Source organism: Amycolatopsis sp. MJM2582 (assembly GCF_000754115.1).
GTDB classification, from domain to species: domain Bacteria; phylum Actinomycetota; class Actinomycetes; order Mycobacteriales; family Pseudonocardiaceae; genus Amycolatopsis; species Amycolatopsis japonica.
This window is the reverse complement of sequence record NZ_JPLW01000001.1, coordinates 1275507-1333177: the sequence shown is the minus strand read 5'-3', so window position 1 is coordinate 1333177 and position 57671 is coordinate 1275507. Positions and strand designations below refer to the sequence as shown.

At 69.8% G+C, this 57671-nt stretch carries 46 protein-coding genes (2 of these 46 cut by a window edge); 25 read left to right on the top strand and 21 right to left on the bottom strand.

Annotated features, from left to right (window positions below; genetic code table 11):
* Both ED92_RS06545 and dnaB read left to right on the top strand, forming a co-directional pair.
* Nucleotides 1-612, top strand: the 3' portion of a protein-coding gene (locus ED92_RS06545) for an ESX secretion-associated protein EspG (RefSeq protein WP_037334133.1). It extends 186 nt beyond the left edge of the window; 612 of the gene's 798 nt are visible here — the last part of the coding sequence; its start codon lies beyond the left edge, outside the window; the stop codon is at nt 610-612.
* A gap of 475 nt (nt 613-1087) precedes the next feature.
* Complete coding sequence (gene dnaB, locus ED92_RS06540; protein ID WP_037334131.1) at nt 1088-3700, top strand: replicative DNA helicase; 2613 nt, start codon at nt 1088-1090, stop codon at nt 3698-3700.
* Here the strand turns inward: dnaB and ED92_RS06535 are convergent.
* Genes ED92_RS06535 through ED92_RS06525 form a run of 3 tightly spaced genes read right to left on the bottom strand, consistent with a single transcriptional unit; the run spans nt 3697 to nt 6247 of the window.
* Nucleotides 3697-4476: an alpha/beta fold hydrolase gene (locus tag ED92_RS06535; protein ID WP_037334128.1), complete on the bottom strand. Its 780-nt coding sequence runs from the start codon at nt 4474-4476 to the stop codon at nt 3697-3699. The two genes, dnaB and ED92_RS06535, sit on opposite strands and share 4 nt — an antisense overlap.
* A gap of 2 nt (nt 4477-4478) precedes the next feature.
* A complete protein-coding gene (locus ED92_RS06530; RefSeq protein WP_037334125.1) occupies nt 4479-5075 on the bottom strand; it encodes a TetR/AcrR family transcriptional regulator in 597 nt (198 codons plus the stop codon).
* A gap of 56 nt (nt 5076-5131) precedes the next feature.
* Nucleotides 5132-6247, bottom strand: a complete 1116-nt coding sequence (locus ED92_RS06525; RefSeq protein ID WP_037334122.1) for an NAD(P)/FAD-dependent oxidoreductase — start codon at nt 6245-6247, stop codon at nt 5132-5134.
* Nucleotides 6248-6317: 70 nt separating this feature from the next.
* On the opposite strand from ED92_RS06525, the gene ED92_RS06520 reads away from it, so the two are divergent.
* Both ED92_RS06520 and ED92_RS06515 read left to right on the top strand, forming a co-directional pair.
* Nucleotides 6318-6998: a TetR/AcrR family transcriptional regulator gene (locus tag ED92_RS06520; protein WP_037334119.1), complete on the top strand. Its 681-nt coding sequence runs from the start codon at nt 6318-6320 to the stop codon at nt 6996-6998.
* Between the two features lie 58 nt (nt 6999-7056).
* Nucleotides 7057-8232: a serine hydrolase gene (locus ED92_RS06515; RefSeq protein ID WP_037334116.1), complete on the top strand. Its 1176-nt coding sequence runs from the start codon at nt 7057-7059 to the stop codon at nt 8230-8232.
* Nucleotides 8233-8236: 4 nt separating this feature from the next.
* Here the strand turns inward: ED92_RS06515 and ED92_RS06510 are convergent, their stop codons facing one another.
* The gene (locus ED92_RS06510; RefSeq protein WP_081975709.1) at nt 8237-9190 is read right to left on the bottom strand and encodes a YafY family protein; all 954 of its coding nucleotides are present in this window, start codon (nt 9188-9190) and stop codon (nt 8237-8239) included.
* A gap of 86 nt (nt 9191-9276) precedes the next feature.
* Here ED92_RS06510 and ED92_RS06505 point away from each other — a divergent pair, with 86 nt between their 5' ends.
* Nucleotides 9277-9648: a VOC family protein gene (locus ED92_RS06505; protein WP_037334107.1), complete on the top strand. Its 372-nt coding sequence runs from the start codon at nt 9277-9279 to the stop codon at nt 9646-9648.
* On the opposite strand, the gene ED92_RS06500 is transcribed toward ED92_RS06505, so the two are convergent.
* On the bottom strand, nt 9624-10085 hold the full coding sequence (locus tag ED92_RS06500) for a MarR family winged helix-turn-helix transcriptional regulator (protein ID WP_037334104.1): 462 nt from the start codon (nt 10083-10085) through the stop codon (nt 9624-9626). The genes ED92_RS06505 and ED92_RS06500 overlap by 25 nt on opposite strands.
* A 62-nt stretch (nt 10086-10147) precedes the next feature.
* Here ED92_RS06500 and ED92_RS06495 point away from each other — a divergent pair, with 62 nt between their 5' ends.
* Both ED92_RS06495 and ED92_RS06490 read left to right on the top strand, forming a co-directional pair.
* The gene (locus tag ED92_RS06495) at nt 10148-10504 is read left to right on the top strand and encodes a hypothetical protein (RefSeq protein ID WP_037334102.1); all 357 of its coding nucleotides are present in this window, start codon (nt 10148-10150) and stop codon (nt 10502-10504) included.
* A 60-nt stretch (nt 10505-10564) separates the two neighbouring features.
* Nucleotides 10565-11335, top strand: coding sequence for a dioxygenase (locus ED92_RS06490; RefSeq protein WP_037334100.1), 771 nt, complete (start codon nt 10565-10567; stop codon nt 11333-11335).
* Here the strand turns inward: ED92_RS06490 and ED92_RS06485 are convergent.
* The gene (locus ED92_RS06485; RefSeq protein WP_037334098.1) at nt 11332-12498 is read right to left on the bottom strand and encodes an MFS transporter; all 1167 of its coding nucleotides are present in this window, start codon (nt 12496-12498) and stop codon (nt 11332-11334) included. The two genes, ED92_RS06490 and ED92_RS06485, sit on opposite strands and share 4 nt — an antisense overlap.
* Nucleotides 12499-12589: 91 nt before the next feature.
* Between ED92_RS06485 and ED92_RS06480 the strand changes: the two genes are divergently transcribed.
* On the top strand, nt 12590-13780 hold the full coding sequence (locus tag ED92_RS06480) for an ROK family transcriptional regulator (RefSeq protein WP_037334095.1): 1191 nt from the start codon (nt 12590-12592) through the stop codon (nt 13778-13780).
* Between the two features lie 150 nt (nt 13781-13930).
* On the opposite strand, the gene ED92_RS06475 is transcribed toward ED92_RS06480, so the two are convergent.
* Together ED92_RS06475 and ED92_RS06470 are read right to left on the bottom strand one after the other, a co-directional pair.
* Nucleotides 13931-17146, bottom strand: a complete 3216-nt coding sequence (locus ED92_RS06475) for a PE-PGRS family protein (RefSeq protein ID WP_081975746.1) — start codon at nt 17144-17146, stop codon at nt 13931-13933.
* 195 nt (nt 17147-17341) lie between these two features.
* Nucleotides 17342-18337 carry a hypothetical protein gene (locus ED92_RS06470; RefSeq protein WP_037334093.1) on the bottom strand — a complete coding sequence of 332 codons (996 nt, stop codon included), beginning with the start codon at nt 18335-18337 and terminating at the stop codon, nt 17342-17344.
* 271 nt (nt 18338-18608) lie between these two features.
* On the opposite strand from ED92_RS06470, the gene ED92_RS06465 reads away from it, so the two are divergent.
* From ED92_RS06465 to ED92_RS06455, 3 genes are read left to right on the top strand one after another with little or no spacing between them, the layout of a single operon-like run.
* Nucleotides 18609-19805 (top strand): AI-2E family transporter, encoded by a 1197-nt coding sequence (locus ED92_RS06465; RefSeq protein ID WP_037334090.1) that lies wholly within the window; start codon nt 18609-18611, stop codon nt 19803-19805.
* The gene (gene macS, locus ED92_RS06460) at nt 19802-20968 is read left to right on the top strand and encodes a MacS family sensor histidine kinase (protein ID WP_037334086.1); all 1167 of its coding nucleotides are present in this window, start codon (nt 19802-19804) and stop codon (nt 20966-20968) included. Before ED92_RS06465 ends, macS begins: the two co-directional genes overlap by 4 nt.
* A complete protein-coding gene (locus ED92_RS06455) occupies nt 20965-21624 on the top strand; it encodes a response regulator transcription factor (protein WP_016338311.1) in 660 nt (219 codons plus the stop codon). Before macS ends, ED92_RS06455 begins: the two co-directional genes overlap by 4 nt.
* 1 nt (nt 21625) lies before the next feature.
* Here the strand turns inward: ED92_RS06455 and ED92_RS06450 are convergent, their stop codons facing one another.
* Nucleotides 21626-22552 carry a hypothetical protein gene (locus ED92_RS06450; protein WP_052120299.1) on the bottom strand — a complete coding sequence of 309 codons (927 nt, stop codon included), beginning with the start codon at nt 22550-22552 and terminating at the stop codon, nt 21626-21628.
* Nucleotides 22553-22747: 195 nt separating this feature from the next.
* On the opposite strand from ED92_RS06450, the gene ED92_RS06445 reads away from it, so the two are divergent.
* On the top strand, nt 22748-23410 hold the full coding sequence (locus ED92_RS06445; protein ID WP_037334083.1) for a DUF1707 domain-containing protein: 663 nt from the start codon (nt 22748-22750) through the stop codon (nt 23408-23410).
* Here the strand turns inward: ED92_RS06445 and ED92_RS06440 are convergent.
* From ED92_RS06440 to ED92_RS06410, 7 genes are all read right to left on the bottom strand, one after another.
* On the bottom strand, nt 23407-24825 hold the full coding sequence (locus ED92_RS06440) for an MFS transporter (RefSeq protein WP_037334080.1): 1419 nt from the start codon (nt 24823-24825) through the stop codon (nt 23407-23409). The two genes, ED92_RS06445 and ED92_RS06440, sit on opposite strands and share 4 nt — an antisense overlap.
* Nucleotides 24826-24929: 104 nt before the next feature.
* Complete coding sequence (ptsP, locus tag ED92_RS06435; RefSeq protein ID WP_037334078.1) at nt 24930-26564, bottom strand: phosphoenolpyruvate--protein phosphotransferase; 1635 nt, start codon at nt 26562-26564, stop codon at nt 24930-24932.
* Between the two features lie 68 nt (nt 26565-26632).
* Nucleotides 26633-27493 carry a ribokinase gene (locus tag ED92_RS06430; protein ID WP_037334076.1) on the bottom strand — a complete coding sequence of 287 codons (861 nt, stop codon included), beginning with the start codon at nt 27491-27493 and terminating at the stop codon, nt 26633-26635.
* A gap of 316 nt (nt 27494-27809) precedes the next feature.
* On the bottom strand, nt 27810-28958 hold the full coding sequence (locus tag ED92_RS06425; protein ID WP_235213207.1) for a hypothetical protein: 1149 nt from the start codon (nt 28956-28958) through the stop codon (nt 27810-27812).
* A 26-nt stretch (nt 28959-28984) separates the two neighbouring features.
* Nucleotides 28985-30226 carry a WXG100 family type VII secretion target gene (locus tag ED92_RS06420; RefSeq protein ID WP_037334073.1) on the bottom strand — a complete coding sequence of 414 codons (1242 nt, stop codon included), beginning with the start codon at nt 30224-30226 and terminating at the stop codon, nt 28985-28987.
* Between the two features lie 3 nt (nt 30227-30229).
* Nucleotides 30230-30547 carry a hypothetical protein gene (locus tag ED92_RS06415; protein ID WP_037334071.1) on the bottom strand — a complete coding sequence of 106 codons (318 nt, stop codon included), beginning with the start codon at nt 30545-30547 and terminating at the stop codon, nt 30230-30232.
* 24 nt (nt 30548-30571) lie between these two features.
* On the bottom strand, nt 30572-31123 hold the full coding sequence (locus ED92_RS06410; protein ID WP_037334068.1) for a YbaB/EbfC family nucleoid-associated protein: 552 nt from the start codon (nt 31121-31123) through the stop codon (nt 30572-30574).
* A gap of 190 nt (nt 31124-31313) precedes the next feature.
* Here ED92_RS06410 and ED92_RS06405 point away from each other — a divergent pair, with 190 nt between their 5' ends.
* Nucleotides 31314-31706 carry a hypothetical protein gene (locus ED92_RS06405; protein ID WP_037334065.1) on the top strand — a complete coding sequence of 131 codons (393 nt, stop codon included), beginning with the start codon at nt 31314-31316 and terminating at the stop codon, nt 31704-31706.
* 17 nt (nt 31707-31723) lie between these two features.
* Nucleotides 31724-32443: a TetR/AcrR family transcriptional regulator gene (locus ED92_RS06400; protein ID WP_037334062.1), complete on the top strand. Its 720-nt coding sequence runs from the start codon at nt 31724-31726 to the stop codon at nt 32441-32443.
* Here ED92_RS06400 and ED92_RS06395 read toward each other — a convergent pair whose 3' ends face one another.
* The 3 genes from ED92_RS06395 to ED92_RS06385 all read right to left on the bottom strand — a co-directional run bounded on the left by ED92_RS06395 (nt 32444) and on the right by ED92_RS06385 (nt 37438).
* Nucleotides 32444-33181 carry an SDR family oxidoreductase gene (locus tag ED92_RS06395; protein WP_037334058.1) on the bottom strand — a complete coding sequence of 246 codons (738 nt, stop codon included), beginning with the start codon at nt 33179-33181 and terminating at the stop codon, nt 32444-32446.
* 89 nt (nt 33182-33270) lie between these two features.
* Complete coding sequence (gene leuS, locus ED92_RS06390; RefSeq protein ID WP_037334055.1) at nt 33271-36117, bottom strand: leucine--tRNA ligase; 2847 nt, start codon at nt 36115-36117, stop codon at nt 33271-33273.
* Nucleotides 36118-36286: 169 nt separating this feature from the next.
* The gene (locus tag ED92_RS06385; protein WP_037334053.1) at nt 36287-37438 is read right to left on the bottom strand and encodes an esterase-like activity of phytase family protein; all 1152 of its coding nucleotides are present in this window, start codon (nt 37436-37438) and stop codon (nt 36287-36289) included.
* Between the two features lie 65 nt (nt 37439-37503).
* Between ED92_RS06385 and ED92_RS06380 the strand changes: the two genes are divergently transcribed.
* Nucleotides 37504-37926: an SdpI family protein gene (locus tag ED92_RS06380; RefSeq protein WP_037334050.1), complete on the top strand. Its 423-nt coding sequence runs from the start codon at nt 37504-37506 to the stop codon at nt 37924-37926.
* Here the strand turns inward: ED92_RS06380 and ED92_RS06375 are convergent.
* Nucleotides 37923-38504 carry a YqgE/AlgH family protein gene (locus ED92_RS06375; RefSeq protein WP_007032276.1) on the bottom strand — a complete coding sequence of 194 codons (582 nt, stop codon included), beginning with the start codon at nt 38502-38504 and terminating at the stop codon, nt 37923-37925. The two genes, ED92_RS06380 and ED92_RS06375, sit on opposite strands and share 4 nt — an antisense overlap.
* A gap of 209 nt (nt 38505-38713) precedes the next feature.
* On the opposite strand from ED92_RS06375, the gene ED92_RS06370 reads away from it, so the two are divergent.
* The 10 genes from ED92_RS06370 to ED92_RS06325 all read left to right on the top strand — a co-directional run bounded on the left by ED92_RS06370 (nt 38714) and on the right by ED92_RS06325 (nt 57521).
* Nucleotides 38714-39976, top strand: a complete 1263-nt coding sequence (locus ED92_RS06370) for an MFS transporter (protein WP_037334048.1) — start codon at nt 38714-38716, stop codon at nt 39974-39976.
* 83 nt (nt 39977-40059) lie between these two features.
* Nucleotides 40060-40680: a YbaB/EbfC family nucleoid-associated protein gene (locus ED92_RS06365; protein ID WP_037334045.1), complete on the top strand. Its 621-nt coding sequence runs from the start codon at nt 40060-40062 to the stop codon at nt 40678-40680.
* The gene (locus tag ED92_RS06360; protein ID WP_037334042.1) at nt 40680-41009 is read left to right on the top strand and encodes a WXG100 family type VII secretion target; all 330 of its coding nucleotides are present in this window, start codon (nt 40680-40682) and stop codon (nt 41007-41009) included. The genes ED92_RS06365 and ED92_RS06360 overlap by 1 nt, the downstream gene beginning before the upstream one ends.
* A 10-nt stretch (nt 41010-41019) precedes the next feature.
* Nucleotides 41020-48258, top strand: a complete 7239-nt coding sequence (locus tag ED92_RS41275) for a toxin glutamine deamidase domain-containing protein (RefSeq protein WP_052120298.1) — start codon at nt 41020-41022, stop codon at nt 48256-48258.
* Nucleotides 48255-48701 (top strand): hypothetical protein, encoded by a 447-nt coding sequence (locus tag ED92_RS06350; RefSeq protein WP_037334040.1) that lies wholly within the window; start codon nt 48255-48257, stop codon nt 48699-48701. Before ED92_RS41275 ends, ED92_RS06350 begins: the two co-directional genes overlap by 4 nt.
* 5 nt (nt 48702-48706) lie before the next feature.
* The gene (locus tag ED92_RS06345; RefSeq protein WP_081975744.1) at nt 48707-50176 is read left to right on the top strand and encodes a TNT domain-containing protein; all 1470 of its coding nucleotides are present in this window, start codon (nt 48707-48709) and stop codon (nt 50174-50176) included.
* Entirely contained in the window at nt 50177-52423 is a 2247-nt protein-coding gene (locus ED92_RS06340) for an ADP-ribosylglycohydrolase family protein (RefSeq protein ID WP_037334034.1), read from the top strand.
* Nucleotides 52424-52428: 5 nt separating this feature from the next.
* Entirely contained in the window at nt 52429-54462 is a 2034-nt protein-coding gene (locus tag ED92_RS06335) for a YrhB domain-containing protein (protein WP_235213206.1), read from the top strand.
* Nucleotides 54463-54466: 4 nt separating this feature from the next.
* Nucleotides 54467-55555 carry an ADP-ribosylglycohydrolase family protein gene (locus tag ED92_RS06330; RefSeq protein WP_037334028.1) on the top strand — a complete coding sequence of 363 codons (1089 nt, stop codon included), beginning with the start codon at nt 54467-54469 and terminating at the stop codon, nt 55553-55555.
* Nucleotides 55556-55595: 40 nt separating this feature from the next.
* Nucleotides 55596-57521, top strand: a complete 1926-nt coding sequence (locus ED92_RS06325; protein WP_037334024.1) for a TNT domain-containing protein — start codon at nt 55596-55598, stop codon at nt 57519-57521.
* 61 nt (nt 57522-57582) lie between these two features.
* Here ED92_RS06325 and ED92_RS06320 read toward each other — a convergent pair whose 3' ends face one another.
* Nucleotides 57583-57671, bottom strand: partial view of an LLM class flavin-dependent oxidoreductase gene (locus ED92_RS06320; RefSeq protein WP_037334022.1) — the final stretch only. It continues 898 nt past the right edge of the window; only the last 89 of its 987 coding nucleotides appear in the window; its start codon lies beyond the right edge, outside the window; it ends in the stop codon at nt 57583-57585.

Genomic DNA, 57671 nt, shown 5'->3' with positions numbered 1-57671 from the left:
CACCCCGGTTTCAAGGCGACGCTCGAAGCGATCGCCAGGCCGTCGCTGGAGTACTACGGCTGGGTCGACGGCGGGTTCGAGGGCAAGGCGCTGAGCTTCAGCGTGCTCGCGGGGAGCGCCGGCGGCGAGGGTTTCGTGCTCGCCCGGCACAGCGAGCACGACGGCGTCGCGCTGGCCTCCGTGCGGCCCGAAGAGCTGCTCACCGAGTTCCTCGACCAGATCCCCAAGCTCGCGCCGGGACGCAGCCGTCCGATCGCCGTGCCGAAGAGTCAGGTCGAGGCTCCGCGCTCCTCGTCGACGGCGCAGGACGAGGGCTTCGAGGTGCTTCGCAGCGGACGACAGAGCGCCGGGAGCCAGGAGGCCGACGAGCTTCGCCGCATCCTCGCGTTACGCCGTTTGGGGAGTGGAAGCCTCTACGTCGCGGCCCGCGGCCGAAGCGGCGCGCGGCAGCGGATCGAACGCCCGGTGAACTACATCGATACGACCGAGGGCCGCTGGCTGACCGAAGAGGTACCGGGGAGTGGCGAGCCGAGGATCGCCTTCACACCCGCCGACCAGCAGGTTCTCGCAGAACGACTACGGAGCGCACAGGGCAGGTTGTTCGCGTCCTGAATTGCGGCCCGTTCAGCCCGGCGGGTCGCCCCTCTACCCTCCGTAGCATTCATCCACAGGGCACTCCTGTGCGCCCGCGTGCGACACGCCGAACGACGACTTTTGCCCGACACGCCGTCGCGAGGTGAATAAAGTTCTCCACAGTCTCTCCACAGGGCCTGACCAGCACTTTTGTCAGACCATCCCAGCGTTGCCCACAAGTTGTACACAGGGTTTCGGCCACCTGTGAAGGGATGCCCGCAGTCATCCCCAGGTTGTCCACAGGGCGGTCCCCAGGCGAAATTGCGCTCGTCCTTTCGGGGGGCCTAGCGTGCCCGCCGGGCCGGTACACACCGTGGTGGTCGTCCGGCCGAAGAGGGGAAGACAGGGGAGAGTCCGGAACCGCGGGAGGGGCGGACGGGCGCGGGCGGACCGACCGGGGAAATTCTGGCATAATCGAACGCGTGTTCGATGTCTTGAGGAGGTGGCAGCAGCGGTGGCGCTGACCGACGACCGCAATCCGATGTACGCGGAGTCCGACCCGGGTCCCAGCGACCCCGGTCCGCGTGGCGGCGAATACGACCGTCAGCCTCCGCAGGACATCGCGGCCGAGCAATCCGTGCTCGGCGGCATGCTGCTGTCGAAGGACGCCGTCGCCGACGTCATCGAAGCCCTCGGCCCCGACGACTTCTACCGTCCCGCGCATCAAGCGATCTACGACGTCATCCTCGACCTCTACGGCCGAGGCGAACCCGCCGACCCGATCACCGTCTCCGCCGAGCTGGAACGCCGCGGCGAGCTGGGCCGGGTCGGCGGCGCCCCGTATCTGCACACCCTGATCGCGACGGTGCCGACGGCGGCGAACGCCGGGTACTACGCCGAGATCGTCTCCGAGAAGGCGGTGCTGCGGCGCCTGGTCGAGGCGGGCACCCGGATCGTGCAGTACGGCTACGGCGCGGCCGCGGCCGACGGCGCGAACATCGACGAGGTCGTCGACCGCGCGCAGGCCGCGATCTACGACGTCACCGAGCGGCGCACCAGCGAGGACTACGTCGCGCTGGAAGAGCTGCTCCAGCCGACCATGGACGAGATCGACGCGATCGCGTCACGCGGTGGGCAGTCGCAGGGCATCCCGACCGGATTCGCCGACTTCGACGATCTGACCAACGGCCTGCACCCCGGCCAGATGATCATCGTCGCGGCGCGGCCCGGTGTCGGGAAGGCGCTCGCCCTGGACACCCCGCTGGCCACTCCCGACGGCTGGACGACCATGGGCGAGGTCCAGCCCGGCGACAGGCTGATCGGCGCGAACGGCCGCCCCACGACCGTGGTCGCGGCGACCGAGGTCATGGAGGGCCGCCCTTGCTACGAGGTCGAGTTCTCGGACGGCACGGTGCTCCTCGCGGACGCCGAACACCAGTGGCTGACCGACACGAGGTCGTCCCGCCGCTCGGCGGCCGGCCCGGCGGTGCGCACGACGGAAGAGCTGGCGGCCACGCTGCGCTGCCGAACGGCGGACGGACGTGCCAACCACTCCATCGCGACCACGGCTCCACTGCAACTGCCTGAACGCGAACTCCCTCTTCACCCCTACGCGCTCGGCGCCTGGCTCGGCGACGGCCACTCGGCGAGCGCCCGCTTCACCACAGCGGACCCGGAGATCATCTGCTACCTGGAAGGGGAAGCGGGACTCCTGGTGGAACGCCACGCCGAGCTGTCGTACACCCTGCGGTTGGTTCCGCCGGACCCGGTGGAATACCGCCGTTGCGAGGTATGCGGCGAACCGTTCCTGCCCCAGACCTCCCAGGTGCGGACATGCGGCCGTTCCTGCGGCGGCAAGGTGCGTTTCCAGAGCCCCCCGGTGCCCGCGCCGACCTGCCCCGACTGCGGACGCCCGTCGTCGGGGATGCGACTTTGCCAGGCCTGCCGCAATGAACACGGCAGTGTGCAGGCGATTCTCCGCACGTTGGGCGTGCTGGGGAACAAGCACATCCCGGTGGAGTATCTGCGCGCGTCCGTCGAGCAACGCCGTGCGCTGCTGGCCGGGCTGCTCGACACCGACGGCACCGTCACCCATTCCGGCGCGGTTCAGTTCGCCGTGACGAGCAAGGTGCTCGCCGAGCAGACCCGGGAACTGATCGTCAGCCTCGGGTACCGCTGCGCGTTCACGACCAAGAGGGTCAAGGGGCGCAGCGAAGAGACCTCGACGGCGTACATCCTCGGCTTCACCACTCAGGACCGGGTGTTCTGGTTGCAGCGGAAGCATCTGGAGCAGAAGGAGCGGCTCACCAACGTTCGCGTCCGGCCCCACCTCCGCTACGTCGTGGACGTCCGCCCCGTGGCGTCCGTCCCGGTGCGGTGTGTGGAGGTCGACGCTCCGGACCACCTGTACCTGGCCGGGCGATCGATGGTCCCGACCCACAACTCGACGCTCGGCCTGGACTTCGCGCGTTCGGCGTCCATCAAACACGGTCTGACCAGCGTCATCTTCTCGCTGGAAATGAGCAGGACCGAGATCGTCATGCGCATGCTCTCGGCCGAGGCTCGGATCCGCCTGGCGGATATGCGCGGTGGCAAGATGTCCGACGACGACTGGACCCGGCTCGCGCGCCGGATGAGCGAGGTCTCCGAAGCGCCGCTGTTCGTCGACGACTCGCCGAACATGACGATGATGGAGATCCGCGCGAAGGCCCGGCGGCTCAAGCAGCGCAACGACCTCAAACTCGTCGTCCTCGACTATCTCCAGCTGATGACCTCGGGCAAGCGCGTCGAGTCGCGGCAGCAGGAGGTTTCGGAGTTCTCGCGGCAGATGAAGCTGCTGGCGAAGGAGATCGAGGTCCCGGTGATCGCGATCAGCCAGCTGAACCGTGGTCCCGAGCAGCGGACCGACAAACGCCCGATGCTGTCCGACCTCCGTGAGTCCGGCTCGCTGGAGCAGGACGCCGACCTCGTCATCCTGGTCAACCGCCCCGACGCCTGGGAGCGGGACGACCCGCGGGCGGGCGAGGCGGACCTGATCATCGCGAAGCACCGTGCCGGGCCGACGGCGACGATCACCGTGGCGCACCAGCTGCACTACAGCCGCTTCGTCGACCTTTCACACGACTAAAGCAAGAACTCGAAGACGTCCTTCGTGAAGCGCCGGTCGCTCATCACGGTGTGGTGCCGTCGGCCCGGGTAGACCTTGAGATCGCCGCGGCGGGTCTTGTCGGCCACCCGTTCGGCGAGTTCGAGCGGGTAGAGGGCGTCCCGCGAGCCGGCGATCACCAAGGTGGGCGCGGTGATCTCGCCGAGCCGGTCTTCGATGTCGAAGGCGTCTTCGGCCCGCAACATGGCCACCATGCCGTTCGGGTCCGCCGGACGGCCGGAGGTCAGCGCCAGCAGGCAGGCCAGCAGAGCCCGCCCCGGCCGGGTTTCCGCGACCGTGGGCGCCAGCGCCATGGCCGCGGCCCGGTGCCGTCCGGCGGCCAGGAGATCCGCGTACTCGCGCTGGACGCGGCGGCCGGTCGAGCCGAGGCGGGTGCCCGCGGCCCCGACCACCAGGTTTCGCACCAGGCCGGGGTGGTCGGCGGCGAACTGCAGCGCCAGGCAGCCGGCCGTGGACACGCCGAGCACGTCGACCGGGCCGTCGAACCGTTCCCGCAACTCTTCGGCGTGGTGGGCGGCGAGGTCCGCCATGGTGACGCCGGGTTCGAGCCCCGGCCGCCGGCCGACCGTCAGCACGGTGAACCGCGCGGCCAGCGGTTTGAGGGAACGCACCTCGGCCCAGCGGGCGACGCCGGTGGGGTTGGCCGAGTCGGGCAGCACCGTCCGGAAGACGACGAGCGGACTTCCCGTGCCGAACTCGAAATACGGGGCCCCACCGGCCAGTACACCTTCGCGCATGGTCACTCCTTGATCAGTCCCGCCGCGACGATGTCGATGAGCCGGTCAAGTACGGCGGGGTAGCGCTGCTCGCCGATGTCCTGCCGGTGCATGGGCAGCAGCAACACGGCCTGGAGCACCCCGGTCAGCTCGTCGTCGTCGGCGTCGACGAGCTGCCCCTTGGCTCGGGCCGCCGCCAGGAATCCGGGAAGCGGCAGCACCTGCTCGGCTCTGGCCATCTCCTCGGGCCCCATCCGCCGGGCCACCGCCCGCATCTCCTCGGGATGCGTGATCAGCCGGTGATAGAGCGGGTTCTCCGCCAAGATCCGTACCGTGGCGCGCAGGAAACCGGCAAGGGCGGCGCGGGCGTTTTCGGTCTCGTTCACCACCGACGCCAGCTGTTCGTGCAGCTCAGGGGCCTGCCGCAGCATGAGCTCCAGGTACAGCGCCTCCTTCGAGTCGAAGAAGGCGTAGAAGCTGCTTTTGGCGATCCCGGCGGGGGCAACGAGGTCGTCCAGCGAGGTTTTGCGCAGGCCCTGCTCGGCGAACAGGGCACGTCCGGCGGCCAGGAGCCGCTCGGTGATCCTCGCGCGGTCCTCGGCGCTGAACGGGCTCGGCATCTCGGCTCCTGGCTGGCTATGAACGAAATGATTTTTCGTTCATAGCCACCTTAGCCTCACCCGGGTTGGAAGAACGCGAGCATTTTCCGGGAAGCGTCCGGAGCCGCGAGGAGTTCGTGGACCCGCTCGGACATCCGGGCGGCGGCACCGGCGCGTTCGAACATCTCGTGTTCGTACTCCTTGACGGCGGCGGGGAAGTCGTCCGGCCGCGCGGCCAGCGCGAGCCCGAGCAGGGCGCCGTCGAGCAGGGCCATGTTGGCGCCTTCGCCCACCGGCGGCATCAGGTGCGCGGCGTCGCCGACCAGGGTGACGTCCGGCGCCGACGGCCAGGTCAGGCCGACTGGGAGGCTGCTGATCGACCGCGGCACGACCACGTCGTCGCAGGCCGCGATCAGCGCGGTGAACCGCGCGTCCCAGCCGTCGAGCCGTCCGATCAGCCACGTCCGCGCGGCGGCCGGATCGTCGAGTGGCATCCCATTGGTGGCGAACCAGTCCTCGGCGGTGCCGTAGAAGCTGAGGCCGACGCGAACGGTGCCGTCGCCGTTGCGTTGCGCCGCGAGGGATTTCCCGTCGCCGAGCACCCAGTACGTGCCGCGTCCGACCATCGCCGCGAGATCGGGATGGGTGCGGTCGATTTCGGGAATACGGAGTTCGACCAGGTTGTGACCGAGATGCGCCGGCCGGGCGTCGGTGAGCAAGGGGCGGACGCGGGAGTTGGCGCCGTCGGCGCCGACCAGGAGGTCGTACGTCGCGCTGTGCCCATTCGCGAAGCGCACGACGCCGTCTTCGGCGGATTCGAACGCGTGCCCCCAGCGCACCGTGTGCTCGGGAAGCGAGTCCAGCAGCAGGTCGCGCAGATCGGCCCGGTCGACCTCGGGTCGCGCGAAGGGCGCGTCGTCCGGTGTGTCCTCCTGCAGCAGCAGGGTGCCGTCCGGTTCCAGGAGCCGCATGTCCTGGCCCTCGCCGCGGGCGATCGTGGTGAACCGGTCGATCAGGCCGGCTTCGCGCAGCGCCCGCTGCCCGGTGTCGGCGTGGATGTCGAGCATGCCGCCCTGACCGCGGGCGTGGCGTGACGTCTCTCGTTCGTACACGACGGCCTCGATGCCGTGGACGTGCAGGACCCGGGCGAGCGCCAGGCCACCGGGGCCCGCTCCGACGATGGCGATGCTCATGATTCGCACCTCTCGATACAGTGTATTGGTCGATACACTGTATCGACCAATGCGTTGTATTGTCACCGCCATGGTGGTGTGGGAGCGGCCCGAGCCGCCGGATCGGCCCGCCCTGGCCCCGCTGAGCCGGGAGCTGATCGTGCGGGCGGCGATCCGGCTCGCCGACGCGGATGGCCTGGACGCGGTGTCCCTGCGCAAGATCGCGACCGCACTGGACGTCGGCCCGATGCGGCTGTACGGCTACATCGAGAACAAGGAAGAGCTGCTCGACCTGATGGTCGACGCCGCCCACGCCGAGATCCGGCCCACCGGCGACGGCTGGCGGGAGGTGCTGCGGTCGCTCGCCGACGCCATGCGCCGCGCCGTCCACCGGCACGAATGGCTCGCCGACCTCCTGGGCGGCAGGCCCCAGCTGGGGCCGCACGCGCTGGCCACCGCCGAGGCCGTGATGGCGGCGCTGGGTGACGTCGGGGTGGATTCCGCGATGCCGGTGGTCTCGGCGGTCAACGCGTACACGATCGGCGCGGTCCGCCGGGAGATCGCCGAACGCCGCGCCGAACGTGCCACCGGGATGGACGAGCAGCGGTGGCAGGCCACGCTCGGGCCCTATCTGACGCGGGCGTTCGCCAGTGGTGATCTCCCCGCGCTGGCCACGGTCGTCCGCGACGCCGTCCACCTGGACGCCGACGAGACCTTCCGGATGGGCCTCGATTTCCTCCTCGACGGCATCGAAGCCCGCCTCTCAGGCTGACGCCCCATGTCAGCGCCATGACCGTCCCGTGTCAGCGCGGCCCGCGAATGTGGTCGCCATGACCAAGACACTGAAGACCTTCCGCCGCATCGGTCTCACCGCGCTGGCCGCCGCACTGCTGGCGGGCGTGACCGCCCCCGCCGCCTCCGCCGGGCAGGATCGCCCGGAACTGCAGCGGGCGGCCCAGGAATTCGTCGACGCGGGCTTCGCCGGGATGCAGCTGCGCGTCCGCGACGAGCGGGGCGAATGGTCCGGCAGCGCCGGGGTGCGCGAACTGGGCGGCACCGCGAAGCCGCCGACGAACGGCCACTTCCGCCTCGGCAGCACGACGAAGAACTTCACCGCGACCCTGGTGCTGCAGTTCGTGGCAGAGGGCCGGATCGGCCTCGACACCCCGGTCGCCGGTCTCCTTCCCCAGCTCGGGCTGGACCCGCGGATCACCGTGCGGATGCTGCTGCAGCACACCAGCGGGCTGTTCAACCACACCGGCCAGTACAACCCGGACGGCACGGTCACGCCGGGGATCCCGTGGGCGGGCCAGGAATGGGTGGACAAGCGGTTCCACACCTACCAGCCGGAGGAACTGGTGCGGCTGGCCGTGTCCAAGCCCGCGGTCTTCGCGCCGGGGGCGGGCTGGAGCTACTCCAACACCAACTACGTGGTGGCCAGGCTGCTGGTCGAGAAGCTCAGCGGCCGTCCCTTCGCCGACGAGCTGGACCGGCGGATCCTGCGGCCGCTCAAGCTGCGTGACACCTTGTCGCCGGGGGCGTGGGCCGGGATGCCCAAGCCGTACGCCCACGCCTACTACCGCTACGAGAACGCCGGCCAGTGGAAGACGATCGACGTCACCCACCAGAACCCGACCTGGATCTCCAGTGCCGGCGACATGATCTCGACGACCAAGGATCTCCAGACGTACTTTTCCGCGCTGCAGAGTGGAAAGCTCCTGCCTGCCTGGCTGCTGGCCGAGATGCGCGTGACGCATCCGGGCAGCGAAAGCCTCTACGGCTTCTACGGTCTCGGGCAGTTCTCGCAGGACTTGGGCCCGGGCTGTGTCGGCGTCGTCCTCAACCACAACGGTGGCCTCAACGGCTACGGATCGCTGATGTACAGCACGCCGGACGGCAGCAAGACGCTGACCGCGTCGGTCACCGGCGGGGACGACGCGAACGCGGGGCAGGCGTTCCCGGCGGCGCTGAACAAGCTCGTCCGGACGGTGTTCTGCGGTAAGTGACCGGTCAGCGCGCCCGCTCGGCCAGCCGGGCCGCGAGCGCGCCGACCAGATCTCGGAGCTCGGCCGGCCGTTCGATGTCGAACGGCCGGTCGAGCGCGGCGAGCAGCGGCGGGATCCAGTCCAGCCGCTGTGCCCGGACGCGGACACGCACCCGATCCCCATCGGTTTCGAGAGTGGCCACGGACGGCGGGAAAACGGCGCGGATCTCCTCCGGCGTCGCCTCGATCCACACGGAGACGTCGTGCCGGTACGGCGTCTCGGCCAGCGCGGTCAGCACCCGCTCGGCCGGATCGAAACCGTCCGGCGTCTCGAAGGTCCCGGCCCGCGTCTCGGCCGACTGGATCCGGTCGACGCGGAAGGTGCGCACCTCTCCGCTGGCCGAGTCGAAGCCCGTCAGGTACCACCGCCCGGAGTGCGCCACGACGCCGTAGGGATGGACGACGCGTTCACTCGCCCCGCCGTGACCGGCGAGATACGCGAGCGCGACCGGACGCCGGTCCCGCGCCGCTTCCGCGACGGTGAGCAGGACTTCGGCCTCGGCCGACAGGGGTTTCCGGGCGGGAGCGGTGAAGTCGGCGTTCTCCAGCAGCGCGTCCAACCGGCGGCCCAGTGCTTCGGGAAGCACCCGCCGGACCTTCGCGACCGCGCTCTCGACGGCCGCGACCGACGTGGTGATCAGCCCCGCCCGCCGTCCCGCGACCAGGCCGAGCAGGACGGCCAGTGCCTCCTCGTCGGTGAGCATCAACGGCGGCATCCGGTAGCCGGGGGCCAGCCGGTAACCGCCGTACCGGCCGCGCACCGAGCGCACCGGGATGTCCAGGTCGACGAGGTGTTCGGCGTAGCGGCGGACCGTGCGTTCGTCCACGTCGAGCCGGTCGGCGAGCTCGGCGACGGTGCGCGTCCCACCGCTCTGGAGGATCTCCAGCAGCGCGAGCACTCGGGCGATGGGCCTGGTCACAAGCCGGAGAATACCGGGCGGATTCTGCCCGGTATTGCTCCTAGCGTGGCCGGTGTCCCGCTTTCCGGCACCCGAAAGGATCCATCGTGCAGTTCGTTTCCGTCCGTGTGATCACCCACGACGTCGCCCGTCTCGCCGGTTTCTACGAGAAGGCGACCGGCCTCGACTCGCGATGGCGCTCCGAGCAGTTCGCCGAACTCGTCGGCCCGTCGTGCACCTTGGCGATCGGCAGCGCCGAGACGATGCAGCTGTTCGGCGCGGGCGCCGCCGTGCCCGAATCGAACCGGACCGCGATCCTCGAATTCCGCGTCGAGGACGTCGACCGCGAGTACGAGCGGCTGGCGGAGCTGGCCGAGATCGTGCAGGAGCCGACCACGATGCCGTGGGGGAACCGGTCGCTGCTGTTCCGCGATCCCGACGGCAACCTGGTCAACTACTTCACGCCGAGCGCCCCGTAGTTCCGGACGAACGCCGTCAGCAGCCGCGCGAATTCGCGACGGTCGCCGTCCGGCCAGTCCGCCATCGCCTCGGCGAACACCGAGCGGCGGAATTCGTGCATCCGCGTCACTTCGGCGCGACCGGTTTCGGTGAGCACGAGGACGGCGCGGCGGCCGTCGCGCTGATCGGCTTCGCGCCGGAGGAAACCGCCCTCGACCGCGCGGGCGACCAGGCGGCTCGCCCGCGGCTGGTCGATGGTCAACGCCGCCGCGAGGCTGGTGACGGTGCCCGGTTCGCCGCTCTCCTCGGCCGCTTCGACGGCGTCCAGCAGCCCCTGTATCGCCTGGTCCGGCATCGTTTCGGCGCGGTCGCGGGCGAGTTTCGACAGCGATCGCCTCGCTTGGCTTCGCCGGATGGCGATCATCGCGCGTTCCACGTCGGCCACGGCGTCCGTCATTGCCCGTCCTCACCAAATGCATGTATTTTTACATGTAGTTGTCGCCTGCTTGAGGAGTATCCATGAAGCCCATCGGATTCTGGTTCGCCCATCTTCACCAGGCTCTCGAAGCTTCACTGGACCACCTCCTCGCCGCCGAATCGCTGACCCGCCGCCACTGGCAGGTCCTGAACACGGGAGCGTCGCCCGAAGAGGCGCTGAAGCCATTCGGAGATCTCCGGGAAACCATCGCCGACCTGCGCCTTCGCGGCTGGATGGACGAGGACGGCCTGACCGAAGCAGGCCGGGCGGCCCACCTTCGACTGAAGACCAAGATCGGCGAATTCCGCTCACGCGTGACCGAGGGCATCAGCGACGACGAATACCGGGCGACGGTCGGCGTACTGGAACGCATGGCCGCGAACCTCGGCCGGGAATAAGGCGGAGGCGGCCGGCGTCGTCTATCCTGGTAGTTGAAAGTTCAAACACCTGGAGCTGACATGACGCCGGTGCTCTACCTCAGCCACGGCGCGCCGCCGCTCGCCGACGACGCCACCTGGACCCGCCAGCTCGCCGGCTGGTCGGCGGACCTCGAGAAGCCGAAGGCGATCCTCGTCGTCTCGGCGCACTGGGAAGAGGCGCCGCTGACCCTCGGCGCCACCACCACGGTGCCGCTCGTCTACGACTTCTGGGGCTTCCCGGACCGCTACTACCAGGTGGAATACGCCGCGCCCGGTGCTCCCGCGCTGGCGGACAAGGTGCGGAAGCTCCTGCGTTCGTCCCAGACGCCGGTCCACGACGCGCCCGACCGCGGTCTCGATCACGGCGCGTACGTCCCGCTCGTGGAGATGTACCCGGACGCCGACATCCCGGTGCTGCAGGTGTCGATGCCGTCGCTGGACCCGCGTGAGCTGTTCGACCTCGGCCGCAAGCTCGCGCCGCTGCGCGACGAGGGCGTGCTGATCATCGGCAGCGGTTTCTTCACGCACAACCTGAGCGCGATGCGCGAGACCGACGGCACCGACGGGACGCCGCCGTCGTGGTCGAGCGAATTCGACCACTGGGGTGCGGAAACCCTGCGCGAGGGCGACCTCGACGCGTTGCTGGACTTCCAGCACAAGGCCCCTGCCGCGGCCATCGCGCACCCCAGGATCGAACACTTCGCCCCGCTGTTCGTGTCGCTCGGCGCGAGCTCGTCGGAGGGCAAGGGCGAGACCGTGATCGACGGCTACTGGCACGGCCTCGCCAAGCGTTCCCTCCAGTTCGACTAGCGGGACCGAAGGACGCCGGCGCCCGCCACCAAGCCGAGCGCCAGCAGCGTGACCACCGCGAAGGAGATCGTCAGCGACGTCAGGTCGGCGATCCCCCCGATCAACGACGGCGCGACGAGACCCGACGAATAGGTGATGGTCGCGACGCCCGCGATCGACTGGCTCGGCGTCGGCCCGCTGCGGCCGGCCGCCGCGAAGGCGAGCGGTACGACGACGGAGACGCCGAGCCCGATCAAGGCGAAACCGGCCATCGCCATCACCGGATGGACGGCGAAGACGACCAGCAGCCCACCGGCGGTCGCGAAGACTCCACCCGCGCGGACGGTTTTGACCGAGCCGAAACGCCGCACCAGCGCGTCGCCCGAGAGCCGCGCGACCGCCATCGTGCAGGTGAACGCGGTGGTCGACGCGGCCGCGATGCCCGGCGACGTGCCGAGGACGTCACGCAGGTAGACGGCGGACCAGTCGAGGCTCGCCCCCTCGGCGAAGACGGCGCAGAACGCGACGGCACCGATGATCACGGCCGACTTCGGCGGCAACGCGAACCTCGGCGGCGGGTGCTCGTCGGGCGCGCTCCGCACGTCGAAAACGCCCTGGCAAAGCAGCGCGCCGGCGACGGTGAGCACCGCCGACGCGATCACGAAGTGGATCCGTGCGTCCAATCCGGCGTGCGCGGCGAGCGTGCCCGCGGCCGAGCCGACGAGCGCGCCCGTGGTCCACATGCCGTGCAGCCCCGACATGACCGACTTGCCCATCTTCTCCTCGACGTCGACGCCGAGGGCGTTCATCAGCACGTCCGAGGTGCCGGCCGCGGTGCCCATGACGAACAGCGCGAGGCACAGGGTGAAGAGGTTTCCCGCCAGGGACGGGAGGATCAGCGCCAGCGTCCAGTACGCGAGCAGCAGCCGGAGGCCCAGCCTGCCGCCGAGCCGGTGCCCGATCCGCGCGGCGAGCGGCATGGTGAGCGAGGCACCGATGGCGGGGAAGGCGAGCGCGAGGCCGAGCTGGCCCGCGCTGATCCCCGCGTGTTCCTGGATCCACGGGATCCGGGTGGCGAAACTGCCGGTCACCGCGCCGTGCACGGCGAAGACGGCGGCGATGGCGACCCGCGCCTGCCGCACCCGCCGCGTCGGCCCGCCGACGGTTTCCACTGTGTTGGTCACTGGGCCCCCAAGGTCCATGAGACGACTCGACGGGCGTCAGCGTAAACTATCAGGAAGGGAACCTGATAATTAATTCTGGGAGGATCTGCCGGTGAGTGTCATCCGGACGCCGTCCGCCTCCCCGAGCACGGCGCGCGCCATCAACGACCGCCTCGCCCTCGACCTGCTCCACCGCGAGGGTTCGCTGACGGCGGCCCAGCTCAAGACGTTGACCGGGCTTTCCCGGCCGACGGTGGCGGACCTCGTCGAGCGTCTGCAGGACGCGGGCCTGATCGAGATCGTCGGCGAGGCGGGCGCGGACCGCCGCGGCCCGAACGCGAAGCTGTACGGCATCGTCGCCGAACGCGCGTACCTCGCGGGACTCGACGTCCGCACCCACGGCATCGCCGTTTCGGTCGCGGACCTGCTGGGCCGGACCCGCGCGGAGGCGTCGCTGCCGTTCGACCTGGACGTCGACACCGACGAGGCCGTGGAGCGGGCGATCGCCCTGCTCAAGACCACGACCGCCGAGGCGGGCGCAACCGCGTTGCACACGATCGCCGTCGGCGCCCCCGGTCTGGTCGACCCGGCGACCGGCGGGCTGCGGCACGCCGGGGGATTGCCCGCGTGGCACGGGAAACTCGTCGACGAACTCCGGCGGCGGCTGGGTGTCCCGGTACTGCTGGAGAACGAGGTCAACCTCGCGGCCGCCGCCGAACAGCGGCTCGGCGCCGCCCGCGACCGGGACACGTTCGTCCTGCTGTGGCTGGGCTTCGGGGTCGGCGCGGCCGTCGTCCTCGACGGTTCGCTGCGGCGGGGCGCGTCGGGCGGCGCGGGCGAGATCGGGTTCCTGCCGATGCTGGGGCCAGGACGGCTCCCGACCGCGACCGACTGCGACGGCGGCTTCCACACGCTGGCGGGCAGCGCCGCGCTGTGCGAGCTGGCCCGCGAGCACGGCATCCCGGCGTCTCCGGCCGACGACGCCGCCGCGGCCGAAGCGGCCATCGGGTACGCGATCGACTCGAACGCCGAGGACTTCCTCGAGATCGTCGCGGAGCGGATCGCGATCGGCGCCGCCGCGGTCACCGCGGTACTCGACCCGGGCTGTCTCGTCCTCGGCGGGGAGATCGGGCGGGCGGGCGGCGACGCGCTGGCGGCACGGGTGAGCCGACGGCTTGCGGAGATCTCACCGCTGCGGACCGAGGTGCGGCCGGGGACCGTCGGCGGCGGCGCGGTGCTGGAGGGCGCGGTGCTGACCGCGATGGGCGCCGCGCAGGACGCGCTCTTCACCCCGCGGGGCTGAAACGGCGATCTCGCGTGATCAGACGGACGACACGCGTGATTGGCGGGCGAACACGCGTGATCGGGGGCGGAACACACAAAAGGAAGCGGGCCCGGGAGTGTCTCCCGGGCCCGCTTCGGTTCATTCAGTGGCGCTAGCCGACTGGCAGGTTCACATGGTGTGGAACTTCTTGCCGGTCAGGGTGCCGATGAAACGCTGGAACATGCTCAGCGGCGACGAGTCGACGCCCGCCAGAGCCGGGACCTGCGCGGTCGGCATCGCCGGGGTGCTGTTCACCGCGGGCAGGGTGCCCGTGGTGGGCAGCTGCACCGGCAGCGCGCCGGCGGTGGGCAGCGCACCCGCGGTCGGCAGGGCGCCGGCCGTCGGGAGCTGCACCGGCAGGTTGCCGGCGGTGGGCAGCCCGTTGCTCAACGCCGGGAGGGTCGGCAGCTGCGCGACCTTGGGGGCGTCCGCACGAGCGGCGTCACCGGGCAGACCCGGGGTCTTCGGCAGGGCCGGGACACCGGGCAGGGCCGGGGTGCCGGGCAGCTCGGGCAGGTCCGACTTCGGCAGCTGCGCCGGGATGGCACCCAGCTGCTTCAGCGCGGTCAGGCCGGCCACCTGCACCGGGAGGGTCGCCACCTGGGGACCGTCGGCGCGGGCGCCACCGATCTCCGGGGTGGTCGGCAGGGCGCCGGCACCGTTCAGCGACGGCACCGAACCGAACGGCAGCGCGGGCAGCGCGTCGATCGGCATCTCCGAACCGACCGAGTCGGTGAAGGCGCGGGTGTACTCCTCGTCGTTGATCACGGTGTTGTCGGTCGAGTTCTCGTCCGCGATCGCCAGGACCGGGATTTCGAGCTCGTTCAGCGGGATCACGAAGACCAGCGGGTGGTGGAAGTTGAAGCCCGAGAGGGCCTCTCCGCTGCCGTCGGTGATGCTGTCGCCACCGGCCTGGCCGGTGATCATGCTCTCCGCTTCGGTCTCGGACACGCCACCGGCGGCCGCGATCGCGTCACCGAACACCTCGGGGTCGGCCGCGGCCGGGATGTCGAGGATGTTGCCCGAGAGGGATCCGTCGAGACCCGAGGTCTCCACGTCCCCACCCGACAGGGCGTCGACCGTGTTGGAGCCTTCGGCGTCGGCCAGGCCGGCCGCCGCGACCGCGTCGTGGGTGACCGGCACGATCGGCAGCGCCTGCGCGCCGATGATGTTGCCCGAAACCGCGCCCTCGTCACCGTTGGTGGTGGCGTCGCCGCCCGCCTCCGACAGGACGTCGCTGACGCTGTCGCCCTCGGCGATGCCGGCGCCGGCGATGCCGTGCCCGGTCACCGGGACCGCGCCACCGATCGGCGTCTGGACGATGTTGCCCGCCAGCGCGCCTTCTTCACCGTTCGCGGTGGCGTCGCCGCCCGCGTTCGAGTCGGTGAGGTTCGTGCCCTTGCCCGACGCGATCCCGCCGAGCACCGCGGCGAAGTTGTGCGCCTGGACCGGCAGGGAGACCGGGCCGTAGACCAGGTTGCCCGAGCCCGCGCCACCGTCACCGGTCGCGTGGACGTCGTGTCCGGCGTTGGACGTGGTGTCGCCGTCGGCGCCACCGTGGCCCTGGCCGATGAACGCGCCACCGATCCCGAACGCCTGCACCGGCAGCGAAACCGGCACGGTGCCCAGGTTGGAGCTGAGGAAGCCGTTGTCGTCGGCGGTGTTCCCGCCGCCGCCACCGGAGACGACCTTGGTCTCGTCGGCGGTGCCGGTGCCCTGGCCGATGAACGAGCCACCGACACCGAAGACCTCGGCCGGAACCGCGGCCGGGACCTGGACGATGTTGCCCGAACCGGACGAGTCGTCGCCCGTGGTGCCGTCGTAGCCGCCGGCGGTCACGGTCTTGGTCTCGGTCGCCTCGGCGACGGCCTGGCCGATGTGCGAGCCACCGACGCCGTAGACCTCGGGGGCCAGCGCGGCCTGGGTGTTGACGATGTTGCCCGCGAGGGTCGAGTCGTCACCCGTGGTGTGGCTGCCGTTGCCGGCGTTCGCGTCGACGGTGTTCTCGCACGAGGTCGAGGACACGTTGCCGATGTAGGTGCCCGCGATGCAGGTCACCTCGACGGGCGCGGCCACGGCCGGGTCGACGATGTTGCCGCCGCCCGCGGAGCCTTCGCCCTCGCTGCTGACGAACCCACCGGCGTCGACGACGCTCGAGTGGCTGGTGCCGCCGTCCTTGCCGGTGTTGGCGAGGCCGACCCAGCTGGCGGCCACGCCGCCGACGTTCGCGACGTCCGCGGTCTGCGGCACGATCGCGTTACCCGCGACGGCCGAGTCCTCGCCGGAGGTCTGCACGTAGCTGGGGACGTTGCTCCAGCCGGGGGTGGTGTCACCGGCGGTGGCGTCCGCCGAGGAGCTGCTGTTCGAGTTCGCGAGCGAACCGTGCGCGGCGGCGGCGTTGTCGTTGACCTTCACCGGGAGGGCGATCGGCACCGCGCCGACGTTGCCGCCGAGGGCGGAGTCGTCACCGTCGGTCTCGACCCAGCCGCCGGAGGTGGCTTCGGTCTCGGCCTCGTAGCCGGAGCTGTTGGCGTTGCCGATGATCCAGGAGGCGGCGTTGCCGGTGACCTGGACCGGGGTGGCGAACTGACCGGCCAGCACGTTGCCGGACAGGGCGGAGCCCTCGCCGTCGGTGGTGATGTTGCCGGTCTCGCTGGTGCTCTGGCTGGCGGAGCCGCCGACCACGCGGCCGGTGCCGCCGGCGAGCCCGCCGCCGTTGCCGGCGATCTGCACGGGCAGCGCCCAGTCGAGGGACACGACGTTCCCGGCGAGGCTGGAGTCCTCACCCGTGGTCTCGATGTCCTGGTTGTGCGCCCAGGTCTGGTCGTGCGAGCCACCCTCGACCTCGGCGTCGCCGATCACGCCGATGGCGTTGTCGACGATCTGGATCGGGACGACGACGTCACCGACGACCTTGTTGCCCTTGAGGATGTCGTCGGTGGTGGTGAACCCACCGCCGGTCACCCCGCCGCTGACCTGACGGGCCGAGTCCTTGGCCGCCAGCGGGGCCGGGACCGCGTTCTTGCCGGAAAGGCTGGGGAGCCCTCCACCGATACCGTCGGTGCTGCCGCCGGGCGACGAAGCCGAGTCCAGCGCGTCCGAGACGGGCTTGGTGACGGCCTTCGTGCTGATCTCGCCCTTGTAGCCGGGGAGGTCGGCCTGGCCCAGCGGCGTGCCGACGGCGTTGTTGTCGATCTCGACCGGAACGGTGACGTTCGCGTCGAGCGGGGAGGCCGGGGTGTCGGGGTTGACCTGTTCGTCAGCCGAAGCGATGCCGGTGCCCAGCATCAACAGCCCACCCGTGACCAACGCGGTCTGGAGTCCGCGCTTTGCCCAGGATTGCATGGGGTTGTTCTCCTTCATTTCGGGTTCCCTTTCGGGTCTGAGGAGGTGCCTTCGAAGCGGCACCAGAGGGGGGTGGAACTGGCTGCGGGCGCACAAAAGCGCACCGCCGTTTCGCGGGAGATCAGGAGCGGACGCGAAGCCAAGCCCGGAATCGGGAGGCGTGAGGCGCGTCGGCTACCCCGCGGAGGGAGGTGTTCAGTCGGGAGTGACGCCGGGCTGCGAGCCCGGGGTGAGCGGCATGTACCGCGTGCCTGCCAGCGCGTAGCCGGTCAGGGAACGCTCGACGGCGGCGGCGACCCAGGCGGGAACGCCGTGGGTCAGGCCGTCGAGGTGACCACCGGGGGCGGAGCCGCCGGGGACAGTCGGGAAGGAAGGCGCGGCGGGAAGCGGCGCCGGGGTGATCGGACGCGGGAAGTCACCACGGTGACCGTCATGCGCCGGAGCGTCCTCGACCTGATCGAAGGCATCGTGCGACTGCGCGAACGCCGGCATCGGGAGGACGGTCTCGGAGGAAGCGGGGAACTGCGTCGTCGCCAGCTGCGCGAAGTCGGTGACCTGCTCACCGGCGCCGATGGTGTCCAGCGGGGAGCCGGGGTCCACCGGGGATTCGCCGACCGGGAGTTCCGGGACGAGGTCGCCGTGTTTGTTCGGGTCCAGCAGATCCCAGACGCCGGGCGTCGGGGCGAAGGTCTCGTCCAGCACCTGACGGGTGTCCTGCGGCTTGCGCACGATGTGCTCGACGGCGCCGAGGGTCCGCTTGACCGGGGTGACCACCGAGGTGTCCGCGAAATCGGTGACCGCGTCGCTGACGCGGGTGGAGACCTCGTGCTGATCGGCACGGAGGTCGCCGCAGTGGCGCTTCGCGGGAGCGGATCCGTTCTCGCCCGGCATCGACCACGTGGTGGCGTCCTGGTGGCCTTCGCCGCACATCGCGCCGGCGACATCGCCGGCGAACTTCGAGGCGCCACCGGAAACATCGGTCAGCCCCGCCGCGGTGGCGTCGGTGACCGGGGTGACGCTGGTTTCGGGCGCGGAGACCACCGGGGCGATGTCCGCGGAAGCGGAAGCGCCGGAAACGGCCCACACCGCGGCGGAACCGGCGACGGCACCACCGAGCACGAACAGCGCACGCGAAGCGAGACGGCCGAAGCGCACAGCGCCACGCCTCTCGTTCTTCGCCGCGTTCGTCACTCGGTCTCCTGTCGCTTCGGTTCGTCGTTGCGGGACCGAGGTAAGCAAAGTGCGGAAGGCTTGCGCGAGTTTGAAAGGCCTTGATGGCACGATCGTGTGAAGAACACTCGGTGTAACACGAAATCACGATCAGTGATCAAGGCTGGCGGAGCCCGGTTACTCCGGAGTCGATCAACGGGCGATGTGTCAAGCGTCGCATCGGGCGAATTCGCCGCTCGCGCGTTGCCCGGAATGTTCAAGAAACGTCGCCTCGGACCGATACGGTGTCCGCGTGAGCGAGCCCCAGCGCAAACAGCCGGAATTCGACCCGGCGAACCCGTTCCTTTCGGAATCCACCGAGGACGTCACCAACCTCGTGCCCCGCGGCCTGCGGATCGGCGCGGCGTTGTCGTGGCGGTTCATCGTGGTGATCGCCGCGCTCTACGTCATCGTGTTCCTCATCGGCTACCTGTCGGTGGTCGTGATCCCGTTGTCGATCGCACTGCTGCTCGCCGCGCTGCTCGCGCCGGCGGTCTCCAAGCTGACGGCGCTGAGATTCCCGCGCGGGCTGGCGGCCGGGATAGTGCTGATCGCGGGCCTCGCGGTGCTCGGCGGGCTGCTGACGTTCGTCGTCGCGCAGTTCTCCTCCGGCCTGCCGGAGCTGCAGAAGCAGCTGACCGAGAGCCTCAACCAGATCAAGGTCTGGCTCATCGACGGGCCGCTGCACCTGCGCCAGGAGCAGATCCAGGAGTTCATCAACCAGGCGATCAGCTTCCTGCAGAACAACCAGGCCTCGATCACCACCACCGCGCTCACCACCGCGGGCACGGTCGGCGAGATCGTCACCGGGTTCATCCTGACGCTGTTCATCCTCATCTTCTTCCTCTCCGGCGGCGACCAGATCTGGACGTTCCTCGTGCGCGGCGTGCCGGGCCGCGTGCGGAACCGGGTCGACGTCGCGGGGCGGCGTGGCTTCGCGTCGCTGGTCAGCTACGTGCGCGCGACGGCGGCGGTGGCCGTGGTCGACGCGGTCGGTATCGGCATCGGCCTGGCGATCGTCGGCGTCCCGCTGGTGATCCCGCTGGCGACGCTGGTGTTCCTCGGCGCCTTCATCCCGATCATCGGCGCGGTGATCGCGGGCGCGGTCGCGGTGCTGATCGCGCTCGTGACGAAGGGCGTCGTCGGCGCGCTGATCGTGCTGGCCATCGTCATCGGCGTCATGCAGCTGGAGAGCCACGTGCTGCAGCCGATCCTGCTCGGCCGCGCGGTGAAGCTGCACCCGCTCGCCGTGGTGCTCGCGATCACCGCCGGTCTCGTCGCCGCCGGGATCGCCGGCGCGCTGCTGTCGGTGCCGCTGCTCGCGGTGCTCAACGCCGGTATCCGGTCGCTGCTGCACGAACACGATCCCGATCCGGCCGAGATCGACATCCTGCGGGATCAGGCGGCGCAGCCGAACGATCCCGGGGAAGAGTCCGAAGCCAAGTCATGACCGAGCCCCCGCTCTGGCGCGCCGTTTCGGCGCTCGGCACGCGGGACCCGGCCACTCCGCTGTGGCGCGGGGTGATCGTGCTTCGCGTGACGACGCTGCTCTTCGCGCTCGGTTCGTTCATCGTCCATTACGACGGCTACGCGAATAAGTGGCTCGCGTGGACGTCCTTCGGCGTGATGACGCTGTGGACGGTGCTGAGCAGCGTGTTCTACGCGCGGCCGTCGAGCCGCTGGCCGTGGCTCGTCGGCGTCGATCTCGCGCTGACCGTCGTCCTCATGTTCACCTCGGCGTGGATCCTGACCACCGCGCAGTTCGACGCCAACACCCCGCTCATCACCACGGTGTGGGCGGCGGTCCCGCCCGCGGCCGCCGGGACGCGGTTCGGCGCGCTCGGCGGGGTGCTCGCCGGGCTTGTGGTCTCGGTGGTCACCGGCCTGGTGCGCTGGCGGTTCGACGTCGACGTCGCGAGGGACGGGTTCCTGCTGACCGCGAGCGGCTTCGTCATCGGGCTCGCGGCGACCATGGCCCGCCGGTCGGCCGACGCGCTGACCAGGGCGTTGCGCATGGAGGCCGCGACGGCCGAACGGGAGCGGCTCGCCCGCTCGATCCACGACAGCGTCCTCCAAGTGCTCGCGCGGGTGCGCAAACGCGGCGCCGAATTCGGCGGGGAGGCCGCCGAGCTGGCGAAACTGGCCGGTGAGCAGGAGATCGCGCTGCGCGCGCTGGTCACCACCGAGCCGACGCATCCGAGCGAGAACGGGACCACCGACCTCCGGTCCGCGCTGCAGCTGCTCGCGACGCCGTCCGTGCAGGTCTCGACGCCCGCGGGCGAGGTCCAGCTGCCGGAGCACGTCACCGCGGAGCTGGTGGCCGTGGCGCGCGAGGCGCTGTCGAACGTCGAGAAGCACGCGGGCGAAGACGCGCATGCCTGGGTGCTGCTGGAGGACCTCGGAACGGAGGTCGTGGTCAGCGTCCGCGACGACGGCCCGGGAATCGCGCCCGGTGTCCTGGAACGCGCGGCGGCCGAGGGACATCTAGGTATCGCGGAGTCCATCAAGGGACGGGTGCGGGATCTGGGCGGGAGCGTCGCCCTGGACACCGCGCCCGGCCAGGGCACGGAATGGGAAGTCAAGGTTCCAGTGGCGGCGAGGGGGAAGCGATGACCGAAGCGCCTCAGGTCTCGGTGATGGTGGTCGACGACCATCCGATGTGGCGGGACGGCGTCGCGCGCGACCTGGCCGAGCACGGATTCGACGTGAAGGCCACCGCGCCGGACGCGCCCGCCGCGGTGCGGATCGCGCGCACGGTCCGGCCGGACGTCGTGCTGATGGACCTCAACCTCGGCGAGACGTCGGGGGTCGACGCCACCCGCGAGATCACCGCGGAACTGCCGTCGACGAAGGTGCTCGTGCTGTCGGCGAGCGGCGAGCACAGCGACGTCCTCGAGGCGGTCAAGGCCGGGGCGTCGGGCTACCTGGTGAAATCGGCCTCGGCGAGCGAACTGGTGGACGCGGTCAAGCGGACCGCGGCGGGCGACCCGGTGTTCACCGCCGGACTCGCCGGACTCGTCCTCGGCGAGTACCGCCGCATGGCGGACGCGCCGGACGACGGGCCCGCGCCGCCGCGGCTGACCGAACGCGAGACCGACGTCCTTCGCCTGGTCGCGAAGGGGATGACGGCGCGGCAGATCGCGGAGAAACTCGTGCTCTCGCATCGGACGGTGGAGAACCACGTCCAGTCGACGCTGCGCAAACTCCAGCTGCACAACCGCGTCGAACTGGCCAGGTACGCCATCGAGCACGGGCTGGACGAGGAGTAGTTCACCCCTGGCCGATCGTCACCACCGAGCGATTCCGCTCGGCGGGCAACGCGGTCTTGACGACCGTCCACTGTGGCCGGTCGAGCCGCCAGCTCGCGACGACGTCCGTGGCGAGCACCAGGCTGTCGTCCTCGGTCCATTCGACCGCGACCCGTTTGAGCTCGGTCGCGATCGGGTTCGAGGGCGCGTGTGTCCAGGTCAGCGTGTCGAGGGCGAGCACCCAGACGTCGGCGGTCTGCGTGGCCGTCCCGGCCCAGGCCGGGTCGCCGAACAGCACGGCGACCTTGTAGCCGTCGCGGCTCGGCACCGCGGCGCCCGGCGTGCCGTTGGCCACCGGGCGTTTGACCGGCGTGCGCTCGTTGTTCCGCAGGTCGAGCACGGAGAACTCGGTCAGCTCGGCCAGCAGCATCCGGTCCTTGGTGAGCGCGAGCACGCGGGGGAACTGGCGCACGGCGCGGCCGGTGGCGGGGTCGATCAGCACGTCCTCGGCGGTGGCCGTCCCGGTGTTCACCGTGATCAGCAGGCCCTGCGGCACCTCCTGGCGCACCGCCATCGTGCAGCTCGCCGGGCGGCCGCGACCGCGCTCGACACCGAGCAGGGAGACGTATTGGAGGCGGCACAGGTCGTTGCCGTCGTCGCGGATCAGCCAGACACCGCTCTCGTCGGCGGCCGGGGCGACGCTGCGGGCCTTACCGAGTTTCCACGGCTGATTCTTGGGGTCGCCGTAGACGAGCACCTCGGACGGCTCCAGGCACGACGGCCCGCAGCGGCCGGCCGACAGCACGACCGGGAACTTGCCGACGCGGATGACGTCGTTGACCCGGTCACCGCCCGGAGCGCCAGGCAGCGGCGTGGTGGCGCCGGTGGCGGGGTCGAGCATCGAGGGCGGTGAGGTCGCCATGACGAGCCGGAAACCGCTGTGGTCCACCGGTATGCCTTCGAGTTTCGACGGTGGCGGCGATGTCGGCTCCGGTTTGAGCGTCGGCAGCTTCGCCTCACCACCGAAAGAGCAACCGGCCAGCAGCAGGACGGCCGCCAGCAGGGCAGCACAGGGGAGAAATGCGGGTCTGTTCAGGGTATTTCCCCGATCTCGCGCGTGAGAATCGGTTCTACCATTCCTGACATGGGCGAGGAAGAGCAGCCGGCGACCGAAACCAAGCCGTTGACCGGACGGGACATCCGGGTCTCCGACGCGGAGCGCGAACACGTCGTCGAGGTGCTGCAGAAGGCGATCGGCCTCGGGATGCTGAACCTCGACGAGTTCACCGAACGGACCGACCGCGCCCTCGCCTCGAAGACCCGCGGTGAGCTGAACGCGGTGCTCACGGATCTGCCCGGCCTGGTGCATCCCGAAGCCGGAATGGTGCCCCGGCAGCAGCAGAACCCGTGGGCGCCGCCGCGGCAGCACGCCTACGCGCAGGCGTCCGGGCAGGTCATGGAGCTCAACGGCAAGTACTCGGCGTTGCAGCGCAACGGGAACTGGCTCGTCCCCGAGTCGATGGTGATCCGGAACAAGTACGGCGCCACGAAACTGGACTTCTCCCAGGCCGAGATCCGGTATCCCGTGGTGCACATCGAACTGCAGGCCAAATGGGGGCCGGTGGAGATCACCATCCCCGAGGACGGCGCCGTCGACACCAACTCGATCACCGACATCAAGTTCGGCAACCTCGACGACCGGACCCGCTCGAACGGCCGCCCCGGCACGCCCCGGTTCGTCATCACCGGGCGCGTGCACGGGGGGTCGCTGATCATCAAGTACCCGCGGCGGGGCTTCTTCGGTTAGGCGCCGACCGGGCGCACGTGGCGCAGGTGGCGGACCACGAAGAACGCGACCGCGGCCAGCACCAGCGCGGCCAGCCCGGACACCGCGTGCATCCCGCTGGCGAACGCGTCGTGCGCCGGGACGGCGTCGGCGAGCCGGGACCGGGTGACCGCGTTGCCCAGCGTCCCGACGATCGCGATACCCAGCGCGTAGCCGAATTCGTTGCCGGTCTGCGAAAGCGAGGCCGCCGAACCGGCCTTCTCCGGCGGCACGGAGCCGACGACCAGATCCGTGCCCAGGGTGATCAGCGGGCCGCCGCACAGGCAGGTGATGGCGAAGGCGATCGCCGGGATCACCGGTCCGGTTCCGGGTTCGACCTGCGTCAGCAGCAGGAACCCCGCGATCGCGCCGGCCAGCCCGGTGGCGATCAAGGTCGCGGGGCGGATACGACGGGCGAGGATCGGTGCGGCCAGGAAGCCGGCGGTCGAGGCGAGCATGCCCGGCAGCAGCGCCAGCGCGGCGCCGATCGGCGAAAGCTCCAGCACGATCTGGAAGAACTGCGCGACGAAGAGCATGGTCGTCCCGCCCAGCATGGAGAACGCGCACATCCCGCCCAGCGCCGTCGTGAACGCCCGGCCGCGGAACAACGTCAGGTCGATCAGCGGGTCCTGGAGGGTCCGCTGGCGCCGCACGAACACCACGCCGAAGCCGAGGCCGATCAGGAGCGAGACCACCGGGACCACGTGCACACCCTCGCGAGCGAGTTCCTTGATGCCGTAGACCGCGGGCAGGATCGTGACCAGGGAAAGCGCGACGCTCGCGAGGTCGAGGCGACCGGCGTTCTCGTTGCGGTACTCGGGCAGGAGCTTCGGGCCGACGACGAGCAGCAGGACCATCGCGGGGACGCCGAGCAGGAACACCGAACCCCACCAGAAGTGCTCCAGCAGCACGCCGCCGACCATCGGCCCGACGATCGCGCCGACGGTGAAGCAGCCGGCCCAGATGCCGATCGCGAGCGAACGCTGACGGCTGTCGGAGAAGAGGTTGCTGATCAGGGCGAGCGTCGACGGCGCCAGCGTCGCACCGGCGATCCCGAGGATCGCGCGGGCGGCGATGAGCATCAGCGCGCTGGTCGAGAACGCGGCCAGCACAGAGGCCAGCCCGAACGCCGTGGCGCCGATGAGCAGCAGTTTCCGACGGCCGATGCGGTCGCCGAGGGTGCCCATGGTCACCATGAAGCCGGCGATCATGAAGCCGTAGACGTCCATGATCCACAGCTGCTGGGTGCTGTCGGCGCCGAGGCTCTGGCTGAGCTTCGGCAGCGCGAGGATCAGCACGAACACGTCGAGGGAGACCAGGAAGGTGGGCAGGGCCAGTACGGCCAGCCCGACCCATTCCCGGCGTCCAGCCCGCGTCGGGGTCATGGTGGTCGTCATGGTCCGGTCCTTTCGTCGCTTCGGTGTCTTTCACCTAGGCGTCGAAGCGGTGGACCGGATTTCGACATCCCCCCGGATCCGATTTTGGGAGCGGGGGACCTTTGCTACCGCTTGGCGGCGGCCTGCCTAGCGGCGACCGGGTCCGACGTGGCCAAAGCCGCGTCGGCCAGTGCCTCGCACTCGGCCAGCGTCGTGGCCGCCAGGCTCGCCCCGACCGCGCGCACGGCGGGCGCGTTCATCGAGAGGCTGGTCAGGCCGAGTCCGGCCAGCACCAGCGCGAGCCTCGGATCGGCGGCGGCCTCACCGCAGACGCCGGCGGGCTTGCCGGTGTCCTTCGCGGCCTGGCCGATGACCTTGAGCAGGCGCAGCAGGCCGGGCTGCCACGGGTCGTTGAGCTTGGCGACGGCGCCGAGCTGGCGATCCGCGGCGAAGGTGTACTGCGCGAGGTCGTTGGTGCCGACGGAGACGAAGTCGACCGCGTCGAGGATCTCGCGGGCGGTCAGCGCGGCGGCCGGGATCTCGATCATCACCCCCGCGCGGGCGATTCCGGCGGCACGGACGCGCTCGGCGAACCAGGCGGCCTCGGCGGCGGTGGCGACCATCGGGGCCATCACCGAAACGTCGGCGCCGGAGTCCTGCGCCGCACCCGCGATGGCATCGAGCTGGCGGTCGAGGATCTCGGGACGGTCGAAAGCGACGCGAAGGCCGCGTACGCCGAGCGCCGGGTTGGGCTCGTCCTCGGGCTCCAGGAACGCGAGGGGTTTGTCCGCGCCCGCGTCGAGGGTGCGGACGATGACCGGCTTGCCGCGGAATGGCGTGAGCACGGCGGTGTAGGCCTTGCGCTGCTCTTCGACGCTCGGCTCGGAAGAGGCGTCGAGGTAGCAGAACTCGGTTCGGAAGAGGCCGACGCCTTCCGCGCCCGCCTCGGCGGCGGCCTGGGCGTCGGTGGCGGAACCGACGTTGCCGAGCACCTTCACCCGGTGGCCGTCGGAGGTCGCGCCGGTGCCGTCCCACTCGATCGCGCCGGTCTTGGCGGCCGTGACGACCTCGGCGTTCGGGTCCGCGACCTCGACGACGCCGGTGTCACCGTCCACCGCAAGCGCTTGCGCGTCGAGCGCGAGCAGGCCGCGGACCGCGACGACGGCGGGAATGCCGAGCGCGCGGGCGAGGATCGCGGTGTGGCTGGTGGGGCCGCCCTCTTCGGTGACGAGCGCGAGCACCTTGTCCGGGTCGAGTCCGGCGGTGTCGGCGGGCGCGAGGTCGCGGGCGACGAGCACACTCGGCGAGGCGAGGTCGGGAACGCCAGGAGGCGCGATGCCGAGCAGTTCGGCGATGAGCCTGTCGCGCACGTCGAGGACGTCGCGGGCCCGCTCGGCCATGTAGCCACCGGCGGCCGCGAGCGCGTCGGCGAATTTCCCCGCCGCCTGGTGCACCGCGCGCGGCGCGGGCAGGTTCTGATCCTTGACGAGTTGCTCGGCCGAGGAGACGAGCGCAGGGTCGGCCGCCATCGCCGCGGTGGTGATGAGGATCGTCGCGGCCTCACCGGTCGCCGTCTCGGCGAGCTTCTCGAGCCTGCCCGCCACGATCTGCGCGGCCGGGGCGATCCGGGCGGCCTCGGCGGCGGGATCGGCCGGTGCCGGCGTGCTCGCGGGTTCACCCAGCGGTTCGGCGACCCGGACGACAGGACCGCTCGCGCGGCCGGGACTGACGGCGACCCCGGACAGTGACTCAGACGGCATGGTCTAGACCATATCTCATAGGCGGCGTGAGCTGGCTCATAGCCATCAGCAGAACACAGAAGAGGACATCATTCCAGTTCGGACGCCGTCGGATACGAAGGCTGCGCGCCTTGGCGGGTCACCGTGATCGCCGCCACCTTCACCGCCTCGCGCGCCGCATCGACCAGCTCCTCGCCCTTCGCGAGCGACGTGGCGAGCGCCCCCGCGAAAGCGTCACCGGCGCCCGTCGTGTCGACGGCCTCGACCTTCGGCGACGGTACCTCCGTCACCCCGTCGGCCGTCACCACCGCTGCCCCCTTCGCGCCGAGCGTGACGACCGCGGCCTTCGGACCGAGGTCGAGCAGCTTGGGGAAATCCGCCTCGCCACCGAGCAGGAACGCGGCCTCGTGCTCGTTGACCAGCAGCACATCGAGACTCTGCAGCGTCTTCGCGGAAAGCTCGGCCGCCGGCGACAGGTTGAGCAGCGTCTTCACGCGATGTTCGGCGGCTTTCGCGACCGCATGCTCGACGGTTTCGAGCGGGATCTCCAGCGACAGCACCACGATCTCGGCGCCGTCGAGGTCGACGTCCTCGGGCCGCAGGGCGGAATTGGCGCCGGGCGAGACGAGAATCGAGTTCTCACCGTCGGGCGTGACCGTGATGTACGCGATCCCCGTCGGGCGCTCACTCGTGCGCAGCGAGCCGGTGTCCACCCCGGACTCGGCGAGCGACCGCTTGAGCAACTCGCCGTACGGGTCGTCGCCGACCGCGCCGAGCAACGCGACGTCCGCCCCGAGCCTGGCCGCGGCGACCGCGGTGTTGGCGCCCTTGCCACCCGGCGACAAGATCGTGTCGCCACCGAGTACGGTTTCGCCACCACCGGGTCGCCGATCGACCGGGACGACGAGATCGGCATTGGCGGACCCGATGACCAGCACCTGAGAAGTCATGGAAGAGACGATGCCATGACCAGCAGTTGTCCGGGCATGACCCTTCTCCAGACGAAGATGTGAAGAACTTTGTAACTTTCTCGGCGCGTAGTGCGACAATCAGGCGAGCAGCGGAACGCCGTCACTCTTTCGGGGGATAACCTTCCCCCGGGCGTCACTTCGGCGATCACGCCCGCTCTTGAGATGCGTTGCCGCGTCCAAGCGGTGACGTTGCCCCGATCCCGGCTTCCGCCGGGAAGAGGGCATCGGGTCGCCGGCGTCGATCACGTAGCCCCCCGAGTGATCGGCGCCGGCGGCGCCCCGGTTGACGGGCGCCTCAGCCCGCTACTGCTGTTTCCCGAAACTCCACTTCTCGCGCTGTTCGCATGGCAATCTCGAACTCACGCCGGGCGTTGCCTGTGAACGGCTCCGCCAACCGGTACCAACCGCCGTCGAGGACATCGGACTCTTCGTCGTATCGATCACGCCTGGTCAGGCTCACCAGGTTTGGATGCCGGATCCGGAATGCCTCCGAAGCGGGAAGGAACTCCAAATATCTGCGCTGGTCGTCGATACCCCAACGCACCGCGTCGATCTCGTGCCACCACACACCTACGACGGAGCCATAGGTTCGCAGGAAATACCCGCGCCGTCCGAGTTCGAGTACCGCCTTACGTTCCTTCTTGTGCGTCTCGCTCTCGAGCCCATCGACCACCAACGTCACCACGAAGAGCGCGAAGAGGATCACGAACGCGCCAACCCGCACGAAAGTGACGTCGGTGGCGGCCGCGACCACGAGAAAGCACACCTCGATCATCAGCGAGCAGAGGTTGAACACCTTCAGCTTCCGCTTGTCCCAGCCATTGACGTGAATCTTCACCACGTCGTCCTCGACGACCAGCTCCTCGCCTCGTGCCACGTCGACGATCGGTTCGTCGGGTCTTGCGACCACTGCGTCGTTGTCGTTCTCGATCTCGACCTCGACATGGCGAACGAGGACGGGAAGCAACTCCTCGGCCTCACGCGGACTGAGGTCGACGTCCGAGACCTGGAGGTCGCCATCCGGCTCGCGGGTGAGCCCTGTCGAACGAGCGTCGAAATCCGGGCCAGGCCGCAGAACGAGCGTGAACTGATTGTTCTTCGGCCTGCGATGGGTGTACTCGCGGAACTTGAGGCTCAGGAACGCCTTCTCGATGTCGCTCCACGGGGCGGTCCAGCTGACCAGCCCGTTGGCGATCCGGGTGATGCCGGTCGCTTCGATGACCAGCTCATCAGCGGGCGGTGGCGTCCGATAGTTGCGGAACTCGATGCTGCCGCAGTAGACGAAGACGGCACAGAGCACACCACCGACTATGCGTACCGCCAACTGATAGTCGCTGAACACCGCGAACGCCATGACAACGGTCAGCGTGCCGAAGAGAACGACCAGCACCAGATGACCGAAGACCTCCGGCGTTCGTGAGATCACCAACCGTTCGTCGGACACGTGCCGTTCCTTCCGGTTTTCGACGATCACAACGAGCCGGAAATCCGGTTTCCGCCGGGCTGATCAAAAATCGGTGTCTCATCGTCGTCCGCAGCCGCCTTCTCGTACACGGGCTCCGGGGCGTTCTGCGGAGCACCGCTGGCGCTGTAGGGCCCAATGAAGCCTGCGGGAGGTGAGGCTTTCTGACTCGGCGGCTCCTCGTCCGAGCCACCGATGACCCCATCGGCCATCTTCCCGTAGAACTTCCGCTTTTCCTTTGTCAGGTTCTCCCGGAAGTCATCGCCATATTCATCCTTGACTCTCTCGACGACATTATCCTTAATCTGAGACAGATTCTTGCCAAGACCATTCTTCTTTGCGGTGTCTTCGAGCGCGAAGATGTGCTTGCGCGACTCCGGAAGGTCAGCTCGCGCCTTGGCTACCTTGTCAGCGAAAGTCTTGCTCTCCTCGGCGGCGTCGACTGCCTTCTTTCCACCACCGGTGAACTTCTTCAGCGCCTTCGGAGTCAGGGCGTCCTTGATCTTGTCGAAGCCATCCGTGAGACGCTTGAAGAGGCCCTTCGCCTTGTCGAACGCCTTGGTCAGCTTCTTGATCCAACCGACGCATTTGTTCGCGTAGCCGATGGCCTTCGGTGTCCCCTCGGCGGCGATACCGGCGGGCATCGCCGGCCCGGGGTAACGCATCGCGATGCTTATCAGCTTCCCGAGACACTCGGAGATCAAGTCACGGACGATGGTTCGCACGACCGCGAGGATCATCTTGCAGACGCTGACCAGCGTCCCGATGGAGTTCGCGCCCGAGGCGATACCCGCGTACAGATCGGCCCGATTCTTGGCGAAGGCCCGATAGGCATCCGCGGCATCACCGGTCCAATTCGCGCTTTCCCGGTCGACGGCCTTGCTCAGGTCTTCGCTGACCGACTCGAGTTCTTTGCCGATGTTCTCCCAGGTGCCGATCATGTTGTCCAAAGCGACCTGATCACCGACGAGCCAATCGAGTGGCTCACGGAGAAACGGGACGTGCTCGATGATCCAGCCGAACGCCGACGCCGCCAGAGTCCCGATGGGATCGGCGACGAGATCGGCCAACCCCATCGCTCCGTTGGCGAGATTCGCCAACCCTTCCGCCCAGTCTCCACTCGCGATCTTGGCGCCGGTGTCCCAGAAGTCTTGGAGGATTCCCGCGCCTTCGAGCGAGCTCTCGTCTTGAGCCGCATCTGTCTTGATCAGCGGATTGGGACCCGGAGCCGAAACGGGAGTTTCTGCCATCGGTCAGTCCTCCACCTTGAAGAGGCTCTTGAACTCGTCCTCCTGCATTTGCTTCCTTTGCTGCCAGGTGTGCACACGATCGGCATGGTCGGCCGAAGCTTCGACAGCCGACTCGATCGCACTCCGCGCCAGGCTCTGGACGGTGGCGCAGATCGCGGCGAGCGGGATTCCGACGAGGCCGAACGCTTCATCGCCCATTGCCGCGTCCGCGGCAGATCCCGTCAGCGCGACTCGTTGCCCCAGATAGTCGATCGTGTTGCGATGCGCGGCGAGCTCCGCGGGATCGACCTTGAAATCTTCAGTGCCTTGTGGCTGCCCCATGGTTTCCCTCCCTCAAGAACCCGCTCAGCGCAGGAAGTCGCCGCCGGTGAAGTAGTCGTCCTCGTGGTCCGTCTGCTGCCTGCGCGCGGCACGAGGCGGCGCGGGCGGGGTCGCCGGGGGTGCGGGCGGCTTCGGCGCGGGAGGGGGCGGAGGCGCGTCGAGTTCGTCTTCGGCGACGAAGCGGTCGTCCTCGTCGGGTTCCTGGTGGCCGCCCTCGACGTAGCCCGTCGGTTCGGGTTCCGGGTACTCGTTGTGCAGCTGGTTGACCAGCTCGTTCATCGTTTCGGTGCCCGCGATGGACGGCACGCCGGTCTGCATCGCGCCCGCGAGTTTGCTCTGCGCGCTCTGGACGACTCGGAGGATCTCCTGCGCGAGCGCCGGGTTGTCCCGCACGGACGGGCCGATTTCCAGGCCCACCAGGTTCCCCGCGTGGTTCACCCTGACCGAGATCTGGCCGTCTTTGCTGCGTTCGGACACCGAGACACTTTCGATCTCGGTGCGCATCTGATTCGCCTTCCGCTGGGCGTCGGCCAGCTTGGCCTCGAAATCAGCGAAGAGCTGCTCAGGGTTCGACACGCGAACCTCCCCTGTTCACGTCGTAGCCGTTCGGCGACCGAGTGTGGCATACCCGTCTGACATCGGGGAACGTTTGCCGGACATCCGCACCCCGGTCGTGTGGATCACCACAGCGACCTCCGGTTTTCCCTACCGGATCCGACGGCTTACCTCATGTTCCCGCAGGTCAGCGCCCCCTAGCGTGCCAGGTATGACGATTTCGGACTGGAAACGCGCGGTCTACGCGCTTCTCGTACTTCCGGGGTATCTCGGTGGCGCGAAGGTCCAGCGTGGACTGTCGCGGCGCTGGCTCGGGCACGAGAGCGGGTCCCGGCCGCGGTTCGTGGCGGCGTTCGGTCCGAGCGCGGCCGCGTTCCTGCTCGCGTTGCTGCTGTTCTACCTCGTCGGGCGCATCGCGACCTACGGGCTTTTCTGGACCGGCAGCGATCCCGAGGGCACGTGGGGCGGGCCGACGCTGGCGGGGGCGTGGATCGTGCACTTCCTCATCGCGGCCGGGATGGCCATTCCGATCTTCCTGGCCCTCCGCCCGCTCACACGGCTCCAGTCCCGGCTTCTGGGTTCTTCCCCGGTAAGGGGGCACTGACCACCTAGAATGCCCGGATGACGAACACCGGCCGCAGGGGTCGCGAGCGGGCCGCGACCGATCAGGACATCCGCCGGACGGCGCGGGCGCTCCTGGTCGAGCAGGGGCCGGAGGCCGTGACCCTGCGGGCGATCGCGCGCGAGCTCGGTATCACGGCGCCGGCGTTGTACCGCTACTACGGTTCCCGCGACGATCTGGTCGAGCATCTGCGCGCGGACGTCGTCGCGGATCTGGCGGCCGGGCTCGCCGAGGACATCGCGCAGCTGCCGGACGAGGGCGCGCTGCAGCTTTTCGCCATCTGCAAGGGATTCCGGCGGTGGGCGCTCACGCACACCAAGGAGTTCACGCTGGTTTTCGCGTCGCCGGCCGGCGACGACACGTTGAGCAGGCTGGACGAGCCGTTCGGGCGGATCTTCCTCGCGGCGGCGGGGCGCGTGCTCGCGATGCACGATCTGGTGACGCCGTCGAACGACGTGGTCCCGGCCGAGCTGCGCGACGATCTCACGTCGTTCCAAGAGGAACTGCTCGCCGTGCTGAAGGAGTCCGGGGCGACGTTCCCGCTCGAAAAGCTCGACCTCGGCGTGACGTACCTGATGATCCAGTTCTGGGCCCGGCTCTACGGGCACGTCACGCTCGAGGTCTTCGGCAACTACCCGATCCCGTTCTCGAAACCGGACGTCCTCTTCGACGCGATGCTGGCCGATCTCGCGCGCGAGATCGGCCTGTCCACCGAGTAGCTAGGCAGCGTGCCCGCCGTCGACCGAGACGGTCGCGGCGGTCACGTACTTGCTTTCCGGCCGTGCCAGGAACGACACGGTGGCGGCGACCTCCGACGGTGAGCCGTAGCGGTCGAACACCGTCAGGCTCCGCTGGTCGGCGGCGTACGGGCCGTCGGCCGGGTTCATGTCGGTGTCGGTCGGGCCGGGGTGGACGATGTTCACGGTGATGCCGCGCGGCCCCAGTTCCCTGGCCAGGCCCTTGGTCAGGCCCAGCAGCGCGGTCTTGCTCACCGCGTACAGCGACATCCCGGGGCCGGGCACGCGGTCCGAGACGCAGCTGCCGATGGTGATCACGCGTCCGCCGTCGCCGAGGTGCCGGGCCGCGGCCTGGGTGGCCACGTAGACGCCGCGGACGTTCACCGCGAGCACGCGATCGATGTCCTCCAGGCTCGTCTGGTCGAGCGGGCCGACGAAGCCGACGCCGCCGTTGTTGACCAGCACGTCGAGCCTGCCGAATTCGGCGACCGCCGTGTCGACCGCGGAGACCACGGCCGCGGCGTCGGCGCTGTCGGCCTGGATCGCCAGCGCGCGGCGGCCGAGCGCCTTGATCCGGTCCACGACACCGGCCGCGAGCTCGGCGTTGTTCTGATAAGTGAGTGCGACGTCAGCGCCGTCCTCGGCGAGCCGGATCGCCGTGGCGGCACCGATCCCGCGGCTGCCGCCGGTCACCAAAGCCACCTTGCCGTCGAGGGTCATGCGGTGTTCTCCGTTCGATTTCGTTGTCCTTGAACAACTCCATCGAATCGCCGCACGACCCTCGACGCTGGCGTCTTTCGGCCACGGTGCTACAGGACGATGTTGACCAAGCGCCCCGGCACGACGATCACCTTGCGCGGGGTGCCGTCGCCGACCAGCGCGGCGACCTTCTCGTCGGCCAGCGCGGCCGCCTGCACGGCGTCCTTGCCCGCGTCGGCGGGCACGGTGACGCGGGAACGCACCTTGCCGTTGACCTGGATCGGGTACTCCACGGAATCCTCGACCAGGTACTTCTCGTCGACGACCGGGAACGGCCCGTGCACCAGGGAATCCGCGTGGCCCAGGCGCTTCCACAGCTCCTCGGCCAGGTGCGGGGCCAGCGGCGCCAGCATCAGCACCAGCGGCTCCACCAGCTCACGCGGAGTCGCCTCGGCGCCGCCGTAGACCTTGGTGACGTGGTTGTTCAGCTCGATCAGCTTCGCGCCGGCCGTGTTGAACCGCAGTTCCGCGTAGTCCTCGCGGACCCCGGCGATCACCTTGTGCAGCTGCTTGCGATCGGCGTCCGTGGCGTCCACTGTGGACACACGCAGTTCGCCGGTCTCTTCGTTGACGACCAGGCGCCACAGACGCTGCAGGAACCGCTGCGCCCCGACGACGTCCTTGGTCGCCCACGGCCGCGACACGTCCAGCGGGCCCATCGACATCTCGTAGAAACGGAAGGTGTCGGCGCCGTAGGTCGCGCACATCTCGTCCGGGGTGACGACGTTGCGCTGCGTCTTCCCCATCTTCCCGTATTCCTGCTTGACCTCTTCGTCCTGGTAGAAGAACTTCCCGTCCTTCTCCACGACGTCTTCGGCCGGCACGTAGAACCCGCGGGAATCGGTGTACGCGTACGCCTGCACGTAACCCTGGTTGAACAGCTTCCGGTACGGCTCCTTGGACGACACGTGGCCCAGGTCGAACAGCACCTTGTGCCAGAACCGCGAGTACAGCAGGTGCAGCACCGCGTGCTCGACGCCGCCGACGTACAGGTCGGTGCCGCCCGGGTCTTCGACGCCGTGCTCGGCGGGGCGCGGGCCGACCCAGTACGCCTCGTTCTCCGGCGCGACCAAGGCTTCGGAGTTCGTCGGGTCCAGGTACCGCAGCTGGTACCAGCAGGAGCCCGCCCAGTTCGGCATCGTGTTGATGTCACGACGGTAGGTCTTCTTGCCGTCCCCCAGATCCAGTTCGACCTCGACCCACTCGGTGGCGCGCGCCAGCGGCGAGGACGGCGTGCTGTCCTTGTCCTCCGGGTCGAAGGTCACCGGCGAGTAGTCGGCGACCTCGGGCAGTTCGATCGGCAGCATGCTGTCCGGCAGCGCGTGGACCTGGCCATCCTCGTCGTAGACGACCGGGAACGGCTCGCCCCAGTAGCGCTGGCGCGAGAACAGCCAGTCGCGCAGCTTGTACTGGACGGTGCCGCGGCCGTGGCCGTGCTCCTCCAGCCAGCCGATCATCGTCTTCTTGGCCTCGTCGACGCCCATGCCGTCCAGGAAGCCCGAGTTGATCGCGGGCCCGTCGCCGGTGAACGCCTTGCCGTCGAAGCCTTCCGTCGGCTGCACGGTGCGGATGATCTCCAGGCCGAACTTCTCGGCGAACTCCCAGTCGCGGGTGTCCTGGCCGGGGACGGCCATGATCGCGCCGGTGCCGTAGCCCATCAGGACGTAGTCGGCGACGAAGACCGGGATCTCCTTGCCGTCGGCCGGATTCACCGCGTAGGAGCCGGTGAAGACGCCGGTCTTCTCCTTGCTCTCCTGACGGTCCAATTCGGACTTCCGGGAAGCGGCCTCGCGATACGCGGCGATCGCCTCGGCGGGGGTCGCGGCGCCGCCGGTCCACCGGGCGTCGACGCCTTCGGGCCACGTCGCCGCGGTCAGCTTCTCGACCAGCGGGTTCTCCGGCGCGACGACGACGTAGGTCGCCCCGAACAGCGTGTCCGGACGGGTGGTGAAGACCTCGATCTCCTGCTCGCCCGCCGCGAACTTGACCTGTGCGCCGTGCGAGCGGCCGATCCAGTTGCGCTGCATGGACTTGACCTTCTCCGGCCAGTCCAGCAGGTCCAGGTCGTCGACCAGGCGGTCGGCGTAGGCGGTGATCCGCATCATCCACTGCCGCAGATTGCGGCGGAACACCGGGAAGTTGCCGCGTTCGCTGCGGCCGTCGGAGGTGACCTCTTCGTTCGACAGCACCGTGCCCAGGCCGGGGCACCAGTTCACCGGCGCCTCGGAGATGTAGACCAGGCGGTGCGTGTCGATGATCTCCAGCTGCTCGGCGCGGGTCAGCTCGCACCAGTTGCGGCCGTCGGGCGTCCGGCGCTTGTCCTGCGCGTACTCGGTCTCCAGCTCGACGATGGGCCGGGCCTTGCCCGCCTTCTCGTCGTACCAGGAGTTGAAGATCTGCAGGAAGATCCACTGGGTCCAGCGGTAGTACTCCGGATCGGTGGTGCGGATCCGGCGCCGGTCGTCGTGGCCCAGCCCCAGGGCGCGCAGCTGACGCAGGTACGTCGTGATGTTCTCGTCCGTGGTCTTGGCCGGGTGCTGCCCGGTGCGCACGGCGTACTGCTCGGCGGGCAGGCCGAAGGCATCGAAGCCCATCGTGTGCAGCACGTTGCGGCCGATCATGCGGTGGTACCGCGCGAAGACGTCGGTCGCGATGAAGCCCAGCGGGTGCCCGACGTGCAGGCCGGCGCCCGACGGGTACGGGAACATGTCCTGGACGAACAGCTTGTCCGACGGGACCTCACCGTTCTCGTCCGCGAGCGGGCCCACCGGGTTCGGTGCGTGGTAGGTGCCGTGGTCGGACCAGTAGTCCTGCCAACGCTGCTCGATCTGGCCCGCCAGCTCCGCGGTGTAGCGGTGCTGAGGGGCCGCGTCGGCGCCTTCGCTCGCCTGGTTCATCGCCGAAATCCTCCGTGCTCATCCACGTCAAGCCACTCCAGAAACAACTCGACCCCTCAGCCCGGAGGGCATGAGGGGTCGCCGCGCTGGTCCCGGCCGTTCGACCGAGTCAGCGCGGCAGGCCAAGGAGCAGCCGAGCCGTGTTCATGGAGCCAGTTTAACGCCCAGGTCAAAGGCGTTCCGAGGGGACCGCCAGAGCGATGAACTGGGTCACCTGGGTCGCGGAGAAGTTGTTGTCACTGACCAGGACCAGGCTGCGCTCCCCGTTCGGGAGACGCGGGCCCCAGGTCATGCCCTCGACGTTGTCCACCGTGGACAGTTGGAAGTCCGCCAGGTCCGCCAGCAGGCGTTTCTTGACCGGCTTGACCTTCTTCGCGTCGGCGAGGTAGGGCGTATTGAGGACGTTCGTGGCGCCCTTGGTGTCGATTTCGTAGATGCGGATCTTGTTGCCGACGCCGGTGACGAACGACCGCTCCATCACCAGGTAGCGCGTCGGGTCGGCCTGGTCGACGGCCAGCAGCGACGAGATGCCGGTGGTCGCGAACGCGCCGGGCGGGTTCGGCGACGCGAAGACCTTCTCCTGCGGGTACGCGTACTGCGCGAGGACCGGCCCGAACCGCGACTGGACGGTGATCCGCGAAAGGGCGCCCGACGTGGTGTTCGCCTCCGGGCCGTCCTGGAGCAGCGGGCCCTCGACCGAACTGGCGACCAGAGACCCGAAGCCCGCGAAGGTGAGGCCTTCGAGGGCGAGGTTCTGCCGCGGTCCTGCCGTCTCGGCCATCTTCTCGTTGGCGGGAATCGGCAGGTCACGGGTGTAGGAGCCGTCGCGCTCCGCCTCGCGGATCGACGGGTCGATCCGGGCCGCGGCCGACCGCTCGCCCTCCTGCGACCAGACGTACCGGCCCGTCCAGGGGTCGACGCGCAGCTCTTCGGGGTCGATGGTCTGCATGTTCGGCGGCTGCGCGGGGTCGTTCTTCGCGAGCGGCGGGTACGGCGTGCCGTCGGGACGCAGGAGCGGCTTGGTGCCGGTGAAGGTCACCGGGCCGAGGCCCTTGGCGTCGAGAGAGAACTTCGCCGTGTAGAAGCGCGCCGGGTTGATGGCGGAACGGTCGTCGCAGATCAGCGCGTACTCGCCGGTGCGGGGGTCGTAGTCGATGCTGGACAGGCCGCCGACGACGGTGCCCTCGTAGGGCAGGGCGTTCGGGACGATCTGTTCCCCGATCAGGCGAAGCGGACGGTGACCCGCTTCGGCGGCCGGTGCGGCCATCAGGGTGAGGGGAACGGCCCCGATCAGGGCTGCGGAAAGAGCTCGGCGTGACATGGCCTGTAGCACAGTCGATCAGGGTATCCGGCAGGTTGCCGGGACGTCACGCTTATCCTCGTGGAGTGTTCGTCATAGCGCTGGTCCCGATCGTGCTGGGTGTCCTCGTCGGCTGGGGTGGGTTCCTCGGCCTGCGTGAGAAGCTGCCGCGTGACCGCGGCGCCGGCGTGCGCACCGCCGCCACGATGCGCAGCGAAGAGGCCTTCCGCCTCGGCAACAAGGTCGCCGGGGTCCCGACGCTGACCGGTGGCGTGATCGCCGTCCTCGCGGGGATCGCCGCGCTGGTCATGCCGACGACGTTCGGGCTGCTGCTCGCCTCGTTCGTGGGTGTGGTCGGGATGGTCGCGCTGGTCACGGCCGGGGGAGTGCTCGGCAACCGCGCCGCCGCGACGGTGCCGGAGCCCGAACCGGAGCGGCCCGCCGGCTGCAGCGGCTGCGCGTGCGGCACCTGCGGCGTCTTCAAGAAGGCCGACACCGCCACCGCCTAATTGCGCTGCAGGTCTCCCGGGTGGGTGGCCAGCAACGCCAGCGGGATGCCCTGACGCCGCAGCACCTGCCCCCACAGATCGTGGTGCGGCGACGCGAGGACGTCGCTGGGCAACGCCGGGACGATCACCCAGTCGTCGCGTTCGATCTCGTTCGCCAGCTGGCCGGAATCCCAGCCCGCGTACCCGGCGAACACCCGCACACCGCGGACCTTCGGCACCAGGATCTCGGGATCGGTGTCGAGGTCGACCAGCGCGACCGGACCGCGGACGGCGATCACACCGGGCACGCTCGACGCCGTCTCGCCGGTCCGCAACGCGGCCAGGCACAACGCGGTCTTCTTCTCGACCGGGCCGCCGACGAACACCGACTGCGGCTCGGCGACGTGCCCGCCCCAGTTGGGGAGCACGTCGTACACCGGCACGTCACTCGGCCGGTTGAGCACGACGCCGAGCGTTCCCTCGTCCCGGTGATCGATGACGAACACGACGGTTCGCCGGAAGTTGGGATCGAACATCGTGGGGGCGGCGACCAGGAGCGTTCCCGGTTCGACCTCGGCGTCCGCTGGCACGTCCGCCATGATCCCACTTCGAGCGGGGACAAATCGTCCGGCTCTGGGAACAACAGCATCACGAGCACCGTTGGACACAACGGTCGGTGCGCTTTCCGTGTCCCCCGGGCTCACTGAAGAACCGCCTTTGTGGAATACCGTCCGGCTGGAGCCACACTGCGCATAGCCGCCGAGAGGCGACCTCAAAGCGCATCGGCCACCTTCAATAGGCTGGTGCCGTGACGACCACCGCCACGGCGCCCACCAGGGCGTTCGTCCGCGACCGTGACTTCCTCCGCCTGCTGTTCACGCGGTTTTCCGCGCACTGGGGCAACGGCATGTACCAGGCCGGGCTGGCCGGCGCCGTCCTCTTCAACCCCGAACGCGCCGCCGACGCGCTCGGCATGGCGGGCGGATTCGCGGCGTTGCTGCTGCCGTACTCGATCGTCGGCCCGTTCGCGGGCGCCCTGCTCGACCGCTGGGACCGCCGGAAGGTCCTGATCTTCGCGAGCCTGCTGCGGTCGGCCACCATCCTCGCGACGGCCGTCGCCGTGGGCACGGGCGTGGCCGGGATCGGGCTCTTCTCCCTCGCGCTGGCGTCCGAAGGCATTTCGCGGTTCATCGGTTCGGGTCTGTCCGCGTCGCTTCCCCATGTCGTCGAAGAAAAGTCCGTGGTCGCCGCGAACGCCTTCGCGGCCACCTGGGGTTCGGTACTCGCCGTCGTCGGAGGCGGCTGCGCGATCGGCCTCCGGGCGCTGACCGGCGCGGACGACGCCGGTTCCGCCTGGGTCACCGCCGTCGCCGCGCTGGGCGGGATCGGCGCCGCCGTCCTCGCCGCCGGATTCGCCCGCGGACTGCTCGGGCCGTCGACGGTCGACGAGCCGTCGAACCCGGCCCTCGCCGTCGCCCGCGGCCTGGCCGACGGCGCGAAGGCGGCCTGGCGCACGCCCAGCGTCACGGCCGGGTTCGTCGCGCTGTTCGCCCATCGCGCGTCGTACGGAATCTCACTGCTGGTGACCGTCCTGCTGATGCGCAACCATTTCGCCGCCGGGATGACCGGGCTTGGCGAGATGGCGGCGTTCGCCGGTGCCGGGATCCTCGTCGCCGGGCTGCTGACCGCCTGGCTGATCAAGCGGATCGGCCGGGTCCGCGTCGTGGTGGGGGCGCTGGTGCTGGCGGCGGTCGCGCAGTCCGCACTCGGCCTGCCGATGACGATCCCCACCGCGTTGCTCGCGGCGTTCCTGGTGACCGGCGCCGGGCAGGTGCTGAAACTCTGCGTCGATTCCTCGGTGCAACTCGACGTCGCCGACGAAGCCAGGGGACGCGTCTTCGCGCTCTACGACACCCTCTTCAACATCACCCAGGTCGTGGCGGTCTCACTGGCCGCGACGGTGATCCCGGCCGACGGACGCTCGCCGGGGCTGCTCGTCACGGCGACCGTCCTCTACCTGGCGGGAGCCGCCGGTCATCTGCTCGCCGGGCGAAAACACCAGATCCGGTGATATGGCGCGGGCGTTGGCATTAGGGTGACGCTTACCGACACCGGGTGGCGTATGCCCGGGATCCAGCACTAGCGGGGGCTCAAGTGACGACGGCCGGCGACGACAGCGCACGCCTCGAAGCGCGCAATGCCGCCATGAAGGACCAGGTCGACACGCTGCTCGAACAGTTCGAGCGCCAGACGGCCCAGCTCCGGGACGCGCAGGAAGCCGCTTCGCAGACCTCGGCGACGGTGGTCTCGCAGGACGGCCTCGTCCGCGCCACCATCGACGCGACCGGCACCCTCGCCAAACTCGAGATCCAGCCGAACGCCTTCGAGCGCACCAACCCCGCGCAGCTGGCCAACACCGTGCTGACCCTGGTCCGCCAGGGATCGCTGCAGGTCAAGCAGCAGGTCGCCGAGCTGATGGCCCCGATCACCGAAGGGCTGCCGGACCTTTCGGACCTCATCGAAGGCGCGCCTTCACTGCAAGGGCTGGTGCCGGTCATCCCGGACTTCCTCGCGGCCGAAGAGGAAGGGGAGCCGGTGAAGTCCGACGAAGACTTCGACGCCCCGCTGATGATCAAGGACGACACGCCGCCGCCTCCTCCGCCACCGGCCGCCCCACCCGCGCCGCCGACGCCGAAACCGGTTCCGAAACGGGTGCGTCAGCAGGACGACGATGAGGAAGAGCCGCCTTCGAGCTGGCTGACCAGGGGAGTCTGATGCCGAACGGTGGGGGCGGAGCCGGATTCACCGCGGATCCGGATGCGGTGAAGTCGGCCGCGGCCAAATTGGGGATCGCCGCGGACCAGCTGGACGAGGCGGGCAAGGAACTGCTGGCCGCGATGAACTCGCTCGGCCAGTGCTGGGGCAACGACGACGCGGGCAAGGAGTTCGCGAAGGACTACGAACCGGGCGCGCAGGGCTCGTCCGAGGGGTTCGCGAACATCGTCGAGGCGCTGCGGGGTATGCAGCACAACGTCGAACGGTCGATGACCGCGTTCACGAACGCCGAGGAAGAGATCAAGTCGACGCTGGACAAGAAGGTCTAGCGCCGTGGGTATGGAGATGCCCGACGCGGTCAAGTGGCTCTTGCCGATCGTCGTCGGGGAAAGCTGGCCCGAAGGCGACGAGGACAAGCTCCGCGAACTGCGCGACGCCTGGCACAACGCCTCGAAGGCGATCCAGCCGATCGCCGACACCGCGACCAAGGGCGCCACCGAGGTCCTCGGCGGCTGGAGCGGTCAGGGCGCGGAGAAGTTCGCCGAAGCCTGGAAGAAGTTCGTCGAAGGCGACGAGGCGTACTTCAAGTCGCTCGCCGATTCTTCGAAGGCGCTCGGCGACTCGTGCAACGCGACCGCACTGGACGTCGAGTACACGAAGTACATGATCATCATCTCGCTGGTGATCCTCGCCGCCCAGATCGTCGCGATGATCGCGGCCGCGGCGGTGACGTTCGGCGGTTCGACGGCCGGGATCGCGCCGGCGCAGATCGCCACCCGCATGACCGTCCAGATGATCTTCCGCCAGCTGATGCAGAAGCTCGCGCAGGAAGGCTTCAAGAAGGTCGCGAAGGAACTCCTGGAGAAACTTCTCAAGGAGGGCCTGAAGAAGATCGGTAAAGAGGTCCTGCAGAACACGGCGATGAACCTCGCCATGGACGCGGGGATCCAGGGCCTGCAGATGGCCAAGGGCGACCGCGACAGCTGGGATTTCAGCAAGACCAAGGATTCCGCGATCAGCGGCGCCGTCGACGGCGTGGTCGGCGCGGGCAGTAGCAGTATCGGCAAGGGCGCCACCAAGGGACTTTCCGACAGCGTCGGCGGCCAGATCGTCGACAGCGCGGCGCGGGGTGCCGTGCGCGGAGCGGCCGAAGGCGTCGCCAGCACGGTCGGGCAGGCCGCCGTCACCGGTGACCTGGACAAGCTTTCGGCCAAGGACGTGCTGATGGGCGCGTCCGGCGGAGCGGTCGGCGGCGGTGTCGACGGGGCCAAGAGCCAGATCGGCGACATCAAGGCCGCGAACACGCCCGGCCCCGCGGCGGGTGACGGGCCCACGACGCCGGACGTGGATTCGGGGGATTCCGGGACGCCTTCGCGCACGCCGGGTTCTTCGGATTCCGGTTCTTCTTCGCGATCGGACTCTTCTTCGTCGGACTCCGCTTCTTCGCGGTCGGACTCGGATTCTTCTTCGGATTCCTCGTCGCGGTCGGACTCTTCGTCGGACCCGGCGCCACGGTCCACTTCGGACAATGATCCTTCGCCGCGGAGTTCGTCCGCCGATCCGCAACCCCAGCGAGCGGCCGACGGCGACCGGGTCAGCCAGTCCTCGACGCAGGCTCCGGAACGTCCGGCGGACACCGGCGACGGTCAGCGGGCGGCACAGACCCACCAGAACGCACCGGTCGCGGACAACGGATCCGGTCAACAGCAACAACAACAGCAGGCCGCGGCGGGGAATCAGCAGCAGGCGCCCGCCGCCCAGTCGCAAGCTCCGGCACAGGCTCCGGCGGCGAGCCCTGCCCAGACGCCGGCTTCGAGCCCGGCACCGGCGGCCACCCCCGCACCGAGCTCATCGCAAGGACCGGCGTCCAGTCCGGCACAAGGACCGGCGTCCAGTCCGGCACCGAGTCCGTCGCACAGTCCGTCACACAGCCCTTCGCCGAGCCCGTCGCAGTCCAGCGCGATGCCGCCCGCCGCTTCCTCGGGCGCGCCGTCGAGTTCCGGCGGCTACGGGATGGCGTCCGGCTCGTCCGCTCCGTCGGGTGGCTACGGCATGGCGCCCGGCGGCAACCCGCCGGGCAACGGGCCCGCACCCGGTGGTTTCCCGCCCGGCGGACACGATCCCTCCCGGCCTCCCCGGCCGAACGACGGCGTCCAGGCCGCGGGTCTCGCCGGGAACGGCGGACCGCAGCAGCCGCGGTTCGACCAGCCGCCCGCGCCGATGCCCTTCCAGGGCCAGCAGCCGATGCAGCCGCCGCCTCCGGGTGGATTCGCGCCGCCGCCTCCGCCGCCTCCGGGTGGTGGCGGCGGACCGATGCCGCACCGAGGACAGCAGGGCCCGATGGGTCCGCGGCCGACCGGGCCGCAGCCGCCGCCCCCTGGTCAGGGTGGACATCCGCAGGATCGTGGGCCGCGTCAGCGTCCTCAGCAACCGCCACAGCCGCCACCACCGCCCGGCCCGCCGCGGCCGCCCCAGGGTTACCAGGGCAGGCCCGGTCCGGGCCCAAACGGCGGGGTTCCGCCGCGCCCGCAGACGCCTCCGCCCGGTCCGCCTCCTGGCAACCGCGGTCCCGGGGGCTACCCGCCGCCTCCGCCGCGACCCCAGCACCCGGGCAACGGTCCGTTCCCCGGCAACCGCGGCCCGATGCCGCCGCCTCCGCCCGGGCACCACCCCGGTCAGCCGGGACGTCCCGGACAGCAGCCCGGACGGCCGATGCCGCCCGGCGCCGAGCCGCCGCGTTTCGGTGGTCCGCAACGTCCGCCGCAGGTCCCGGCCCCGCGCCCCGGCCACGACGGGAACGCGGGTCCCCAGCAGCCGCAGCGTCCGCCGCAGCAGCAGCAGCCGCCGGTGCGGCCGGTGGAGCACGCGCCGCGGCAGGTGCCTCAGGACCACGGCGCGACCCCGCCCAAGGACACCGAGCTCCCGAAGGACACCCAGGCGCCGAAGGACGTCGAGGCCCCCAAGGACACCGAGACGCCGAAGGACGTCGAGAGCCCCAAGGACGCCGACACGCCCAAGGACGCCGACGCGCCCAACGACGTCGACGCGCCGAAGGACACCGAAGCGCCCACGCCCGACGACAGGGCCACTGTCGACGAGCCGTACCTGACCGACCCGGACTTCCACACGGACGATCCCGCCGCCTACCGCGCGCTCGCCGAGACGCAGATCGACAAGCGCGGTTTCGACAAGGACACCGGGGAAGCGCGGAGCGAGCAGGTCCGCCGCGAAGGTCTCGCCAAACGCGACGCCCACGAAGATCCGCGCGTCAAGCAGATGTCGGATCAGGGCGCGTACGCGGTGCACAGCTACACGCGCACCGACATGGCCGAGCGGATCACGCACGCCCAGCGCCACGGCGGTCCGGAGCTGGACGCGCTCCGGCCGCATATCGAGGCGATCACCTCCGGCCTCAACGAGATGCCCGCCTACGAGGGTCTCGTCTCGCGGCGGGTGAACTTCAACGGCAACGAGAGCGCGATCCGGGCCTTCCTCGAAGCGCACGCCAAGGGCCAGGTCATGGTCGACCCGCAGATGCTGAGCACGTCGCGGGTCACGCCGGACCATCCGCGCAGCACCTTCCCGGGCGAAGTCGAGATGCGCATCCAGTCGAAGACCGGCCGCCACATCGAAGACCTCGCGTCCAAAAAGGACGAACGCGAAGTGCTGATGAAGTCGGCGACGCAGCTGCGCGTCACCGACGTCAAGATGGGCCCGGGGCATCCCGAACACCCCGACTACAAAAAGCGGCTGGACGACGGTTCGCCGAACGACCTGCCGAAATGGATCGTCGAATGCGAAGAGGTCGTCCCCGGTGACGACGGCCATCTGAGCCCGGACGAGGTCCACCAGAAGGTCGCCGAGCGGCGCGACTACAACAACGCCGTGCAGGAGCGGCTGGCGCAGGAAGCCGCCGACCAGGAAGCCCAGCTGCGCCGCGAGCACCCGGAGCTCTTCCAGGGCCAGGGTCTCGCCGGGCTCGAAACCAAGCTGGCCGACGGCAAGGGTGGCTGGACCGACGTCACCGACGCCCCGGTCCGGGAGCTCCCCAAGCCGCCGAGGGAGCACGCTCCCGACGGTGGCTGGTCCGAGCTGGCGAAGCCGCTCGAAGAGGGCGGGACGCCGGTCATCCACGCCGGTTCGACCGAGACGCCGCACCAGCAGCTCCGGCTGGTCATGGACGAGCTTCCGGCGATCGGTGAGGCCAACACCCGCAACTACTACGCGCCCGAATCCTGGAAGGACGGGTACCAGACGAACTCGGCCGAGGCGCTGGTCGCGTTCGAGAACCGGATGGAAGGTGGCGACGCCGTCGCCGGACCGTCGACGGGTGGCTCGCCGCTGCAGCACGTCAGCGACCGGCTCGGCGGGCAGTGGTCGGATCGCAACGGTTTCGCCGACGTCGCCCGTGAGCTGGGCGAACGTCCGGTCGGCGCGCGGACCGCGGTGGCGTTCGAGCATCACGCCCCCGCCGATCCGAACGCGCCGGAGGGCTCGCCGCGGTCCAAGGACCGGATCGAAACGCGCATCGTCGCCGCGGTGAACACGCCGCACGGCGTGGTCTTCGCCGACCCGATGACCGGGCGGCTCGCGACGCTGCCCGACGATCCGACGTCGATCAAGGCGATGCCGATGGGCGGCGGCGACGCCCCGCACGTCCACTCGCCGGAAGCACCGGAAACCACCCACACCGACAAGACCGACAAGAGCGGTGAAGCCGAAACCCCGGTCCAGGAGCAGGCGCCCAAGACCGAGGTCGACATCGCCGAGCGGCTCAAGGGTCCGGAAGAGACGCCGGCGCGACTCGACGAGAGTTACCTCGGCGACGAGAACTTCCGTGGCACGCCTGAGGATCACAAGAGCCTCCGTGACCGCTACGACTCCGCCGACCTCGCCGAGCAGGCCCGCGAAAAGGCGCTGAGGCGTCTCGAAGCGAGCCCGCTGAAGGATCGCGTCTCGCCCGAAGCGGCCGAAGCGATCTACTCGTACTCGCGCGAACACGCCTACGCGATCAACGAAGCGAACCGTCGCGGCGAGTCGCACCCCGACTTCGAAAACGCCCAGCGCAGCACCCGGGCGATCGTCGGCGCGCTCAACGAGCTGCCGGACTTCCACGGCGAGGCCATCCGCGGCATCGACACCAAGGGCGACATGCAGGCCGCCGCGATCATGGCGGCGCATTACGAGCCGGGGCAGACCGTCCCCGAGCCGACGATGACCAGCTCCACGATCAAGACGTCGCCGGACACGAAGTCGAAATTCGGCCAGGACGTCGAGATCCACATCGTCTCGAAGACGGGCAAGGACGTCTCGTCGCTCGCCGAGAACCCCGGCGAGCACGAGGCCATCAACAAGCCGGCCACGCAGCTTTACGTGCACAGCAAGGAGTTCAAGACTCCGCCGCTGGTCGACCGGCCGAAGTGGGTCATCCACGCCGAAGAGGTCACTCCCGGCGACCCGCGCTACCTCGACCCCGAGACCGCCAAGCAGAAGATGGACGAGCGGCGGGCCCGGCACGCCGCGGAGGCACCGGAACTCGCCCGCCTCGCCCAGGCGCAGTCGATGGCGCGCCTCGGTGGCTTCGACGAGCCGCAGACTCCGCACCTCACCGCGGAAAACCCGGCGGAGCACGGGGTCGCGGACGCCGACAAGGGACCCGAGTACGGCGAGCAGCCCGCTCAGGACCACTCCGCCACCGACGACACGGCCGAACTGCCGGTCCCGGAGCGCGACTACTCGTCGATGGCGGTCGCGACCAACCCGCCGAGCGAGCCGGCGATCCACGCCGGTTCGGCGAGCCGCGAGCAGCAGGCCGCGTACATCGCCGACCGGCATCCGCGGCTCGGCGAGGTCAACCCGCATTTCAACGATCCCGACGCGCTGGCGAACGGCTACCGCTCCAACTGCACCCGCACGCCGGGCGCGTACATGGACCGGCTGAACGGCATCGATTCGACCGCCGATCCGCTGCTCGTGCACGAGATGGACAGCCGCGGCACGCTGGAGCACGTCGAAGAGCGGTTCGGCGGGCAGTTCTCCGACCGCGCCGACTACGACGCCGTGATCCGCGAGATGCGGGGCATGCCGACCGATCACCACGCGGTCGTCGCGGTGAAGTACCTCGACGAGAACGGCGTCGAGCGCGGGCACGTCGCGATGGTGGCGAACACGCGTGACGGCGTCGCGTTCCTCGACCCGCAGTCGGGCGCGCTGATGAACCTGCCGCATCCGCCGCTGGGCATGAAGCTGATGCACGTCGGTGTCCCGGAGGGCCCGGCCGCGCAGCACACCGACGGCCACACCACGCAAACGGAGACCTCGTCGACGCGGCCCGTCGACCCGCGGATCGCGTTCGCTCGGCCGGATCAGCCGGCGGTGGACCCGCGGATCGCGTTCGCCAGGGAAGACACGCCCGACGTGCAGCCGTCGCGGATCGGGCCGGACGGCCGTCCGATCGTCACGCCGCCGCGCGACGCGGGCTACGGCATGGCGTCCGACGAGCCGTCGCACGGAGGCCGGGCCGACGTCGGGCGGTTCCTGAACGATCCCGAGGTCGCGGCCGCGGTCGACGGACTCGACCCGGACAAGAAGCGGGCCGTCCACGAGGACGAAAACGGCGTCAAGCACGACGTCGGCCCGATGCGGGACTTCATCCGCGAGCACCTGCCCGCGCATCCGGAACTCGTCCGGCTGATGGAGCACCCCGACAACGCGTACCTGCGGGCTTCGCTGCTGAACAACCCGATGACGATCGGCAGCCTGCTGCTGCACCCGGAAGCCATCCCGATCCTCGAAGACGCGCTGCGTGACGTCGAGGAACGCGGCCACCAGATGATCGACGACGTCCACCAGGACGGTCCTGGCGACACCCCGCTGACGCAGGAGCAGCGGGACCTCGCGAACGCGGCGGCGGACATCGCCGCCGACGTGGAACCGGGCGATCAGTACCACGCCGGCTTCGATCGCGCGGACAAGGGCGACACCGCGAAGATCCAGGAGTTCCTGGACGCCGAGCGGGCGGCGTGGCCGCAGAACCAGGGCGATCTCAACCGGATCGCCGAGCGGATCGCGGCGGACAACAACGGCGAATCCTCAGGGCGTCCCGGCCCGAAGGACGACGACCGCGCGAAGGCGAAGATCGAGGGCTACGACGGCGACGCGTCGAAACTCACCGACCTGGTGGGCGTGAAGATCCAGTTCGACACGCTGGCCGACGTCTACAACGCGCTCAACGCGGTGATGGCCGATCCGGATCTCCGGATCGTCAGCTTCGACGACCGGTTCGCGAATCCGCAGGACAGCGGGTACCGCGATCTGCAGATGAACGTCCGGCTGCCGAACGGGCACGTCGCCGAACTTCGGCTGCACCTGCGGCATATCGACACCGTCTCGGCCTACGAACACGCCCTGTACGAGGTCCGCCGCGACTTCCCGACGTACAACCGGACACTGGACGCGGACAACAAGAAGCGGTTGTCCCCGGAGCAGGCCCTGCTGGAAGCGGCGCTGATGGACCGGGTCCGGGAGAAGTTCATGGCCGGTCTCCGCAAGGGCCTGCCGCCGGAGGAGAGCACGTGATCCAGACACCGTCCTTCTACACGTACTTCGGGAAGACGTACCGCGTCGAGTCGACTCCCGACGGGGGCCTGACGGGTTACCTCCTCAACCTGAGCTCCGGCGAGTTCGACGAAAAGCCGGAGCACGTGCGCGAGGTCTTGCGGGCGATGGCGAGTTCGGACATCAGCAAGGTGCCCGAGGAGAAGTTCGTCCAGGAGACCGAACGAGCCCGCGCGTACGAGCTCAAGGGCGACGGTCCGATCTTCGCGCTGTACGAGACCATCGACGGTCTCTACCAGCAGGCCAAGAGCGAGAACCGGCGCGTGGAGCCGCAGGAATCGGCGTTGATCAAGTCGCTGCGCAAACGCACCTTCAAGATGTGGGAGGACGAGCTGGCCCGCCGTGCCGCCGGTGAGCCGCCGTCGTTCCGCGCGGAGCCCCGTTTCCCGAACCGGGCGCGATGATTCACGTGGAACAACTCACTCCGGAACACCAGCGCGGACTGCTGGTCCAGATCGGCAGGCTCATCCTGGCGGGGATCACCGACCCCGCCCACGCCGCGGTCGCCGATTTCCGGCAGATCGGGGAGCACACCGAACTCGAGGGCCACAACGTCGCGCCCGCGCCCGAGCTGAACGAGCTCTTCGGCAAGCTCCGCACCGGGATGTACACGACCGGCCGGGGGACCTGGCTGCAGTCGCGGTTCACGCTGAAGCCCGACGGCACCTTCGACTTCGACTTCACCCTCGACGACGAGCCGTCGTGGACCGGGGCACCGCCGTCTTCGGCGTACCCGGACGAGCTGGCCACGTTCCCGCGCGAGGACGAGCACGTGCCGGACTGGTGGCGGCTGCGCGCGCAGCTTCCGTTGCGCGTCGAGTTCCGGCACGCCCGGATCGTCGACGCGTACACCGAGGGCGAGCCGCCGGTGGTGGACAGACCGGAGCTCGACGAGTCCGAAGCGCCGCTCGTCGCGCAGTACCTCGAACGCGAACCGGCGATCCTGTCCGGCAGCGGCCTCGGCAAGGACATCTTCGACCCGGAGGCCGACGGCGACGTCCCGGAGAGCTACCACACCGACGGCACCTGGATCTGGCACGCGTCCGTGCCGCACTACCTGCGGAAATACGGGATCCCGCCGGAGCCGGAGCTGGTCGCGCACATCCGCGGCCAGCGGTTCCAGCCGCCGTATGTCGAGCATCTGGTGCGGCGGACCGCGGAAGCGGATCTGCTCGGGAAGCCGAGACCGAGACCGGGCCGCTCCGACGTCAAGAAGACCGAGGGCGACATCGCCGCGGAGCTGGAGACGTCGCCGAATCCGGAACTGACCGACGAAGAACTCCTGGTCGTGCTGGTCAGCAGGCTCGGCGAGCACGCCGTCTGGCCCGAGGCCTACCGCATCGGCGACCGCGCGGACGGCGCCTGGTGCCTCAACTTCACCGAGAAGGGTTGGGAGGTCGCGGCCTATTCGGACGGCGCCGCGGTCTCGCCGAAGTATTTCGACAAGCTCGAAGACGCGTCGCATCAGCTTCTCGGCGCGGTTCTGCTGCATCCGGCGCGGATGACCGCCGGACACGAGACGCCGCTGGAGACGGCGAAGGAACTCGCCGACTGGCCGGTGCACGCGGCGCCGGGTGAGCCTCCCCTCACCTTGCTCCGCAACAAGCGCGTCAGCCGGATGGTCGCCGGTACGGTCGTACTGCGGTTCGGCGAGGAAACCGGCAATCTGGTTCACCACGGAGGGGTACGGTTCGCCACGACGTCCCTGCCGCTGGAACGGGAGCGCGTCGGTGGGACCTACCGGCTGCGACGCCCGCTCCACGTGATCATCGGTGTCACCGTCCCTTGGGCGAACATGCCTGGTGGGGCGGTGGCCTACGTGCTCCCGAGGACCATCGCCGAGCACGTGTCCGACGGCAGCCTGGAGAGGATCGAGTAGGTGGAATCGGCGGAAGCGGTAGCCAAGGTCGAAGAGTGGCTGCGCGCGGTCCACGGTCCGGACGTGTCCGAACCGGGCGGCGCCGGCCTGCGCGTGAACCACGAGAAGGTCCTGCGCATCCCTGAGGGCTGGTCGGTCCCCTACAACACGATCGCCTTCCTCGACGAGGGTCACGCCGAGAAGGAGATCTTCCCGCCGCCGTCGGTGATCGTCCGCGAACCCGACGGCGAGCTGCGCCAGGCGCATCCGCAGCCCGGCGGGCTCAGCGTCCCGGTCGCGTTCCCCGGCCAGGAGGCCTGGCGCGAGGTCGTCGACCCGGAGTACGCCAAGTCCGGTCTCGGTGACCTCGGTGTCCCGCCGGCGGTCGTCGCGGGCTGGGTCAAGGTCAACGCGGACGGCGTGCAGACCGGGGAGGAACGGGAGAACCCCGAGTACAAGGCCGGGCCGGTCCGCCGCGGTTACCCGAAGCCGGAGAACAAGCTCGAAACGCTGCTGTCGTTCGCCAGCGTCGGCTGGCTGACCAGGGAACAGCTGCTCATCGGGCTGCTGCGCTGCGAGGTTTACGTCCCGCTCGATCTGGCCTCTGGCAAGACGGAGCGGTTCTACTTCAACGAGGAACGCGCCGAGCTGCGCGTCTTCAGCTCGACCAGGAACCTCCCGTCCCGCGAACACGGGTACTGGAAGGTCGACATCGCCACCCTGGCCGGGTACGAGAGCCCGCCGAACCTCGTGATCAACGGCGGTCCCGCGACGTTCGAGGACGTCAGCGGCGCCGAGCTCGCCGAGACCGCGCAGCGATTCCCCCGCCGGGGCCCGGGTGTCGACGTCAACGAACGCTGCCCGGAAGCGGAACCGGAACTGGAGACCCTCGCCGCCGAAACCGCCGCGAAGATGGGTCTGTCCGAGCCGGTGAAGCCGCCATTGGCCGCGGCCGAGCGGGCACGCCGTCGCGGCTTCGAGCTGAGCGCCGAGGAATGCCAGAAGACCGTCCTCGGCCAGTCTTGGCTGGCCAGGCTGAAGCAGCCGGAGCCGCCCCGCGCCCGTCCGAACGACCTTCGGGCGAACGGCTTGGCGCCGGGCTACGACAACGAAGGCCAGATCCAGCCGCGTCTGGACACCTTCGGCAAGTACTTCGACCGAGACCGTTCCAGCTCGCGTTATGGCTGGCAGCGCGTCACGGGCGCGTACGTGGGCTTCGCGCTGGGCGAGGCACTCGGGGCGGCTGTCGACCGGATGCGGCTCGCCGAAATCCACAACACTTACGGCCCCGAGGGCGTCTCGGATCTGACGGTCGCCTTCGACCTGCCCGGTCGCGTCGGGCCGCTCACCCAGCGGCTGCTGTTCTACACCGAGGCCGTGATCCGCAGCCCGCATCGCGAGCAGCCGGAGAACCGCGACGCCGAAAAGGCGCTCGGCACGGTCGCCCGCAACTCGCTGATGCGCTGGCTGCACACGCAGGGCGCGCCGCTGGACAACGCCGACGGCTGGCTCGTGAAGGTGCCGGAGCTCCGCGTCCGCCGCACCCCCGACGACGCCGAACTGAACGCGTACCACGCGCTGGCGACCGTCTCGCCGACGGCGATGCCGATGAGCGGGCCGGACGCGCTGGTCGCGGCACTGCCGGCGGCGATGACCGCGGCCGGGCCGGGGAGCGCGATGAGCGGCGGCGTCCGGCAGGCGGTGCGCGACCTCGTCGCGGTCACGCATCCCGGCGAGGTCGACGTCGAAGCGGCGACCTACCTGACCTGGCTGTTCGAACCGGCGCTGACCTCGGAGGCGTTCAGCTACCCGATCTGGAACACCTCGCGTGAGATCTTCAACGACCAGAACCCACACCAGCGGGGACCGGTCTGGGCGGATCTCAAGGCGATGGTCGCGGAATCGGTGCCGTTCTTCGGCAAGCACGGCCTGCCCGACCTGCGGGTCCCGGAGCTGATCGGCGACGGCAAGGGCACGCTTTCCGTGCTGGGCCGCGCTTTCGCGGCGCTGTCCGGGTTCGAGAACTATCCGGAGCAGGCGTTGTTGCGGGCGGTCAACCACTCGGGCCGCAGCGCGATCACCGGCGCCATCGCGGGCGCCCTGCTCGGCGCCCGCACCGGTATCCCGGGGCTGCCGCAGAAGTGGGTCGAGCAGCTGGAACTGCGTTACCTGCTGGAGAACATCGCCACGGACGCGTTCTGGCACTTCGACCGCCACTCGGCGCTGCACGAGGTCGACGGCTGGTCCCAGCGGTATCCGCGCTGGTGAACGAAATGGGGACGATGAACGAAGAGGAAGCCGTCAGCCGCGTCGAGGAATGGCTGACGGACCGAGGCGGGGAGGGGACCGGCGCGCTGCGGGTCCGCCGCGAGTACGTCGTGCGCGCGACCGACGGCTGGAACGTCACCTACAACACCGTCGGCTGGCTCGACGGCACCGACCCCGGCGCGGGCCTGTTCCCCAGCCCGGTCGCGTTCGTCCCGGACGACGGCGGCGAGATCCGCCTCGACCTGGAGCTGATGGCCGTTTCGGCGGCGGGCGACGATCCGGACGCGTTCACCCGGTGGGCGGAAGTCGTCGATCCCGAGTTCGATCCGGCCGCGGTCCCCGGCCTGCCCGTGCCGAAGGCGGCGATCCTGCGCTGGGAGCAGCACACCCTCCTCGGCGAGCCGACCGGCGCGGTCCGCGCGAACCCGGAGCACCGCCCCGGACCTCGATTCTCCGGCCGCCCGGCGCCCGAAAGCCCGGTCGAGACGCTTCTCGGCTATCTCCGCGTCGAGTGGATCACGCCGGAGGAGTTCGTCCACTGGATGCTCGACCTCGACGTGCTGGCCCCGGCGAAGGACGGCCACCTGCAGGTCCGCGACTTCGGTGACGCGGGCGTGCGCTTCGTCGTGTACACCTCCGAAGCCCAGGTCCCGTCCGAGTACACGGTGTGGCAGCGGATCCAGCCCCGCGTGCTCCTGCGCCGGGGCAAGGACAACCCCGGCGTCGGTCTGCTGGTCAACCCCGGGCGTCCGGAGACGTTCAACGTCTACCCGGAGACGCTGCGGCAGGTCGCCGACCTCGAACTCCCGGCCGGGACCGAGCGCCCCGAATCCGTCGGGCGTCCCGCGTACTTCAGCGGGGAGTACGACACTCCGGCCGTCGCGAATCTGCGGAGCCTCGTCGACCAGGCGCGGGACAACGGCTACCCGCTGAGCGGCGAAGAGCTGACCCTCTTCACGCAGGCCGCGACGCTGTCGTTCGAGCGCTCGCGGGCGAAGTACGACGGCCGTCCGCTGCCCGAACTGCCCGAAGACCTGTTCGCGAACGGGCTGGTCACGCACTACTACGACAACGGCGAGCCGCGTCCGAGCGCCTGGACGTTCGGGAAGTTCTACGACCCGACCCTCCCTGTCGGCAGCTTCGCGTACCCGCGGCTTCTCGGCGCGTACGTCGGCTTCGCGCTCGGAGACGCACTCGGCTCGGGCGCCGATCCCGCCGACGGCTTGCCGCTCGGCGGCCTGACCCGGCAGCTGCTGTTCCACACCGAATCGGTGATCCGCGGCCTGGACCCGACGCCGGACAAGCCCGAGATCCCGGCCTCGCTGCCCGCGGGCGGACGGCCGGACGGCTGGGTCGCCAAGGCCACCGCGACCGCCGGACCGGCACCCGCCGAGTTCTCGGCCATGCTGGCGACCGCGCTGGCCGCGACGGTGACCGGTGGCGTGCAGGGGCCCGCCGACAGCACCTTCTACGCGATGAAGGTGGTCCGCGAACTGGTCGGTTCCGCGGCCGGTCACGAGGTCGTTCACGGCGCCGAACTGCTGGTGAACGTGTTCCGCGCCCAGCTCGCGGCCCAGAACGGCGAACCGGCGGTCGCGAATTTCCTCGAAGGCTTCGACGAGTACAGCGGCGAGGTCGGCGAGCTGGTCAAAACCGTGCTCGACCTCCGGAACGACATCGACGGCGACAGTGCCGCTGACGTCGAGCAGTTCGACAGCATCGGCGACGGCCGGACGCCGCTTTCGGTGCTCGGCCGGGCCCTGTTCGCCGCCGCCAAGCGCGGATACGACGCCGAAGCTGCGCTGGCGCTGGCCGCTCGCGGCGGCTCGGTGACGGCCGCGCTGACCGGGGCGATGGTGGGCGCCAGGCTCACCGTGCCCGGACTGCCGGCGGCCTGGCTCGCCGCGTACGCCGGCCTCGGCGTCATCGACAATCTGGCGGGCGACGCCTATTACTACTTCAACCGCTTCGGCCTGCCCCGCGAGCCCGAAGAGCGACGGCGCTGGGACGCGAACCGGTATCCACGAGGAGATCAGTAGAGCAATGCGCGAGTGGCTTCAACATCCGGCGACCAGGTCGCGGCTGCGCGGCAGCCTGTTCGCCGGGGCGATCGGCGACGCGCTCGGCGCGAAGACCGAGTTCGACTCGATCGACCGCATCCGCGAGATCGCCGGCCCCGCCGGGATCACCGACCTCATCCCCGCGTACGGCGGCGTCGGGCGGATCACCGACGACACCCAGATGACGCTCTTCACCCTCGAAGGCCTGATCAGGGCCCACCACGGGACAGTGCCGGTCGAGCAGTCGCTCCAACTGGCCTACCAGCGCTGGCTGCACACGCAGGGCGTGTCGTGGGAGCGGGCCCGCGGCCCGCAGGACACGAGCACGGAACCGGACGGCTGGCTGATCACCAACCGCGAGCTGTTCAGCCGACGCGCGCCCGGGCTCACCTGCTTCAGCGAGCTGGAGGCGTACGGCAAGACGGGCGTGCGCGCCGGCATGGACAAGCCGGTGAACAACTCGAAGGGCTGCGGCGGGATCATGCGCGCGGCACCGGTCGCGTTGTGGTCCGACGACCTCGCCGAGGTGTTCCGGCTCGGCGCCGAGAGCGCGGCGCTGACGCACGGTCACCCGAGCGGGTATCTCTCGTCGGGCGCCTTCGCGGTGATCGTGCGCGAGCTGCTGCTCGGGAAACCGCTGCTCGACGCCGTCGCGACCGCACGTATCGAGCTGGAGAAGTACCAGGGGCACGAGGAGCAGAGCGTCGCTCTCGACCAGGCACTCGCCCTCGCGAAGGAAGGTGCCCCGACGCCGGAGAAGCTCGAAACCCTCGGCCAGGGGAACATCGGCGAAACCGCGCTTTCGATGTCCGTCTACGTCGCGCTGACCACCACGGACGCGAACGCCGCGCTGCTCGCGTCGGTGAACCACAGCGGTGACAGCGACTCGACGGGGTCGATCTGCGGAAACCTCGTCGGCGCGATGTACGGCGAGGAAGCACTCAACACGGACTGGCTCGCGAAGCTGGAGCTGGCCGAGGTCATCGGCGGGCTGGCGGACGACGCGCTCGCGGAGTTCGGCGGGAGCGCACCGGGTGACGACCGGTGGTACGCCCGCTATCCGGCCCACTAGATTTACCTCCGGTTTGGGGTACTTGGGGAGGGGACACATAGTGCGTTACCGGGTTCAAGCGGCGGAGCGGCCGGATGGCCTGTACGCCGTCTGGGGGGACACCGTCTTCGCGGCCCAGAGGTCGACCGAAGACGGCACGCTGCTGCTCATCGCGCCGCCGGGGGAAGCGGCGCCCGAGGGCTTCGACCGCGACTGGAACGGCCGTCCGGCCAGGGTCGTGCTGAACGGCGAGGCGGGCGCGACGTTCAGCCTGCAGTCGTACGGCCGGTTCGACGACGAGCACTTCCAGATCGCGCCGAGCACCGGCGGCGGCGATCTGACGTTGCGCTGGGCGGGCGAGGACGCGGCCCGCGCGGCCGAACTGGGCCTGACGGACTTCTCGACCACGGCCGCGCCGACGCGGCTGACGGCCTTGTGGCAGACCAGGCACGACTTCGTCGAGACGCCGGAGGCCCGGCTTCAGCCGGGTACGGGCGATCAGGGCGCGCTGCTGCGTGCCATCGGCCGGACGCTGCTGCGGGTGCTGCCCGCCGGCTGGCAGCGGGTCGGCGCCCAGTTCCGGCAGGTCGGCGACTACTCCGAACTCGAGGTCCGCTCGGTCGGCGACGAGGGCAACGGCCCGGTGTCGGTGTCGATCGCGGCCCCGCCGGAGCTCGGCTCGCTGTTCGCGCGGCTCCGCGCCGCGATGCACCAGCCCGAGACCGGCACCTGGTTCCAGGGCACGTTCACGCTCGACTCGGAGTCGCACTTCGACTTCGACTTCGACGCCGACCAGGAGCCGACGTGGCGGCTCGCGCCGAACGAAGGCGGGAAGCCGTCTCCGCGCGCGTACGCGACCGAGCTCGCGATCTTCCCGCGCGACCAGAAACACGTCCCGGCCTGGCTTTCGGCCAAGGCGGGCCTGCCGCTCGACGTCGTGTTCCGGCACGCGCAGGTCGTCGACGCGCACAACGAGGGCGAACGACCGGTCGTCAACCGGCCGCCGGTGCCGCCGGACATGATGCGCGGCGTCCTGGACTATCTCTTCCGCTCGCCGGTGGCGCTGACCCGGCCGGGTCCGCAGCCCGACATCTTCACCCCGAACGGCCCGCCGGACGTGCCGAACGCCTTCCACACCGACGGCGTGTGGATCTGGCCCGCGGCCGTCCCGCACTACCTGCGCAAGTACGGGGTGCCGCCGGAGCCCGAGCTGATCGAGCACATCCGGGCCGCCGGTTTCCGGCCGCCGCTGATCGGCGAGCTGGTGCGGGCGACCGCCGAGGCGGAGATCGTCGGCAAACCGCGGCCGCCGCAGACCGCCGCGGACCTACCGGACGAAAGTGCCCGCACCCGCGTCGAACGCGACGGCGAACCGGCCCGCGACATCCGGGCCGTCGAGGTGCTGGACGTCCTCTACCAGCGGCTGGCCGAGCACGGCGTGGCGCCGACGGCCTACCGGATCGGCGCGAACGCGGTACCGGAGCCGGGGCTGTGGACCTTGCGCCGCACCGAAAGCGGCTGGGAGGTGTCCCGGCCGCCGACCGACGAGCCGGTGGCGTTCGCCAAACTCGAAGAGGCGGCACGGTTCTTCCTCGGCACCCTGCTGCTGTATCCGGCACGGGCCGCGGTGGGCGCGAGCGAGGAGGCCGACAACCCGGCCGACTGGCCGATCCTGCCGCTGCGGGGCGAGCCGCCGCTGAACTTCTTCCGGCGCAAGCGGATCGTCGTCCTCCCGGCGGGCACCACGGTGCAGCGGTTCGGGAACGAGACCGGGAACCTCGTGCACGCCGAATCGGCGCGATTCATCGAGACGTCGCTGGCCGCGGACCGCGAACGGGAGCGCCGTCTTTACCGCGTCCTGCGGCCGCTGCGCGTGGTCACCGGGATCACCGCGCCGTGGAACGGGACGCCGGGCGGGGCCGTGGCCTACGTGCTGCCGCGGCCGATCGCCCAGCATCTCGAAACCGGCGCGCTTTCCCGCGTCTGACCACCCCGCGTTTCGTCCTCTGAATGCGATCAGTCGCATTCAGAGGACGAAATGCAGGGCGCTAGAAGGCCTTCGCGACCAGTTCGTAGGACCGGGCCCGCGCGGCCGCGTCGTACACCGGTGCCGTCAGCATCAGCTCGTCGGCACCGG

Bases quoted from the DNA above. Each gene is read 5' to 3' on its own strand.
- ED92_RS06360 (WP_037334042.1), top strand. From the start codon at position 40,680: ATGCCGAACGGTGGGGGCGGAGCCGGATTCACCGCGGATCCGGATGCG.
- ED92_RS06400 (WP_037334062.1), top strand. From the start codon at position 31,724: ATGACGAACACCGGCCGCAGGGGTCGCGAGCGGGCCGCGACCGATCAG.
- macS (WP_037334086.1), top strand. From the start codon at position 19,802: ATGACCGAGCCCCCGCTCTGGCGCGCCGTTTCGGCGCTCGGCACGCGG.
- ED92_RS06330 (WP_037334028.1), top strand. From the start codon at position 54,467: ATGCGCGAGTGGCTTCAACATCCGGCGACCAGGTCGCGGCTGCGCGGC.
- ED92_RS06525 (WP_037334122.1), bottom strand. From the start codon at position 6,247: ATGAGCATCGCCATCGTCGGAGCGGGCCCCGGTGGCCTGGCGCTCGCC.
- ED92_RS06535 (WP_037334128.1), bottom strand. From the start codon at position 4,476: ATGCGCGAAGGTGTACTGGCCGGTGGGGCCCCGTATTTCGAGTTCGGC.
- ED92_RS06420 (WP_037334073.1), bottom strand. From the start codon at position 30,226: ATGGCAGAAACTCCCGTTTCGGCTCCGGGTCCCAATCCGCTGATCAAG.
- ED92_RS06515 (WP_037334116.1), top strand. From the start codon at position 7,057: ATGACCAAGACACTGAAGACCTTCCGCCGCATCGGTCTCACCGCGCTG.
- ED92_RS06490 (WP_037334100.1), top strand. From the start codon at position 10,565: ATGACGCCGGTGCTCTACCTCAGCCACGGCGCGCCGCCGCTCGCCGAC.
- ED92_RS06405 (WP_037334065.1), top strand. From the start codon at position 31,314: ATGACGATTTCGGACTGGAAACGCGCGGTCTACGCGCTTCTCGTACTT.
- ED92_RS06375 (WP_007032276.1), bottom strand. From the start codon at position 38,504: ATGGCGGACGTGCCAGCGGACGCCGAGGTCGAACCGGGAACGCTCCTG.
- ED92_RS41275 (WP_052120298.1), top strand. From the start codon at position 41,020: ATGGAGATGCCCGACGCGGTCAAGTGGCTCTTGCCGATCGTCGTCGGG.
- ED92_RS06455 (WP_016338311.1), top strand. From the start codon at position 20,965: ATGACCGAAGCGCCTCAGGTCTCGGTGATGGTGGTCGACGACCATCCG.
- ED92_RS06520 (WP_037334119.1), top strand. From the start codon at position 6,318: ATGGTGGTGTGGGAGCGGCCCGAGCCGCCGGATCGGCCCGCCCTGGCC.
- ED92_RS06530 (WP_037334125.1), bottom strand. From the start codon at position 5,075: ATGCCGAGCCCGTTCAGCGCCGAGGACCGCGCGAGGATCACCGAGCGG.
- ED92_RS06385 (WP_037334053.1), bottom strand. From the start codon at position 37,438: ATGTCACGCCGAGCTCTTTCCGCAGCCCTGATCGGGGCCGTTCCCCTC.
- ED92_RS06475 (WP_081975746.1), bottom strand. From the start codon at position 17,146: ATGCAATCCTGGGCAAAGCGCGGACTCCAGACCGCGTTGGTCACGGGT.
- ED92_RS06395 (WP_037334058.1), bottom strand. From the start codon at position 33,181: ATGACCCTCGACGGCAAGGTGGCTTTGGTGACCGGCGGCAGCCGCGGG.
- ED92_RS06495 (WP_037334102.1), top strand. From the start codon at position 10,148: ATGAAGCCCATCGGATTCTGGTTCGCCCATCTTCACCAGGCTCTCGAA.
- ED92_RS06430 (WP_037334076.1), bottom strand. From the start codon at position 27,493: ATGACTTCTCAGGTGCTGGTCATCGGGTCCGCCAATGCCGATCTCGTC.
- ED92_RS06440 (WP_037334080.1), bottom strand. From the start codon at position 24,825: ATGACGACCACCATGACCCCGACGCGGGCTGGACGCCGGGAATGGGTC.
- ED92_RS06415 (WP_037334071.1), bottom strand. From the start codon at position 30,547: ATGGGGCAGCCACAAGGCACTGAAGATTTCAAGGTCGATCCCGCGGAG.
- ED92_RS06335 (WP_235213206.1), top strand. From the start codon at position 52,429: ATGGGGACGATGAACGAAGAGGAAGCCGTCAGCCGCGTCGAGGAATGG.
- ED92_RS06500 (WP_037334104.1), bottom strand. From the start codon at position 10,085: ATGACGGACGCCGTGGCCGACGTGGAACGCGCGATGATCGCCATCCGG.
- ED92_RS06445 (WP_037334083.1), top strand. From the start codon at position 22,748: ATGGGCGAGGAAGAGCAGCCGGCGACCGAAACCAAGCCGTTGACCGGA.
- leuS (WP_037334055.1), bottom strand. From the start codon at position 36,117: ATGAACCAGGCGAGCGAAGGCGCCGACGCGGCCCCTCAGCACCGCTAC.
- ptsP (WP_037334078.1), bottom strand. From the start codon at position 26,564: ATGCCGTCTGAGTCACTGTCCGGGGTCGCCGTCAGTCCCGGCCGCGCG.